Source organism: Magnetospirillum moscoviense, assembly GCF_001650635.1.
In the GTDB taxonomy this organism is placed as follows: Bacteria; Pseudomonadota; Alphaproteobacteria; order Rhodospirillales; family Magnetospirillaceae; genus Magnetospirillum; species Magnetospirillum moscoviense.
Map to the genome: position 1 here is coordinate 1 of NZ_LWQU01000103.1, position 57,671 is coordinate 57,671.

The window sequence follows — 57,671 nt, forward strand, 5'->3', positions numbered from 1 at the left end:
CGCGACGGCGCGCAAGGCCGAGTTGAAGGCCCGCTTCGACCGCATCTTCAAACGCAGCACCGGCTTCGCCACGCTGGACCGCCTGCTGGCACGCCTTCATGCCAACAAGGCGGAATTGCTGCGCGTCCTCGACCGGCCGGAAATCCCGCTGCACACCAACGGATCGGAAAACGACATCCGCAGCCAAGTCATCCGCCGCAAGGTCAGCGGCACCACCCGCAGCGACCATGGCCGCGACTGCCGCGACGCCTTCCTCGGCCTCGCCAAGACCTGCCGCAAGCTCGGCATCTCGTTCTGGGATTTCCTGGGAGACCGCCTCGGCGCCGCTGTCGGAAACGCCGTGCCGGGACTCCCCTCGCTGATCGCCGCGCGCTACGCCGCCTGATCGCCCGGACTTTTGCCCCAGTTACCCTGCTTCCGCATAACGTCCTGTTTCCAATCGATTTTTGTGCGGCACCACATGGATGCCCGTGTCAAGCACGGGCATGACGGAGTGTGGGGCGGCGCCTGAAATTTAACCGGGCCGTCCTGGGCCAAGCCCGGCCAAGACGGGCAGAGGGCGTGTGCTTCAGCCTGGACCTGAAGGCCCCCCTGGCCCTTACCTGATCACCAGCCGGTTGATCAGCACGTCGATGCATTTGTCGCCGCCCGGTTCCTTGCGGATGATGTCGAGCGTGATGGCCTTGGCGGTGGCGGCGGGGTTGCCGCGATTGAATTCCTCCCACGCCATCGAGGCCATGGCGTGGGTGACCTTCTCGGCCACCTTCTTGTCCAGCTTGGCGTCCTTGACTTCCAGCGGATAGACCGCCGTCAGCTCAAGGATCACCATGTGGAACAGGCCGTCCTGATCCCAGAATTCCAGGTTGACCGATTGCAGCTTGACATAGGTCTCGCGCGGCTTGGCGCCGCTGCCGGCGGCCAGGGCCGGCAGACACGGCGCCATCAGGCAGGCGGCCATCAGCAGCCGGCGCCTCATCGCAGATCGTCCGATCCCAAGATGACCTGGGCCTCGGCCAGCTCGGCCCCCATCAGGCGGATATTGCCCAGCAGGGCACCGACGATGACCCGCACCCCCTTGGGGGCCTTCTCCAACTGCTCGGCCAGGCGTTCCTTGCCGATCACCACGCAGGCGGTCTCGTCGGTGGCGCGCGCCGAGGCCATGCGCGGCTGGTCGTCGATCAGGGCCATTTCGCCGAAGATACCGCCCTGGATGATGGTCCCCAGCAAGATGACGTGGTCCTTGACCGTCTTGAACACCTCGACCCGCCCATATTCGACGACATAGGCCTCGTGGCCGCGCTCACCTTCATGGAAGATGACCTCGCCGGCCCTAAACACCTTGCGCCGCGATTGGGCGATATCGTTCATGCGCCCCCCTGCCCGCCCCGCCGGGCCGAGAAGTTCTTCGGCACCAGCACGGTGTTCTGCACCGGCGCGATCACGTCCAGGCTGGGATAATCCAGGGTGTAGTGCAGACCCCGACTTTCCCGGCGCGACAGCGCCGAACGCACGATCAGGTCGGCCACCATCGCCAGGTTCCGGAGTTCCAGCAGGTCGTTGGTGACACGGAAGGTGCCGTAATATTCCTCGATCTCGGACAGCAGCAGCTTGACGCGGTGCTTGGCCCGTTCCAGGCGCTTGGTCGACCGCACGATGCCGACATAGTCGGACATGAAGCGGCGCAGTTCGGTCCAGTTGTGGGCGACCACCACCTCTTCGTCGGAATCGGTGACCCAGCTTTCGTCCCAGGCCGGGATCACCGGCGCCGCCGCCACCTTGCCCAGGGTGGCGACGATGTCCTCGGCCGCCGATTTGCCGAACACCAGGCATTCCAGCAACGAGTTGGACGCCATGCGGTTGGCCCCGTGCAGGCCGGTGCACGACACCTCGCCGATGGCATAAAGGTTGCCGACATCGGTGCGGCCCGAAAGATCGGTCAGCACGCCGCCGCAGGTGTAATGCGCCGCCGGCACCACCGGAATCGGCTGCTGCGTCATATCGATGCCGTATTTCAGACACTCGGCATAGACCGTCGGGAAATGGCTGCGGACGAACTCGGCCGGCTTGTGGCTGATGTCCAGATAGACGCACTCGCAGCCCAGTCGCTTCATGACGTCGTCGATGGCGCGGGCCACGATGTCGCGCGGAGCCAGCTCGCCCCGGGGGTCGTATTCGTCCATGAAGCGGGTGCCGTCGGGGCGCAGCAGGTGGCCGCCCTCGCCGCGCACCGCCTCGGTGACCAGGAAGGTCTTGGCCTGGGGGTGGAACAGGCAGGTGGGGTGGAATTGCGAGAATTCCATGTTGGCCACCCGGCAGCCGGCACGCCAGGCCATGGCGATGCCATCGCCGGTCGATCCGTCGGGATTGGACGAATACATATAGACGCGGCTGGCGCCGCCGGTGGCCAGCACCACCTTCTTGGCGGCGAAGGTGCGCACCCGGCCGCTGATGCGGTCCAGCGAATAGGCGCCGACGCAGCGGCCCAGACCGCCGCCCGGCAAGCTTTCGCGGATCAGATCGACGGCGTTGTGGTGCTCGAAGACGTCAGCCCCGGTCTCACGCACGCGATCGACCAGCGAGGTCTCGACGGCGCGGCCGGTAGCGTCGGCGGCATGGATGACCCGGCGGTGCGAATGGCCGCCCTCGCGGGTCAGGTGCCAGCTGTCGCCCTCGCGGTCGAAGGCGACGCCCTGGTCGATCAGCCACTCGATGGCGGTCCGGGCGTTTTCCACCACGAAACGGACGCTATCGACATTGCACAGCCCGGCCCCGGCATTCAAGGTGTCGGCGACATGGGATTCGGTGGTGTCGGCTGCGTCCAGCACGGCGGCGATGCCGCCCTGGGCGTACAGGGTGCTGCCCTCGGCCAACGGCCCCTTGGCCAGGATGGCGACGCGGGCGGAAGGCTTGGCTTCCAGCACGCGCAGGGCCAAGGTCAGGCCGGCGGCACCGGAACCGATAACGAGAAGATCATAGGACATGGCGACGTTCCCCATCCGTCAGGACCAGTCCAGGCCGATATCGACGGCCGGAGCGGATTGGGTGATGCGACCGACCGACACGAAATCGACGCCGGTCTCGGCGATGGCGCGGATGGTGTCGAGATTGACCCCACCCGATGCCTCGGTGCGGCAGCGCCCGGCGACCACAGCGACCGCACGGCGCAGCATGGCTGGGTCCATGTTGTCCAGCAGCACGATGTCGGCGCCGGCCTCGACCGCCTCGGCCACCTGGTCCAGGGTGTCGCACTCGGCCTCGACGTTGGGCAGGCCGGCCGCCTTGGCCGCCTTGACCGCCTGGCCGACGCCGCCGCACACGGCGATGTGGTTGTCCTTGATCAGCACGCCGTCATAAAGACCCATGCGGTGGTTCTTGGCGCCGCCGCACAAGGTGGCATATTTCGACAGCCGCCGAAGCCCGGGAATGGTCTTGCGGGTGTCGAGCAGCGTGCAGCCGGTGCCCTGCAGCTTATCGACATACTGGGCGGTCAGGGTGGCGATGCCGCTCATCAGCTGCAACAGGTTGAGAGCGGTACGCTCGGCGGTCAGCAGGCCGCGGGCCGGGCCTTCGATCTCGGCCAGCACGGTGCCGGCGGCGACATGCTGGCCGTCGGCGACCTTGGCGGCGAAGCGGGCTTCCGGCACCACCATGGCGAAGGCCAGGGCCGCCACCGGCAGGCCCGACACCACCATGGCGTGACGCGCCTGCATCACCCCCTTGAACTTGAGGCTGGCGGGGATGACCGTGGCCGAGGTGATGTCACCGGGGCCGACATCCTCGGCCAGGGCGGCGGAAATGACCCGGCGCGCGTCTTCGATATCGGGTTCAGGCCGCATTGGGCGCCCCCGACGACATCGGGACCGAGGCCGACAGTTCCAGCATGCGTTCCAAGGGCTTCAGCGCCTGGACCCGCAGTTCTTCCGGAATGGTGATGGCGGGGGCTGCATTCATCATCGCCAGATAGATCTTTTCCAGCGTGTTCTTGGCCATGAACGGGCAATCCGCGCACGAGCAGCCGCCATCGGCGCCCGGGGCCGGAATGAAGGTCTTGTCCGGCGCCGCCTTCTGCATCTGGTGAATGATGTGCGGCTCGGTGGCGATGATGAACTCGGAACCGGGATGGTTCAGCACGTAATCCAGGATGCCGCGGGTCGAGCCGACATGGTCGGCATGGGTCAAGATGGCGTCGGGGCATTCGGGATGCGCCGCCACCTTGGCGTTGGGGTGGCGCACCTTCAGCTTGATCAGTTCCTTTTCCGAGAACTGTTCGTGGATGATGCAGCTGCCCGGCCACAGCGTCAGGTCGCGGCCGGTGCGGCGCGCCACCCAGGCGCCGAGATGGCGGTCGGGGGCGAACAGGATCGGCTTGTCCTTGGGCAGCGAATTGACGATCAGCTCGGCGTTGGACGAGGTGACGATGACGTCGGACAGGGCTTTGACCTCGGCCGAGCAATTGATGTAGGTCACCGCCAGATGGTCGGGATTCTTGTCGCGGAACGCCTTGAAGGCGTCGGCCCGGCAGGATTCCTCGAGCGAGCAGCCGGCCTCGGCGTCGGGGATCACCACCACCTTGCCGGGCGACAGGATCTTGGCCACCTCGCCCATGAAGCGGACGCCGCAAAAGACGATCATGTCGGCGCTGGTCGCCGCCGCCTTGCGCGACAGGTCCAGCGAATCGCCGACGAAATCGGCCAGGTCCTGGATTTCGCCTTCCTGGTAATAATGGGCCAGGATCACCGCGTTCTTCTCGCGACGCAGCCGGTTGATCGCCTCGACCATGTCCAGGGTGGGGTCGATGTCGGCTTCGGTCAGGGCGCCGGGCGACGGCAGGATAACGGTTTCGGTCATGTGGGCACGGATCCTTGCTACGACGGCCTGGCGGGACGGCGCATTTCCTTTGGAATGATTAGTAAGACCGAATTTCCCCCCCAAGCGCAACTGCTGTCACGCCCCGAGCACGATAAACCAAACCACTATGCCCTAGGCAGGCATTCCAAATTTCATCGGTCCATCGCATGATCGACCTTCCTGTCTGGAAGGATCGCTCAAGGATGTCCGCCGCCGTGGCCAATAGCCAGCCGCTTGTCTCGCCGCTGATCGTCGTCATCGAGGACGAGGAATTCGTCCTTGCCGGCTATCAGACCTTGTTGGAAAGCTGGGGCTTCGAGGTGGTGGCCGCTGCCTCTGGCGCCGAGGCGCTGACCGCCCTGACCAGCAGCGCCAGGATTCCCGATTTCATCGTCGCCGATTACCGGCTGGGCGACGGGCTGACCGGCACCGACGCGGTGCAGCTGCTGCGCCGGTCGTTCGGCGACGGCATTCCCGGCGTGCTGATCACCGGCGACACCTCGATGGACCGGGTCCGCCATGCCGGCGAGTCCGGCCTGCAGGTGGTGCACAAACCGATCAACGGCCGCCGGCTCAAGGAAATCGTCGAACGCGGCCTTAGCCCGCACTGATCCCCGCCAGCGCCGCTTCCAGATTGGCCCGCATCGAGGTCTCGGCGGCGAAGCGGGTCAGCGCGTCGGCGGCCAATTTGTCGGTGTCACCCTTCAGCAATTGATCGACGTGATCGACGAAATCGGCCGGCGCGGGCGCCTCGCAATAGCGATACAACTCGCCCAGGCGGCTTTCGTCGAACCGCTCGGCCACCACCGCCGTGCCGGAATGCAGGCCGTAACAGATGCGGCTGGGGCTGCAATAGCGCACACCCTCGTTGCGCCTGATATCCAGGATCAGCCGGGCCCGGCCGACATGGTCGCGGCGCAGATAGTCGGGCAGCGCGCATTCCGACACGAACACGCTGCGGCCGCGGGCGCGCAATTGTTCGATGATCCGTTCGCGATAGGGGCCGGACGTCCCGTACAGCAGGCAGTCCTTATCCTTGGGCGCCACCGGGGCCGGCTCGCGCAGCGACGCGCAATGGCCGTAGGCCAGGAACTTGGCCCGTCCGCCCGGCACGCGGGTCTGGTACCAGTCGGTGTTGGGCAGCAAGGTCCAGACGAAATCGGCCAGCGGCAGGATGCGCTCGAAATTGGCCCGCCGCCACGGCTGCTTGGGATTGGCCATCACCGAGGCATCCTCCATGTCCTCGGTCCCCAGGATTCCCAGGCGCAGGCGGTCGCCGTGCGCCGCCTTGAAGGCGGTCAGTTCCTCGGTGAAGGCCGGCTGGAAGAACTCGACCAGCAGGTTGACGGCCGGGGCCGGAGCCAGCTTCTTCAAATCGTATTTGACGCTGTGCCCGGCCTCGACCAGGCCGGCGGCGATGGGGGCCAGGATGTCCTGCATGCGCAGGAAGTCGTAAGCGGTATGGTTGCCCAGAAAGATGTTGATCAGCATCAGCGCCGTCCGAACAGTTTCTCGATGTCGGCCAGCCCCAGCGCGACATGGGTGGGGCGGCCGTGATTGCATTGCCCCGACAATGGGGTTTGTTCCATCTGGCGCAACAGCGCGTTCATTTCCTGCACCGACAGCCGCCGCCCGGCCCGCACCGAGCCATGGCAGGCGATGGTGGCGCAGATATCGACCATCCGCTCTTTCAGCTTCAACGCCTCGCCCCATTCGGCCAGGTCGCCGGCCAGGTCGGCCACCAAGGCCTGGACGTCGCAGGCTCCCAGCAGGGCGGGAACCTCGCGCACCACCACCGCGCCGGGGCCGAAGGAATCCACCACCAGGCCCAGCTCGGCCAGCGCCGGCGCCGCCTCGGCCACCCGGGCGGCGGCGGCCTCGCCCAATTCCACCACTTCCGGCAGCAGCAACACCTGACGCTTGACGCCCCCTTCGGCCAGGCCGGCCCGCAGACGTTCCAGCACCAGCCGTTCGTGGGCGGCGTGCTGATCGACGATGACCAGGCCGTCGGCGGTCTCGGCAACGATGTAGGTGTCGTGCAGTTGTGCCCGGGCCGCGCCCAGCGGATAGGCCTGCTCGGGCGGTTGGGGGCAATATTCGGCCACCGGGGCCGAGGGCGGCATGTCCAGGCCGGGCAAGGATTCGGCAAGCCCGGTCCCAAGCGGCGCCTGTGCCCGCACCGCCTGGGCGAACGAAGCCGGATTGCCGCCGCCACCACCCGGGCGCCAGCCGGCGCCGATATGGCCAGGCCGCCAGCCGGCGCCGCCATGACTGACCGTGGCGGCGCGGTGGCCGGCCCCGGCCAGGGCATGGCGCAGGCCCGAGACGATCAGGCCGCGCACGGCGCCGGCCTCGCGGAAGCGCACCTCGGCCTTGGCCGGATGGACGTTGACATCGACCGCGTCGGGCGACAGCTCCAGGAACAGGGCGACCACCGGATGGCGGTCGTGGCTCATCACGTCCTGATAGGCGCCCCGGACCGCACCGACCACCAATCGGTCGCGCACCGGGCGGCCGTTGACGAACAGATATTGGTGGCCCGAACTGCCGCGGCTGTAGGTCGGCAGCCCGGCCCAGCCGGTCAGGCGAACGCCGTCGCGTTCGATATCGATGGGAACGGCATTGTCGTGGAAATCGCGGCCGATGATGGCGGCCAGACGGTTCAACCGCGCCTGGGCCAGGTCGCCCGCCTTCTCGGCCGCCAGCTTGACCAAGGCGCGGCTGCCGTCGGACAGGAAGAAGCCGACCGCCGGATGCGCCATGGCCAGCCGTTCCAGGGTGTCGATGGCGTGCGAAAGCTCGGTGCGGGCCGCCTTCAGGAACTTCAGCCGGGCCGGGGTGGCATAGAACAGGTCGCGCACCTCGACCCGGGTGCCGGCGCTGATGGCGGCCGGAACCGGGCGGCCCTTGGCGCCGCCTTCGACACTCAGGCTCCAGCCCTCGGCCGCGCCCCGAGCCCGCGAGGTGAGCGTCAGGCGCGCCACCGAGCCGATGGACGGCAGCGCCTCGCCACGAAAACCCAGATGGCGGACATGGACCAGATCGTCGTCGGGCAGTTTGCTGGTGGCGTGGCGCTCGACCGCCAGGGCCAGTTCGTCCGGCCCCATGCCGCTGCCGTCGTCGGTGACCGAGATCAGCGCCTGGCCGCCTTCGACCAGCACCACCTCGATCCTGGTGGCGCCGGCATCCAGGCTGTTTTCCACCAGTTCCTTCACGGCCGAGGCGGGGCGCTCGACCACCTCGCCGGCGGCGATCTGGTTGACCAGGGTGGGGGGAAGCAGGCGAATCGACATGGCCGCACTATAAGACGGTTCCGCCCGGGGCGGAACCGTCTCAAGCCGGCAATGGGTTCTGCACCAGGACGTTCGCCAGGTCGTTGCTGTAGACCGAGTAGCTTTGGCCGTTGACGGTCTGGTTGCCCTGCGCCGCCCAGCCGCTGTCGGCGAAGGTCACCGCGCCGGCCTGGCCACCCATGATCACCAGGGCGTGGGTGGTGTCGAGGTTGGGAACCAGCGCGTTGGTGAGGCCGGTCATGGCCATCACGTCGGAAGCCGCCAGCTTGACCGAACCGTTGGCGCCCAGATCCAGCACCTCGAACCGTTCGATGATGTCGTCGCGGATGCTGGTCAGGTCCAGTTGGCCGTTGTTCCAGGCCAGGGTGTCGGTGCCGGTGCCGCCATCCAGATAATGGAAGCTGGTGTCGGACACGCAGACGCGGTCGTCGCCGGCCTCGCCGAACAGCAGGTCCTTGCCGCCATTGCCGATCAGGGTGTCGTTGCCCGCGTCGCCGACCATGGCGTCGCCGGCAAGGGTCGAGGTGCCGACCAGGACGTCGGCGGCCGAGGTCCCGAGCCCGGAGATGGACTTGGTGCTGACCGTCAGGCCGGTGGTGCCGAAATCGACATCCAGCACCCAATTGCCCAAATCGTCGTCGTTCAGGCCGGTGATTTCGGCGAACGAACCCGAGGCACTTTCCCAACTCATCAGCGCGGCGCTGCCGGCGGCGGCTTGGCTATCGACGTTGGACAGGTCCAAGGTGCCGCCCAGCACGATGTCGCCATGGATCGCCAGCGAATCGCGCGAGACCAGATCGCCGGTCATCGCCAGCTCGATTTCCGAACTGGCGCCCAGGGTGACGTTACCCCAGATGTCGAAGCCGTGATAGCTGACCTCGTCGCCGGGCCGCAGCAGGCCGTTATTGGTGAAGCTGGCCCCTTCGACATCCAGCAGGCCGCCGCCGGTGATCAGGCCGGTATTGGTGAAGATGGCGCCGGCCTTGTTGATGTCCAGGCACGAGGTGCTGTCGATGGTGATGGTCCCGCTGCTGGTCAGGCTGTCGCCCGAGAATTCCAGTTCGGACCCCGACACCTGCACGGTGCCGCTGCTGATCATGGTGGCGACGTCGATGATGTGGCGCGCCCCTGTGGTGTTCGACACCGCCAGGATGTCGCCCTGGTTGGTGAAGGTACCGCCGGTGACATGCAGCGTGGCGCTCTGGCCGCCGACACCGCCGTCAGTCAACTGGATCTGGCCGGTATTGGTGAAGGCGTGGGTGACGTTCAGACGCGCCGCACCGGTGATGCCGCTGACCTCGATCGTGCCGACCGCACTGTTGGCGTCCATCGGTGCCAGCTCGAGCGCGGTCGAGATGGTGGTGTCGCCCTTGACGGTCAGGTTGCCCGTTGCGGTCACGGCCAGCGTGCCGGTGCCGGCCAGGGTGCCGCCGCTCAGGATGTTGGTGCCGCCGTTTGAATTCACTTCCAGGCGGCGGTTCAAGGTGGCGGTCTCGCCGGCCGCCATGTTCATCTGCAGGACGCCATCGACACTGGTGGTGCCGGTGCCGCCCATGGTGCCGCCGACGAAGGCCAAGGTGCCATCGACATTCAGGTTGCCGCTGCCGGTCAAGGTGCCGGTATCGTCGATCGCCAGGCCCGAGGTGCCGCTGACCAGTCCCTGGCCGTTCAAGGTCAGGGTGCCGCCGGTGACCGACAGCGTGCCGCCGACGCGCAGACCGCCCACGGTCATGTTCTGACCGGTGGTCAGCGTGGCGCCGGCAACGTCGATGATCGCGGTCTCGGTGGCGGTCGGCAGAACGGTATCAAGCCAGTTGGTGGCCGAGGTCAGCGCACCGGCGTTTTGCATGACGCTGCCGCCCACCAGATTCATGGTGACGGTGACGCTGGTGGCGCCATAGCTGAGCGACGCCGTCCAGTCGCTGCCCAGGTCGTGGGTCACGCCACTGAAGGTGCCGGTCTTGCTGCCATAGGTCATGATGGTGATCTGCTCGCCGGCGAACGGCACGTAATCCTTGAAATCCAGGACCACCTGGCCGGCCAGATTGGCCACGCCCGACACCGACAGCTTGTCGTTGGTGGCGATGTTGGCCGCATAGCCGAACACGTCGGAATGCAGGATCGAGCCCGCGGTCAGCGTCACCCCGCCGGTCACCGACATGATCCACGAAGCGTCGATGCCCGCGACGCCTGCATCGATGGTGCCGCTGTTGGTCAAGCTGGCGCCGTTGGTCAGGACGATGGTGCTGCCGCCGGTCAGCGTGCCGGTATTGGTCAGGCTGGTGTTGTTCAGCGTCAGCTGGCTTTGCCCGATCGCCAGGGTGCCGGAATTGTTGAAGACCGCATTATTGATGGTCAACTGGGCTTGCTTGTCGAACAGGCCCTGGTTGGTGATGGTGCCGCCGGTGATGAAGTTACCGTCGTCGCCACCATCGATGGTCACCGTGCCGGTGGCGGAATTGGTCAGCTGCGCGCCGCCGGCCAAGGTGATGCCGGCGTTGAACGCGTCGATTTCGTTGTCGATCAGCGTCAGATCGCCATGATTGATCAGGTCGACCGCAGTGCCGCTGAAGGTGACGTTGGTGTCGTAGCCGTCGATCCCCCGGATGGTCAGGTCGCCGGTGGTGGCGTTGACCAGGTCGGTCTGGAAGGTGTCGTCGTCGGTATCCAGGTACAGCGTGCCGGCATTGGTGAAGGTCTGGCCGGTCACGGTGATGATTCCGTCCATCCACAACCGGTCGCCGGTGGCGTTGTGGGTATAGCCCGTGCCGCCGATCTGCAGATTCTGTATGCCGATCAGGTCGGTGATACCCGAGCCGGCCCAGGTCACGCCGGTTCCCGACAGAGTGACGGTGCCGGTGCCGGCGTTCGAGCCGATGGTCAAGGTCTTGCCCGAGGCGACGTCGATGGTGCCGTCCGAAAGCGAGAAACCGACGCCGGAATTGTCGATGGTCAGGTCGTAATCGACGTCGATGGTGCCGCCGGCATTGTTGACCTCGCCGACGATCTTGCGCAGGGCGGTGACACCGGTGGCCGCCGCCGAATGGATGATGCCGCCGGCGGTATTGCTGAGCGTCGAGCCAGCGCCCATGGTCAGCGTCGCGGTGCCGGTGGCGGCCGCCACGGCCGAGAACTCGATGGTGCCGGAATTCAGCAGCCAGCCATTGAAGGTCGGACCGACCGCACCGGCCACCTGCTGGCGCAGGTCGATCAGGCCGCCGGCATTGTTGGTCACCATGCTGTTGAAGACGTCGTTGGCGTCGGTGAAACGCAGGACGTCGGAATTGTAGAACACGCCGCCATTGACGGTGACGTTGCCGCTCATGGTCAAGGTGGCGGTGTTGGCCGACTTCAGGGTGAAGTTGTTGGTGGCATGGATGTTGACGGTCTGGGTCCCCATCAGGTCGATGGTGCCGGTACCGGTCAGGTTCAGGTTGGACCCGCTTAAGGTGATGGTACCACCCGCCCCGCCGCTGATGGCCAGCGTCGCGCCCGCACCGACATCGATGGTGCCGCTGGTGAGTGCGGCGACCGCCTGATCATTGTTGATCTGCAGCTTCGAGTTGGCCGCCACCGACAACGTGCCGCCGGCATTGGTGAAATTGCCGCCGATTATATTGGCGCTTGCCGTATCGGCGGTCGATGAGGTGATGGTGCCGCCGCTGGAATTGACCAGCGTCGCCCCCATGGTGAACATCATCGAGGCATAGCGGCCGACGGTCGCGGCCGACAAGTCGATGGCGCCCTGGTTGGTCAGGTCGGCCTTGACCATCATCTGCGGGTTCGAACCCCCGGTCAGCTGGCGCACCCGGATGGTGCCGGTATTGGTGGTGGCCAGGCCCAGGATACCGTAAGAGGCATCGCTGACCTGCAGCGTGCCGGCATTGGCCAAGGTGCCGGAACCGGTCAGTTCGCCCATCGCCAGATTGATGGTGCCGCCCGCCGCCACCGAGGCGCCGTGGACCACCGTCACCTTGCCCATGTCCAGATTCAACACGCCGGTGCTGGCGATTGCGACGGAATCGGCGCGCCCATCGGTCACCGGCGACGGCACGATGACGGTACCGGCCACCGAGACGACGCTGTCGCTGTCGGCGTAATCCGGGCCCATCATGTACCACGAGGTGGTGGTGCCGGCCGGGATGGTGATGGAAGCCGGGCCGTTATCCGCGGTGACGGTGATGCTGATGGTCTTGGTCGACAGCGTCGCCCCGGCATTGGCGGTCTCGCGCGCGCCAAGGGTGAAGCTGTCGGTGCCGTACCAGTCGGCATCGGGGGTGTAGGTCAGCGTGCCGTCGGCGGCCAGCGTCACCGTGCCGTGCGCCGCCTGGGTGACGATCGAATAGGTCAGCGCGTCGCCATTGTCGTCCTTGGCGAAGGCGCGGCCGTGGAAGGCGGTGTCTTCCTTGATGGTGATGGCATCGTCGTACAAGGCCGGCTTCGCGCTGATCATCGCGGCGCTGCCCGTGATGGTGCCGGACAAACCACCCGCCACCATATTGGGGGCCGAGGTGCCCGAAATGTCGTCCAGCAGCCAGTTGGCCACCAGGCCAGGCTCGTCATTGCCGACGCGGCTGTTGATGCCTGAGATGATCTCGGCATTGCTGCGGGCGACGTCCCAGATGCGCACGTCGCCGACGGCGCCGACGAAGCCGCCGCCGATGGTGACGGTGTCGGCGGCCGGATCGGGCGCGGCCGGTGCTGTGGTGACGGTGCCGTAAGTCTCCGTCAGCGTCGCCTGGACGCCATCGACATACAGCTTGAAGGTGCCGTTCTCGCGCACCAGGGCGAAGTGATGCCAGGCGCCGGGGTCCAGCGTCACGCCGGTCGCCTCGAGCGTGGCCAAGCCACCCACGGACACCACCGGATGGATTGCGGCCAGCGCCGCCGTGCTCTGGACCAGGATCCCCGCGCCGCGCAGCGAACCGCTGCCGTTATAGACGATGGTGCCGCCATTGGCGACGGCCGAGGAATCGTAGCGGCTCCACGCTTCCATGGTGAAGTTGTCGGTCTTGACGCTGGCCGGGTCATCGACGGTGATGCTTTGACTGATCGAGGTCAGACCCAGGGCGCGGCCGGTATGGTTGATCCAGGTCGGGTCAGCCGCGTCGGTGGCGCCGGACGCACCCAGCGTCAGGCTCGGCCCGCCGGAATTGATCGCGTTGATCAGCCCGTCATTGACCGTATCGAAGGTCCACGACCCGACCAGATGGTCGGCGTCCTCGGGGTCCTTCAGGCGCCAATTGTCCGAGATTTCCCAGCCGGTGCGGACGTCGCTCCACAGCCGGACATTGTCGATCTCGCCGAGCATCCTGCTCGCATAGTAGGTTTGTCCCAGGGTCAGGGACTGATCGGACGCCTCGAGCGCGGTGAACGGGACGGTGTTGGTCGAAGCATACCGCACGCCATCGGCATAGAGGCTCGCGGTCCCACTGTCGAACGTCACGGTCAACTGCTTCCAGCTTCCGGCGGTCAGGATCACGCCGGTGTCGATCGACCCGGCAATGGTGAAGCCGCCGTTGGTGCTCCACGCCAGATAAACATGCCCGTCGGTGTGGACGAAGGCGCCCAGGCTGTTGGTGTTGCCGCTCTTCAGCACGAAAAGGTCCCGCCGCGTGGCAAGGTCGGCGACACTGGCCGCCATCTCGATGGTGAATTGCGAGCTGAGGCCGGCGGAGGGAAGGGTGGCCACCGCGATGTCGCCGCCATCGAAATAGACCTGCCCGCCGGTGGCCGACACGCCCTGCATCCAGGTGCTGTCCTCGACATTGACGGCGATGGTCTGGGTCTTGGTGACACCGTCCTTGGTGACCGAGGCGGTGAAGCTGTCGGCGCCCGCATAACCGGCGGTCGGCGTATAGACATAGCTGCCGTCGGCATTGACGGTGATGGTGCCGTGGGCGGTGGCGACGTTGGAAAGGGTGGTCCAGGTCACCCCGGTCTCGCCCTCGGCCAGCAATTGGCCGGCCTGCGGCTGGCCTTCGGTCACCCAGATCTCGGAATCGGCGACCACCGGGGCGGCCTGCGAGGCGTAGGCGGCGGTGCCGGTCAGCGTGCCGTCGCGGTTGCCGGCGCTGTAATCGTTGGTGGTGCCGTCCAGCCGCCAATAGGCGGTCAGATTGGTTTCCGTCCCCTCCAGCGGGCCGCTCATCGCCGACTTGATCTGGCCGGCCGACAGGGCGGCGTTCCACACCCGCACCTCGCCGATGGCGCCCAGGAAGGTCTGGTCGGGCAGTGCCGCGGTGCCGCCGATGGTGGTGGCGCCGGTCGGCGTCACCGGCACGGCGGTGGTGGTGCCGGTCAGCGCCACCGACACGCCATCGACATACAGCGACCAGGCGGTACCGTTGCGGACAATGGCGTAATGGTGCCATTCGCCGGTGTTGATGGTGGTGGTGGACGCGGTCAGGCTGGCGCTGCCGCTGGCCCACACCGCCGGATGGCCCTGATAAAGGTTCAAGCCATAGCCGTTCGCCGCGTCGGGCGAACCGTTATAGAACACAATCTGCGACGCCGTCGGATTGGCGGTGTCCAGCCTGGCCCAGGCTTCCATGGTCACCGTGGAGGTGGTGCTGGTCACCAGGCTGCCGGCCGAGACATAGGAGCCGGTCGCCGAGAAATCGAGCGCCCTGGCCGGCGGCGCCACGATCACCGGCGCCGTCGTGCCGGTGCCGAGATTCAGGTCGTTGTTGTAATCGGCATGGTCGGTGACGGCGGTGCCGCTATAGGAATCGAAGGTGTAGTTGACCAGCAACGATCCGTCGTGGTCAGTGACCGTCTTGTCGAAATTCGCCGCGATCTCGGAGGCCGAGCGGACATCCGACCAGACGCGGACATTGTCGAGCTGACCGTTGAAATTGTTATTTCCGTCAGGGAAGACGGCGCGCCCGATCTCCATCGGACCGGTGCCGATGAAATCTCCGGTGGCTTTGTCTCGCGCCACCTCGACCCCGTTGCGATAGAGGATGCGGGTATTGGTGGCGGCATCGTAGGTGCCGGCCCAATGCACCCACTCGCCCACGCCGGTGCCCGGAGCGGTATAGGTCAGGTCGTCATAGGCGAAGCCGAACTTGAACTGATTGCTGCCGATATAACCGACATGCAGCAATCCATCGGCGGGCACCGTTCCGGTCGACTGCCCCCCGACGCTCAACGCCAGGTCGGCATTGGTCGAAGACGAACGATTGGCCCAGAATTCCCAACTGAACGACTGGCTGGCCAAGTTGACGGTGCCGCCGACGGTGCCGTAATCGTCAACGCCATCCAGCTTCAACTGACCGCCGGCATCCAGCGCACCGGCGATGGCCAACTGGCTGTCGCCCTTGACATTGATGGTCTTGGTGGTGATGGCCTGGCCGTCGGTGGCCTGGACGGTGAAGCTGTCGTCGCCGGCATAGCCGGCCTGCGGCTTGTAGACGAACGACCCGTCGGCCTTGACGGTCAGGGTGCCATGCGCGGTGGCGGTGTTGTTCTGGGCGATCCAGGTCAGGCTGTCGCCAGCCAGCGGGTCCCAGCCGTGCAACTGGCCGACGAAGGGCGTGTCGGTCGCCACCTGGATGGTGTCGTCGACGATATCGGGCAGCACCGTCACCGTGACCGGGTTGCCGCTGACGACGCCGTCGACGGTCCCCTTGATGTCCGAGGCGATTCCGGCCGACACGTCGTCCAGGCGCCAGTTGCTGATCAGCCCGGTCTCGGTGCCGGACAGCCGCTCGTTCATCGCGCCCTGGATGTCGGACAGGCTGCGCGCACTGTTCCACAGGCGCAGGTCGGCGACATCGCCGGCGAAGGCCTGCGACGAGTCGGAACCAGCGGTCAGGTTGCCCACGGTCATGCCGGTATTGGCCACCGGGACCGTCGCCACCGCGCCCACCGACACACCATCAAGATACAAGGTGGCGGTACCGGACCCATAGCTCAGGGCGACGTGGTGCCACTTGCCGTCGGCGACCGCATTGGTGCTGGTGATCATCGGCCACGCGCTGCCGGTATAGGTTTCCGCCCGCAGCATGCCGTCTGCCTGCACCAGCAGCGAGAAAGGCTGGCTGTGGATGATGCGGCTGACCGAGTTCGACGTGTCGGTGGTCTTGAACCACGTCTCCACCGTCCACGCCGCGCTGTGATGGGCGGCGGTGTCGGCGATCGTGATGGCGTCGTTGATTCCGTCCAACCGAACCGCCTCGACCGGCGGCGCCACGATCGCAGGCGCGGTCGAACCGCTGGCCGTCAGCGCGATGGAACTGCCGCCCGCATCGGCCAGCGGAGCGGCGCCGTCGAAGGTCCAGTTGGCCAGCAGGCCCGGCTCGGCGCCCTCCAGCGTGGTCTGGAAATTGTCGGAGATCTGGCCGGCCGAGCGCACGCCCGACCAGATGCGGATGTCATCGACGCTGCCGTTGAAATTGTTGGTGCCCCAGCTGGTGTCGCCGATCAGCAGCGCGCCGGTGCCGGTATAGTCGGCCGAGGCGGTGTCGCGCACCACCTCGACGCCGTTCTTGTAAAGGATTCGGGTGTTGGTGGCTGCGTCGTAGGACCCGGCCCAATGCACCCATTCGCCGACACCGCTGCCTTGCGGGTCGGTGTAGTTCAAATCGACGTTGTAGAACGAATAACTGAAGACGTTGCCAGCGCTGTAGCCGACCTGCAGGCCGGTTCCGGTCGCGGCCGCGCCCTGGCCAAGGACGAAGTCGTTGGTGGCCGCCGAGGCGCGGTTGGCCCAGAATTCCCAGGTGAAGGACTTGTTCGCCAGGTCAACGACGCCGCTGGCGGTGGCGGCATAATCATCGACCCCGTCGAACCGCGCGAAGGCGCCGGCGACATTGGCGCCGTCGATCTCGGTGGTGTCGGCGACGGTGACGCTGAACGCCTGGCTGGTGGTGGCGGTGCCGTCCGACACCTGGACGGTGAAGCTGTCGGCACCGGCATAGCCGAAGGTCGGCACATAGACGAAGGTGCCGTCGTCGTTCAGCGTCAGCGAGCCGTGGGTCGGTGTCCCCGACAGCGCATAGGTCAGGTGGTCGCCTTCCAGGTCGGCGGCCAGCACCATCCCACTCAGCGGCACGTCCTCGTCGGTGACCAATTGGGTGGCGGCCGGCGGCGCGAAGGTGCCCTCGGTCGGGTCGGCCTGGTTGGTCAGGTCGGACCCGTTGTCCAGCGGCCAATAGCCGACCAGATGGTCTTCAGTGCCGGACAGGCGGTTGTCCATGTCGGCGGCGATGTCGGCCTGCACCCGGGCCTTGTCCCACACCCGCACGTCGGCCATCTCGACATTGGCGAAAGCGGCGTCATCGCGGTTGACGCCGATTTGCACGGCGCCGACGATTTCCAGCGCACTGGGCAGGGACGCGTTGGTCTGGGTGCCGGCGGCGACGCCGTCGATGTACAGGGTGACGGTCTTGGCGGTGGAATCATAGGTATAGGCGACGTGATGCCACGCGCCGTCATTGATGGTGCCGGTGCTGGTGGCCCAGATATAGGTGCTGATTTCGGACGCCACCTCGGCGATCAGGTGGCCGGAACTGTCCATCGCCATCTGGAACCAGTTGCCGGTGGTGGTGAAGTTGCGGGTCGAGACCAGGCCGGCCCACATCTCGTTATAGCCGACCGGGGTGCGCACCCAGGTCTCGACGGTATGCGACGAGACGTCCAGAACCTGGGTCGAGCGCAGCACGTCGTCGGTGCCGTCGAGCTTCAGCACCGTCCCGGCCCCTTCCAGGCCCAGCGTGCCGGTCGGCGCACCAAAGGTGGCGCCGCCCAGGGCGGTCATGTCGCCGGCCAGGCTGGCCGGGTTGGCGGTGTCCCCGGTCTGGGTGCCGAAACCGTCATTCAGCTTGAAGTACGAAGCCAAGCCGGCTTCATCACCACTCAGGCGCAGGCCCATCGCCGTCTGCATGTTGGGCGCGGTCTGCACCGAATCCCACACCCGCACGTCGGTGATCTGGCCGTTGAAATTGTCCGACCCGTCCGCGCTGGTGCCGATCGCTACCGGCGCCCGCAGCACGAGCGAGGTCGGGAGCACGCCCGACACGATCGGGGTGTTGGTCGAAGAGGTCGTGCTGCCGTCGACATAGATGGCGATGGTGCCGTCGGCGACGTTGAAGGTATAGGACACATGGTGCCAGTTGCCGTTGTTCAGGCCGGCGGCCGTGGTGCTGACGGTCTTGGAATCGCCCTCGGCATCGGAGACCACCACCTCGATGGCACCGGCGGCGGTCAGCACCAGTTCGGCGGTGCCCTTGCCGGACGGATCGTACAGGCTGGCGATGCCCTGGCGGGCGGAAGCGGCCGACTGGAACCACGCTTCGATGGTGTGGCTGCCGACACCGATCGGCAGGTCGCCGATCACCCGGTCGCCGTCGCCGGCAAACGACACCACCTTGGCGGCATCGCTCAGGGACAGCCCGGTGCCGGTAGGCGCCGCCCACGACGCGCCGCCCAGCAGCGTCGCGGAATTGCCGTCATGCAGATCGCCGACGGCGGTATCCAGGCTGGTGCCGCTGCCTTCGTCCATCGGCCAATAACGCAGCAGACCCGGCTCGGAGCCGGCCAGGCGGGTGGCCTTCTGCGCGGCGACGGTTTCGGCCGACAGGCCTTCGTTCCAGATGCGCAGGTCAGTGATCTGGCCGTTCAGGAAGCCCGACGCGGCGCCGGTGGTGTCGATGGTCGCCCCAGCGCTCCACACCATCGAGGCATCGTCCATCGGCGCGGCGCTGATGGTGGCGGTGCCGCTTTGGGCGCCGTTGACGTAAAGGGCCTTGACCGTGCTGATCGTATCGTAGGTCGCGGCCAGATGGACCCACTGGCCGGCGGTCAGGGTGGCGGTCGAGACGACGTCCTGTGTGATGCCCATGCCGTCGATGGTGGTGAAATGGACCTTGCCGTCGCTGGTGACGGTAATGTCGAAGGTGCCGTTGTGCGACACCACCGTCTGGGTGCCGGCAAGCGGCGAGTCGAGCTTGACCCACACCTCGACTGAGGCGGCCATGTCGATGCCGGCGACGTCGCCGATCACCACTTTGTCGTTGGTGCCGTCGAAATCCAGCACGGTGGTGATTCCGGCAATCCCCAGCCCGGTGCCGGTCGGCGCCGCCCAGACAGCGCCGTCGATGGCGGCCATGCCGACCAGATTCATGCCGTCACCGTCGGACAGCGGCCAATAGCTGATCAGGTCGGGGGTGGCCGCCGACGGCGGGTAATTCATCCCCTCAACGACGTCTTCAGCCGTCAGGCCCTTGTGCCAGATGCGAGTCTCGGCCAGTTCGCCATGGAACCTGGTCCCGATCTGCACCGAACCGTCGGCAGGCGCCATGTTGATCGTCGGGTTGGTAAGGGCGACCTCGCTGCCATTGACGTACAGATGCCAGGTCCCGTTGATTCGGCTGGCCGCCATGTGCTGCCATTCGCCGGCCGAGGCAACGGTGGAGGAAACCGCCTCGCTCTGGCCGCCGCACATAATCCGGTAATTTCCCGACGGATCGAGATAGACGCCATAACCGTTGGCCCCACCATCGCCGACAAAGGCGATAAATGGCGTCCCGCTGGCGCTGGTGCCGTCCCACTTGACCCAGCTCTCTAGGGTGACGTCACCGCTATAGCTGCCGTCCCGCACAGGGGCGAGCAAGCCCGGTCCGCCATTGAACTCGGTGCCCTTGATCGGCGGCTTGAACAGGATCGGTGCGGCCGCGCCGACGCCCAGCGTCAGACCGGCATCGTTGCCGGCGCGGTCGGGAATGGTGGTCGCCCCGACGGCCAGGTTATCGAAGCCCCAATTGACCGCCAGGCCGCTTTCGGACCCGGTCAGGGTCTGGTTCATATTCTGGGCGATCTGGGTGCCGGTCCGCGCGGTATTCCACAGGCGGATGTCGTCGAGTTGTCCATCGAAGGCGCTGCCGACCGTGCCGGTATTGTCCTTGCCGGCGCCGATCATCAGGTCATAGGCGTTGCTCAGGTTGGCGGTCACCTCGCTGGTGACCTGATCGGCCTGACTGCCGTTGACGTACAGGGTGTAGGTGGAACCCTGGCGGGTCACCGCCACATGGCTCCACTGGTCGACGGTCAGGGTGTTCGAGGCCAGGCCGTTGCTGGCATTGGCGGTGCCCAGCCCCGTGGTCTCGAACCACACCTTGCCGGAATCCATGCGCAGCGCGAAGCCGTTGGCGCCGCCATTGGTCAGGGTCTTGCCCAGCAGGATGGGGCTGCCGCCCAGGGAATCGGGCCGCACCCAGGTCTCGATGGTGAAGTCGCCGGTGCCCGGATCGAACACGTCGCCGGCACTGGCATAATCGTTGACGCCGTCGAACAGCAGGCTGGTGTTGCGCACCAGCGCCCCGGCCACGGTGGGGGCATCGTTGGCGCCGGTCACCGTGACGGTGGCGGTGCCGATGGCGGTGCCGCCAGCCGCATCGACCACCGTGTAGGTGAAATCGACGTTTTGCGTCTGCCCGGCCGCCAGGCTGTCGAGCGCCGAGGACGGCGTGAACACCACATGGCCGTTGCCGTCCAGCGCCACGCTGCCCAGCGCGGCATCGTCCGAATTCATCGCCACGCCGGTGATCGACAGGCCGCCGGCATCGGCGGTGTCGTTGGCCAGCAGGGTCGACACATTGATCGACAACGCCGTGCCCTCGACCGTCGTGCCGGCGTTCTCGGGCGTGCCGGCCTGGATGGTGACGTCGTTCAGGGTCAGGGTGTGATCGAGCGTGGCATACTCGCGGTTGGTCAGCACCACATAGCTGGTGGCCGGCGCATAATCACTGGTGGCCGCCAGCGAGATGGCGTTGCTCGGATTGCTGGCCTCGGTCACCTGGAAGGTGATGTTGGTGCCGTCGTCGGTGGCCTTGAAGCTGTAGGTGCTGCCGATATTCCAGGTGAACGCCGCATCGCCGGTGACGGCCGACAGGGTGCCCCCGCCCAGATTTTGAAGTTGGGCCCCGCCATTGTACCACGCGATCAGCCCGATGCCGTCGGACGGCGCGCCGGAATTGCCGGCATGCGACACCCCGCCGGTCCGCAGGACGACCATCAAGCCGTCATGGTTGCTGGCGACGAAGCTGCCCTCGATCACCAGCGGCTTGCTGGGCGAACCGGCGAACTGGCTGGCGGTCCGCAGAATCTCGCGGTTGGTGATCTGCAAAGTGCCAGTCGTTTCGACGATCAGGTCGTTGGCGTCCATCACGCCGTCACTCACCACCCACTGGCTGCCGATCACCCCGTCGGCGAAGCTATCGATGATCGACGGGCCGCCATTGACCTTCGGCGTGTCCATGACCGCATTGACCGTGATGGTGGCGGTCTGGGTGGCCGCGCTGAAGGCGGTCGAGCCGCCGCTGGCGGTGATGTTGACCACCTGGCCGCCGCCGCCGGTGGTGCCGTCCCACAGCCGGTAGCCGATGGTGGCGGTGCCGGCATAATCGGCAGCCGGCACGAAGCGGATCTGGGTGGCCGAGGTCAGGATCAGCGCCGACGATTCGCTGCGGCTGCCGATATCGTTCCAATTGCCGCCATCCGGGCTGTACTGCCAGGTGCCGTGGCTGGTGTCGGTCGCGGTCACCGCGATGCCCAGCGTCGTCACCGCCGCATCGCCGTCGGTGGCGGTGCCGGTCAGGAAGGTGGTGATCGCGTTGCCGGCCGAAGTGGTGTCCTCGGCGGTGCTTTGCAAGGTGGCGTTGCCCAGCACCACCGGGGCGTCGTTGATGCCGATCACCGAAACGTTGATGACCTGATCGACCCACGAACCCGTGGCGTCGATGGCGCGGACGGTGAAAGTGTCGTTGGCCGACGTGGAAATGGGCCAGTTGGCGTTGGGTTGATAGGTCCAGTCGCCATTCTGGCCGAGCACCACCGTGCCATTGGCCGGAGCCAGCGTCACCGACAGGGTCGGCGCGATCCCGTCGGCATCGACGACCGTCAGGTGGCCCGAGATGCTGCCATCCTCGTAGCCGCCCCGCTGGGCGCCGTCATGCAAGCCGATAGTGTACCAGCTCGCGCTCGACAACGTCATGTCGTGGGCGCCCGCGGTCAAATCGTCGGCCACAAGGCCGGTATTCTCGTTGAAACGCCAATAGCCTGCCAGATTGGCCTCGGTTCCGGTCAGAACCGTGCCGACATTGGCCTTGATCTGGGTGGCGGTCAGCGCCGTCGACCACAGCCGCGTCTCGTCGATCATGCCGTTGATGCCGGCACTGGCGGAACCGACCGAGGTGGACCCGGTGGCGGCCGCCAGCGTCGCGGTGGTGGCCGACAGGGTCTGGGAGACGCCATCGACATACAGCTTCCAGGTGGTGCCGTCATAGGTGGCGGCGACATGCTGCCAGCCTGGGGTATAGGTCACCTTGGCATCGACCGCTTCCAGCACGGTATTGCCGACATGGATGCCGTATTTGTTGTTGGCCGTCATCACCAGGCCGAAACCATCGGTGCCGGGGGTGCCGTTATAGGCGATGAACCGCTCGGCATCGTTGACGGAATTCATCTTGACCAACGTCTCCAGGGTGACGTTGGTCGTGGCGGTCAGCACCGGCGCGGTGGTGGCCGCCGACATGCTGACGGATGAGTTGAACGCCGAGGCCCCGCCGGCGGATTCCGCCGTCATGGTCGGCGCATCGTTGGTCGGAGTCACCTTGACGGCGATGGTCCGCGTCGCCACCGCTCCCGCGGAATCGGTGGCGGTGATGGTGAAGCTGTCGGTGCCGTTGTAATTGTTGGCCGGCCAATAGGACCAGGTGCCGTTGGCCGACATCGTCACGCTGCCGTGCCCGGCCGGACTGTTGATGGCGAAGGTCACCGAGCCGGCCACCGCGTCGGGATCGATCCATTGCAGGGCCGAGCCGCTGAGCAACGAATCCTCGGACCCCACCGTGTAAACGGCCTGATAGACGTCGCCATAGATCTGCAGATTGTTGGCGTTGGCGCTGGAATCGGCGACCGTCGGACCCGTCAGGCTGCTGAGATTGTAATTGGCCACCAAGCCGGTGGTGGATGACAGCGGGCCATCCAGCCCGTCGATGATCTGGCTCTGGGTGCGCGCCGTGCTCCACACCCGCACTTCGTCGATCGAGCCCTTCAGCTCGGCATTGTTGACGAAGCCGCCGCCGGCGAAGGTCTGATCCTGACCGATGACCAGCGCGCCGCCCGAACCGATCGAGCCGCCGGTATTGACGCCCGTGGCCGTTCCAGCCTGCACGCCATCCTTGAACAGCACCACTTGGCCGTCGCTGGCCCGCCAGGTCAGCGCCAGATGGTGCCATTCATTGGCGGCCACCGACACGGCGGGGGTCAAGGTCACCTGGGTGCCATCGACCATCGCCACCACCTGGTTGGCGTCGTTGATGGCCAGCACCAGCTTGCCGCCGTCGGGGGCGACATAGGACAACAGGGTCGAGGATTGACCGGCGGTCATACCGCCGGCAAAGCGCGACCACGCCTCGACGGTGATCTCGGTTCCGGCCCCCAGGCCGGACAAGGCGTCGGTCTTCAGATAGCTGCCGTCGGGGCCGAACGTCGCCGCCAGCCCTTCGGGCGCCAGCACCACCGGCGCCACCAACTGCGGCTCGACCAGACCGGTCAGGCTTGCCCGGGCCGGGGCCGAGGTCACGCCGGCCAGCTTGATCAGCGTGCCGTCGAAATTGGTGCCGGTGCCTGCACCCTTGACGTAAATCCAGCCGTCGGTGCCGTTGGTGAAGAACACCGCCCGGTTGGCCAGACTGACGTTGGCGGTGACCAGGGCGGCGGTGGTGGCGACATCGGTGGTCCAGGTGACAGTTGTCGCCGGGTCATAGGAAATGCCGGCGATGCCGGTGAAAGCGATGGTGTCCGCGCCGGTGCCGAAGCCGATGATGGTGTCGGTGGCGGCGGCGGTGGATTGCGTGTTCGACGTAAAGCGATAGGTGTCGATGCCGGCGCCGCCGGTCAGCGTGTCGGTGCCGCCGCCGCCGGTCAGGGTGTCGGCACCGGCGGTGCCGATGACGGTCAGCCCGGCAGTCGTTTCCGCCGAGCCATCGACCACCAGCGACGCGGCAAAGTTCGCGTCGATGGTCAGACCGGTGGCATTGTTGCTGTCGTTCAGCGTCAGGGAATAGGCGTATTGCGACACCAGGCTCAGATTCTCGAAGCCGGCAAGCCCGGTCAGTTCGCTGGAATCGAGGGTCCTGTTCGTCGAGGCGGCGATGTCCAGCGTATCGATTCCGGCGCCGCCATCGAAGGACCTGGCGGCCCCATTGGTGTCGAGGATCGAGCCGTCGATATAGACGATGTCGTTGCCGCCGCTGCCGGTCAGCCCCTCGACGTTATCAAGCTGAAGGGTCGTCCCGCCGGTGGTCATCACCACGGCGTCGGTGCCGGCACCGCCATCCACGAAGTCGATGCCCGATCCGACGTTCAGCGTGTCGTTGGCCGCCGTGCCGTTCAGCGCCAGAGCCTGGCCCAGCACCGCCTTGCCCTGGGCGTCGAAACGCTGCCCATAGACGCCATAGGCCGAACCGTCCTGGCCCATGCTGTGCCACACCACCGTGAAGCCGCCACCCGGCAGCGCCGCCACCGACGAGGCTGTTTGATAGTCGTGGTCATAAGTGTTGAGACGGAACTCGGGCCCCTGCGCCGTCCCGGCGGAATCGAAGATCCGCCCGTAAATGTTGTATCCGCCGGTGCCGCCGCCACCCGCGTCGCGGCCATCGCTCCACGTCACCACAAAGCCGCCGCCCGCCAGGGCCGTCACCGAACTGCCTGACTGGGTGTAGTTGGTATTGGAATTGACGATGAACTCGGCGCCCTGCGCCACCCCCTGGGCGTTGTAGACCCGGCCGAAGATCTCGCTGTTGAAGCCATCCCACGTCACCACATAGCCGCCATTCGTCAACCCGGTGACGCACGGACCGACCTGAGTGCCGACAGTGGTGGTGTTGATCAGGAATTCGTCGGCCCCGACCGTGGTACCGTCCTGGTTGACCGCGACACCCGCCGCGTTATAGCGCTGGCCGTAGATGCCGGATTGGTCGCCGTCTTGCAGGTTGCTCTGCCAGGTCACCAGGAAGCCGCCATCGGCCAGGCCGGTCACCGCCGGTGCGGTCTGGGCATCATTGGTGACGGTGTTGACCTTGAATTCTGTCCCCTGGGCGATTCCGGACGCGTTGTAGCGCTGGCCATAGATGCCGAGGCCGGAACCGTCCTGCAGGTTACTCTGCCAGGTCACCACGAAGCCGCCATCGCCCAGATTCGTCACCGACGGAAGGTATTGGTCGTTGACCGTGGTGGTGTTGACGCGGAATTCCGCCCCCTGCGTCACGCCCGTCGCGTCGTAACGCTGGGCGTAGATGCCGTTGGACGATCCGTCCTGGAGGTAGGACGCCCAGCTGACCACGAAGCCGCCATCGGCCAGCGCCGCGATTGCGGGCGCTTGCTGGGCGCCGCCGGTAGAGGTGTTGACGCGGAATTCCGCCCCCTGGGGCAGGCCGGCGGCATCGTAGCGCTGGGCGAAGACGCCGTAGCCCGAGCCGTCCTGGAGATCGGTGTACCACGTCACCACGGTGCCGCCACCGGTCAGCGCCGCCACCACCGGGCTGAGTTGGCTGCCGGTGGTATAGGTGTTGGCCCTGAGGTCGGCGGGCGTCACGGTGACGGTGCCGTCGGCGAACGACAGCGTCTCGATCCCGGTCAGGGTGTCGGTGCCGTCGGCGCCGGTCACCGTCAGGGTGCCCGCCGTCGCTGTGAAGGAATAGGCCGACGCCAGGCCCGAGAACATCGCGACATCGGTGCCGGCGCCGCCATTGATGGTGTCGTTGCCGGCGCCACCGGTCAGGGTGTCGCCGCCGCCGCCGCCGGTCAGGGTGTCGGCCAGGGTGCCGCCCAGCACGGTCAGCGCGGCCGAGGTCTCGGCGGCGCCGTTGAGGACCAGCGGTCCATTGGTGAGGACGGAGCCGTCGATGGTCAGGCCGGCGCTGTTGCTGGCATCGTGCAGGGTGATGTTATAGTAGCCGGCGTAATTGGTGAGCGTCCAGTTTTCCCAATTGATCAGCCCGGCGGTCTCGGTGGCGTCCAGCACCTGGTTGGTATACGAGAGGAACAGGGTATCATTGCCGGCACCGCCGTCGAAGGCGCGGCCGGTGGTGTTGTTGAGGATAACGGCCTCGACGAACACGCGGTCGCCGCCGCCGCCGCCGACCAGCGATTCCACATTGGTGACGGCCACCTGCACGCCGCCGGCCGCAAGCAGCACCGTATCGGTGCCCGCGCCGCCATCCACCTGGTCGATGCCCGCGCCGATATTCAGGATGTCGTCGCCGGTCGTTCCGGTCAGCATGGCATCCGGCCCGAGCACCGGATTGCCCGCGGCATCGAAGCGGCGGGAGAAAATGCCGCCGCCACTGGTATCCTGGAATCCGCTGGGCCAAGCGACCACAAAGCCGCCATCATCCAGCGCGGCCACCGAAACGGACGGATAACCCTGATCTTCCGGGCCATAGGTGTTGACGAGGAATTCGGGACCCTGCGCGGTTCCGGCGGCGTCATAACGCTGGCCGTAGATGTTGTAGCCGCTGCTGTTGCCGCTGCCCGCGACGCCCCGCCAGACCATGACGAAGCCGCCATCCGCCAGCGCCGTCACCGAGGGGTATGCCTCAGAGTGCCTGTTCGGCATCACGAACTCGGCGCCCACGGGCGCCCCGGCGGCGTCGAAGCAACGGCCGACCACGTCGATATCTGTGCCGGTGGGATTGCTATACCAGGTGACCACGAAGCCGCCGCCCGACAAGCCGGCGACCGCCGGGTCAAACTGGAGACCGGCGGTCGTCACGTTGATCGGGAATTCCGACCCTTGGGCGATTCCGGCGGCATTATAGCGCTGGCCGTAGATGCCGTAATTCGCGCCGTCCTGCAAATTGCTGTGCCAGACCACCACGAATCCGTTGTCGGACAAATTCGAAACGGCTGGGTAACGCTGGTCATCGGCGGTGGTGGTGTTGACCCGGAACTCGTCGGCACCGGTGGTCGTGCCGTCGCGGCTGACCGCCACGCCCGCAGCGTTGAAGCGCTGGCCGTAGATCCCGTAGGACGAGCCGTCCTGCCCGTTGCTAGCCCACGTCGCCAGGAAACCACCGTCGGACAAGGCCGTCGTCGAACTCATAGTCTGGTGGTTGAGCGTATATGGGTTGACCCGGAACTCGGCCCCTTGGGCGGTTCCCGCAGCGTCGAATATCTGGCCGTAGATGCCGGTGGCCGACCCGTCCTGGTTGTAGCTGTCCCAGGTCACCAGGAAGCCGCCGCCCGACAACCCGGTCACCGAGGGGTACGACTGGGCGTTGGCGGTAAAGGTGTTGACCAGGAATTGCGATCCCTGGGCCATGCCGGCGGCATCAAAGCGCTGGGCGAAGATTCCATCGCCATTCTGGTCGGCGCTCTGCCACACCACCACATGGCCGCCGCCGGTCAGCCCGGCCACCGCTTGATACGATTGGCTGCCGGCGACGGTGGTGTTGACCCGGGTGTCGGCCGCCGACAGGGTGACCGTGCCGCCGCTGAAGGACAGCGTCTCGATACCGGTCAGGCTGTCGGTGCCGTCGGGGCCGGTGACGGTCAGGGTCTGACCGGCATAGGCGAAGGTGTAAGCCGACACCGCACCCGAGAAGGACGCGGTATCGGTGCCGGCGCCGCCGTTGATGGTGTCGTTGCCGGCGCCACCGGTCAGGGTGTCCGCACCAGCGCCGCCATAAAGTGTATCGGCGCCTGCGCCGGTGGTGAGGGTCACCGCGCTGGTGCGCGTGATTGCCGCCACCGTCACGCCGCTGGTGGCGCCCGAGGCATCGACTTCACGAAGGCTGGAATTTTCGGCCTCGGTACCCATGATCACCGACTGCGCGGTGGCCGATGTGGAGGCCAGCTTGACCACCTCGACGCCAGTCAACTTGGCCAGATGAACGGGCGTAAGACCGGCGGTATCAGTGACCATCATCGTGTCGGTGCCGGTGCCGCCACTGACGGACAATCCAGCATCAAGCGCGGCAGAGGTCACCCTCAGCGTGTCGTTGCCGCCCATCAGATCGACCGAAGTCAGACCGGCGCCGACCGACAGGGTGTCGGGGTTGACAGTGCCGGTCAGCGTGGTCGCCGTGACGGCGCCATCGATGGTCAGCTTACGGCTGTAGATGCCGATGCCGTTGGTTTCGGCGGCATTCCAGGCAGCCACCAGACTTCCATCGGCCAATTGCTCGACGGAGGGGTATTGCGCCGTCGTAAAGGTGCCAGAGCCGATGGTCACTGCCCCGCCGACCGCCACGCCGGCCGCATCGAACCGCTGCAGATAGATGGTGCTGGTATTGCCGGCGTGGCCCCCGCCGGTAAAGGGATTGCTGTCGTAGACCACGACAAAGCCACCGTCGGACAAGGCCGTGACATCGGACCAGGCCTGCCAGCCGGCGACGGTCTGGTTGACCTGGACTTCGCCGGTCACCGGCGTGCCATTGGCATCGTACACCCTGGTATAGACGCCGTAATTGTCGCCGTCCTGATCAGGCCCCGAATGCCAGGTGGTAACAAAACCGCCGTTGGCCAGAACCGCCACATTGGTATCCCATTGGTCGCCAGTGGTGTAGCTATTGATCTGGGTTACAGCGCCTTGGGCCACGCCGTCGGTGGTGAAACGCTGGAAGAAAGCACCCTTGCCCGCGCCGTCGGCCGCCGTCCAAACCATCACGACTTCGCCGCTCGGCAATGTCTTGAGCTGGGCATAGTGGACGTCAGTGTAGCTGTCATCCACCAGGGTCAGCTCGGCGCCCACCTTGGCGCCCGCGGCGTCGAAGGCCTGTCCGCGAACCTGGAACGTGGTCGCGACTTGATGGTCCCATACCGCGAAGAAGCCACCATTCGGCAAGGCGGTGACGCAGGGATAAGCCTGGTAGCCGGCCGTGGTCGTGTTGACCAGGAATTCACCCTGGCCGACGCCGTTGGCATCAAAGCGCTGGCCATAGACACCCCAGGTTCCGGCGGCATCCTGGCCATCGGCGTGCCACAGGGCGACGAAGCCACCGTCGGCAAGGGCCGCGCCCATCTGTCCCCAGTGAGTTGTAACGGTATTGGTGTTCAGTTGGAACTCGGACCCGATGGTGCCATCCGCCTTGTACAGCCGCCCCATCACCGCATTGGTCATGCCCTGACCGTTGCTGTTCCACAAAACCACATGACCGCCACCGTTCAGGGCGACAATCTCGGGATACATCTGGTCATTATTGGTCGTGGTGTTGACCGCGCTTGTGGTCACCGCTGCCGTCAGCGTGCCGCCGCTAACCGTGGACGAAACCATCAGGTCGCGATCGGCGAAGCGCAGGGTCTCGATCCCGGTCAGCGAGTCGGTACCGTCGGTGCCAACCTGATCGGCGACAATGACGCTGCCGGCATTGCCCGAAATCAGGTAATCGGCGGCATTGCCCGAGAAGATCGCGATATCGGCGCCCGCACCGCCGGTCAGCGTGTCGTTGCCGCCCCCACCGGTCACGGTATCGTTGCCGGCGCCGAAATCGATGATATCGACATTGCTGCCGCCGACAAAGGTGTCGTTGCCGGCGGTGCCGCTGAAGGTGGCCAGCGACAAGGCGAACTGGTCGGTGACGCTGCCCCCCGCCTGATCGGTGGCGGTGACCTTGATCTGCAGGCTGGACCCGGCCAGACCGGATGGCGGCGTGCCGCTAAAGGTCATCGTCCCCGCATTGAACGAGAGCCAGCTCGGCAGGGCCGTGTTATCGCTTAGCGTCGCGCTATAGGTGCGAGTATCGCCCACATCCACATCGGCGAAGGTGCCGACGGTGAAGGTATAGGTGAAGCCAGTCCCGACCGAAACCGTCTGGTCAGCGATCGGCACTGCCACCGTCGGCGCATCGTTGAGCGGGTTGATGGTCATGGTGGCAGAGGTCGCATAGCTGCCGCCATGGCCGTCCGACACCGTATAGTTCAGCGTCACCGGGCCGTTATAGTTGGCGGCGGAGGTGAAGGTGAAGGTGCCGTCCAGATTATCAACCATAGTGCCGGAACTGGCAGTCAGCCCCGTGACCGACAAGGTATCGCCGTCGACATCGACGCCACCGCTGGTCAATTGAGCGGTGGTCAGGACGTGCGGCGCGTCCTCGTTGGCCTGCGGCAGAACCAGGCTGTTCCAGCCGATGGTGCCGGTCAGCGTGATGTCGTTGCCCTGACTTGAGCTGTCGATCAGGGTCGTGCCGGTGCCTTCATTGATCGCCCAGTCGCCGACCAGATTCGTGGTGACAGTGCCACCAGTCGCCAAGGTCGCCACTTCGGCCGGGCTCAGGCCCAGGGCGTAAACCTTCAGACTGCCCAACTGGCCGCTGTAATAATTGTTCGTGCCATCGGAACCGAACGCCGTCCCAGCGGTGGTTTCCACCGCCCCCAACTGGGTCGCGCCGATGGTCTGCGAGAACACTTCGACGCCGTTGACATAGACCCGGGCGACGGTGTTGTCCTTGACGAAGGCGACCTGCGACCATTCATTGAAGTCGATCACATTGGTGGGCGTGACCTTCCAGTCCCAGCCGGTGCTTTGCTTGCCGATGGCGAAGATCAGCGAGCCGTCCGGCTGGACGCGGGTGATCACCTCCAGCTGGCCGTTGGTGGCATACTGGCGCCACAAGACGCCATCGACGGCGTTCGGGTTGATGTCCATCACCACCGAGAAATTCTCGGCGCCCTGGAACTTGGTAACCGTGGTCGTCGGGATGGCGAAGGAATCGTTGCCGTCGAACACCAGCGCGGTCGGGCGATAGGGTGCGTCGTTGACCCCGGTCACGCCCGTGAACAGGTAATGGCTGTTCGAGAAGGGCGAGGCGCCGGTGATCGAGGTGGTGTCGGCGGTCACCACCGACCCGGTGGTGCTGAAGGCGCCGCCATAGGAATTGTCGATGGCCCGCACCAGCAGGCCGGTCGGCGATCCGTTGAAATTGGCATTGGGCAGGAAGCGGACCAGGCTGGAATTGGCCAACACCACCGAAGCGGCGTCGCTGGCGGCGCCGATATTGGTCCAGTTGGTGCCGCCGTCGGCGGAATATTGCCAAGCTCCCTGGGTGGCGCCGTTGGCGATCACCGCGATGCCGGTCATGGACGCGCCCGCATCGACATCCGAGAAGAAGCTGCCAAACAGACTGGAAACCGTGGCCCCGGCCGGATTGGCGGCATCCTCGGCCACCGGGTCCAGGTAACCGTCCACCGACAGAACCGGGGCGTCGTTGACCGCACTCACCGTCACCGTCGCGGTACCGGTGGTGGCGCTGAACGCGCTGGCGCCGCCATTGACGGTGGTATCGACCTTCAGCCCGTGGCTGCCGCTGGTCTGGTCCCAGGCCCGCCAGGTGAAGGTGGCGGTGCCGCTGGTATTGGCAGTGGGAACAAAGCGGACCTTGTCGGTGTCGGCCAGCAGCAGCGACGAGTTCGGAGCCACCAGGGCGAATTGCAGCCAATTGGTGCCGCCGTCAAGGCTGTACTCCCAGTTGCCGCCGGGTACCGTCGCATCGGTGACGGCGATGCCCTTCAGCGCGCCGGCGCCGTCGGCGTCGGTGACCTTGGCCAGCAATTCCGACACCGTATGGACGGTGGCCGTCGCGTCCTCGACCTGGGTGAAGCTGGCCGTGGTCGGACCGCCGAAGGTGACGGTGTTGAACAACACCTCTTCGTGACCGTCGCTGTTGGTGTCGCCCGGATAGACCAGGGCGACCCGGCCGTCGGCCATTTCCACCATCTCGGCATTGTTGGACCAGGCGAGGTTGCTGGGCGGCGTGATGACGATGGAATCGCCGATCTGCACGTCGTTGGCGCCGAAATGCTGGACGACGACCCGGGTTCCGCCGCCCGCATAGGCGCGCCACGACACCGCATAGCTGCCGTCGCTCAAGGCCAGAACCGTCGGGCTGCCGACATTCGACGGAGCCGGGGTGATGGTCGCCGTCAGGTCAATGGTGGTCCCGCCCGTCACGTTGCCGGCATTGTCCACGGTGAAGTGGCGCACGTGCGGCGCGCCATCGTCGTAGGCCACCACGAAACTGCCGTCGATCAGCGCCGCCGCCTGCGGCATGAACTGGTTCCCGGCACCGACGCTGTTGACGCGGAATTCGCTGCCGACCGGGGTCAGGGTGCCGCCGCTCAAGCTGAACACCCGCCCATCGACATCATAGTCGCCACTGCTGGAGACATTGTTCACGGTGCTCCAGAACACCGCGATCTTGCCGTTGCCCAGGCTGATCACCGAATTGACCGACTCGGTCGCGCCAGCGATGGAATTGACCTGGGTGACCGGGGTGACCGGCACGCCCGTATCGTTGTAGACCCGAACCGAAATCTGGCCGGTCGAGACGTTGGTGTATTCCCGCCACGCCACCGCGAAATTGCCGTCCGGCATTTTGGTCACGGACGGGAAATGGTCGCTGCCGCCCGAGTCGCCGATGATGATGCGACTGCCTTCCTGCACCCCGGACGAATTGAAGATGAAGGCGTCGACCCGCAACTCATTGTCGGCGATGACCACGAAGCGGCCGCCCGACAGCGGCGCCACCGTCGCCCGCACCCACGAATTGGCCGACGGCGCCAGAACGCCGTTCATCAGCGTGCTGTCCGCCGTCGCCGGGGTGCCGTCGGCATTCAGGATGCGGAAGCCGGCGAAGCCGCTGCCCCACGACACCACCATCTTGCCGTCGCTCAGCCGGGTGATGTGGTCGTTGTAGCCCCACGGATTGGCCGCCCCGTTGACCTGGGTGGCGGTGCCCACAACGTTGGTCAGCGGTCCAAGCGCCGGCGCGTCGTTGGCGCTGGTGACGTTGATCTGCATGCTGGCCGAGGAGGCCAGGGTGCCGTCGGACACATTGTAGTAAAGGTTGGCCGTGCCGGAATAATTGGCACTCGGCGTGAACGTCCAGGTGCCATTGCCGTTGTTGACCACGGTCCCGTTGGTGGCGGTGACCCCCGAAACGGTCAAGGTGTCGCCATCGACATCATTGGTGCCGGCCAGCAGTTCGGCCTGGGTGATCACCCGGGCCGTGTCCTCGGCGGTGATGGCGTTGGTCGCATTGACCACGACCGGCCCGTCATTGACCGGGGTGACGGTGGCGGTGAAGGTCTTGGTGGTGGTCGCGGTGCCATCCGACACGGCGACGGTAAAGGTGTCGGACCCGCTATAATTGGCGGCCGGCGTGTAGACCAGGCTGCCGCCGGCATTGATGGTGACGGTGCCGTGCGCCGCCTGGGTCTGAACCGTATAGGTCAGCGCCGTCCCTTCGGGATCGCTGGCGGAAAGCTGACCGGTAAAGGTGCCGTCCTCGGCCAAGGTCAGCGCCGAGACGATCGCCGGCGGCCCGCCCGAGGTCACCACCGACGGCCCGGGCGCGGTCCCGCCCCCGGCCACCGTCAGGCCGGCCAGGGTGTCGAGCGGCCATTGCCCGACCAGCCCGGCTTCGTTGCCGACCAGATCGACGCTCTTGGTCGATTCGATCTCGGCCAGGCTGCGGGCACTGTTCCACACCCGCACGTCGGCAAGGTCACCATTCAACGATCCGTTGCCGTCGCGACGGGCGCCGATCCACAATTGGGCCGAGATCCCCAGCGACGACGACCCGGCCGAGCCGGCCGAGGTCTTGGCCTGGTCGACGCCGTCCACATAGATGTGAACCTGCTTCGAGGCGTTGTCGTAGGAATAGCTGACGTGGTGCCAGGCGCCGTTGTTGAAGGTCGCGGTGGTCGAATAGCTGACGGAATTGCCGTCACCGAAATTCAGCTCGACCAGCAGGCGGCCGCCATCCATGGCGAACTGCGCCCACGAGGTGGCGCCGCCAGAGGTGTTGGTGGTGGCGATGCCCTTCCACGACCCGGCATCGGTGGTCTTGACCCACGCCTCGATGGTGTGGGAGCTGAACGACAGCGCGCTGGGCGTCTTCAGCGAATCATCGACGCCGTCGAAATGGACGTAAGCCGCCGTGCCGGTCAGACCGGCCACCACCGGCGCGTCGTTGACCGGGGTCACCGTCACGATCGACGTAGCCGAGGCACTGGCGGCGGTGCCGTCGGTGACGGTGACGTTGATGGTGCGCGAGCCGCTGGTTAGGGCATCCGAGCTGTTCGAGAAGGTGATGGAGCGCAACGCCGCCTGATAGGTGGCCAGCGTCGCCGAGCCGGTCAGGGTCAGCAGCCCGGTGCCGGCATTGTAGCTACCGGTGATGCCGCCCTGGTTGGCAAAGGTCAGGACGTCGCCGGCCTGGAAGCCGGCCATCGAGACGGTAGCCCCGGTCAGATTGGCGCTATCGACATCAAGCACGGTCAGGTCCGTGAACGGCACTACGGCCGTGCCGCCTTCGGTGTACGACGCCGTCGCGGTGGCCAGCGCCAACGTCGGCGCGTCGTTGACCGGACTCACCGACAGCGTTGCGGTGGCGGTGGTGATGCTGAACGCGGTGCCGTCGCCGTTCGTGCTGGTGTCGACCTTGGCGCCGGGCGTGCCGCTGCTCCGGTCCCAGGCCCGCCAGGAGAAGCTGGCGGTACCGGTATAGTCGGCATTGGGCACGAACCGCACCTTGTCGGTGTCGGCCAGCAACAGGGAATTGGTCGTCGATACCGTGCCGAAGGCGGTCCAGGTGCTGCCCGAATCGGTGCTGTACTGCCAGGTGCCACTGCCCGCCGGAGCGTCCGTGACGGCAATGCCGTGCAAAGCGCCGGCCCCGTCGGGGTCAGAGGTCGCCGCGGTTAGCGCCGAGACCAAGCTGCCTGTATTGCTGGCGGCGGCGACATCCTCGCCGATCGAGGTCAACGCCACCGATGGCGGGCTGAACGTGAACGAGCGGGCGGCGACGTTGATGTCGCTGGCCGGCTGGCTGCCCCAGACCACCGCATACGAGCCGTTGGACAGCGGACCGATGATCGCGTTGCCGCCGGTCTGGTCATTCAGCACCGTGCCCAGCACCAACTCGTCGGTGCGCGCCGTGCCGTCGGCGTTGAAGGCGCGGGCGACGTATTGTCGGGTGCCGTTGTCGCTGTACCAGCTGAGCACATAACCGCCATCGTCCGTCGCCGTGATGTGCGGACGGTACTGCACGCCGGCCGCGTTCTGGAGCGGATTGATCTCGCCACCCAACGCGGTGCCGTTGGCGGCGAAGTGACGCACGATGATGTCTGTGTTGGTGCCGGTTTCGTAGGCCACCACGAAACTGCCGTCGGAAAGCACCGCCACCGCCGGCATGGTCTGGCTTCCGGCCAGTGTCGAATTGACGATGAAGTTGGCCGCCACCACCGCGCCGTTCGGCGCCAGGATGGTGCCGACGATGTCCAGGCCGCTCCCGCCCGGCAGGTCTGGGCTTTGCCAGAAGACGGCGATGTTTCCGTTCTTCAAGCCGGCGACCGTCGCCCACAACTGCTCGTCAGTGTTGTCGGTGTTGATCTGGCGTTCGGACAAAACCTCGTTGCCGTTGGCGTCGAAGGTCCGCAGGAAGATGTTGCGGGTGGCCCCGACACCGCCGGACCAGGCGACGGCGAAGCCGCCGTCGGCCAGGCCGCCCACCTGCGCGAATCCCTGCCCGTCCGGCACGGTGGAGTTGGCAAGAAAGTCATTGCCACGGGGCGTGCCGTTGGCATTGAAGATACGAGCGCGCACGTCGAGCGTGGCGTCGGAATTGTTCCAGGTGACGACGTAGCCGCCATCGGTCAGGGCGGCCACCGAGGCCAGTCCCTGGTCTCCGGTCGTGGTCGAATTGGCCAGCACATCGGCCGCATCGCGGGCGGTGCCGTCGGCGTTGAAGCGCCGTACGGCGATGGCGCCATACTCCGCGTCGCCGGGCATGGCCCCTTGCCAGGCGACAACGTAGCCACCATCGGCCAGGCGCGCCGCGCTGGGCTGGTACTGGCCACCCGACGTTATGGAGTTCGCCGTGGTGGTCGAGCCACCGGACATCTGGAACGTGGAAAATACCGGCGCGTCGTTGACCCCGGTCACCGTCACGGTGGCGGTGATGTTGGCGGCGCTGGTGCCGTCGTCGGCGACGACGGTGATCAGGCGCGACGTCGTCGAGGGATTGTCGAGCGTGTTGGTATAGGTGACCGAACGCACCGCCGCCTGATAATCCGCCAGCGACGAATTGCCGGTCAGCGTCAGGATGCCGGTGCCCGCATTGTAGCTGCCGGTGACGTTGCCCGCCGGCGTGAAGGACAAGACATCGCCGGCCTGCGGATTGTCGATCCTGACCACCATGCCGCTGAAACCGCCGGTATCGACGTCGGTCAGGGTCAGGTTCGTCAGGGGCTGCGTCGATCCGCCTTCGATGAACATCGATGTCGGATTGGGGAGCGTCAGCACCGGCGTATCGTTGATCATGCCGATGGTGAAGGCCACCGTCTGCGGCGCCGAATAGCTGGTGCCGTCATAGGCCCGCAATTGCAGCGAGTCGTTGTTGATCTCGTTGCCGTCGTGCAGATAGGTGACGTTGCCGGCCAGCAACTGGGCATGGGTGAAGGTGCCGTTTGCAGCCAGCGGGGTGCCGTTGACGCGGATGGCGCCGTTGGCGGGGATGCTGACCAACTGATAGCTGAGCGACGTCCCGCTTTCCAGGTCGAACCCGGCGATCATCGTGCTGGTCAGGGTGACCGACTGGCCTTCGGTGGTGGTCGCCGCCAAGGTGCCGCCCAGGGCCGGCGCCATGTTGGTGACGCCCGCGAACGACATGGCGATGTCGGTGTCGATCTTCAGCGTGGCGGCGCCGTTGCTGAACACCGCATAGGTCTGGCCCGAGGTGAACAGGTTGGTGAACGACCACCCGGTGTCGGTGACATTGACGCTGTCGCCGGCGGAACCGTCGACGAACAGCAGGTTCCCGCCGCCGGTAACGGCGGTGACCGCCGACGCGCTGAGCGTCAGGCTTTGGTTACCGCTGTTCCAGTTAAGGCTGACCGCCTCGATGCCGGAAATCTGCGCCGTCATCGTGGTGAGGTTCAGGGCGCTGGCGCCGTTGCCGTCGCTGTCGATGGCCAGCATATCCCAGCCGCTGCCGCCGGTGATGGTGTCGGCGTCGCCCGCCCGGTGCAGGAAGGTGTCGGCCCCCGCGCCGCCGGTCATGACGTCGGCGCCCTGGCCGCCGGCCAGGGTCGAACCGCCAGCCGCGGCGATCAGGGTGTCGGCGAAGTCCGAGCCGCGAACGCTGGCGATGTTGGTCAGGGTATCGGTGCCGCCCAACCCGTCGGCGGCGGTGCCGGCGGACAGATCGACGGTCACGCCCGCCGCCGAGGTCTCGTAAAGCGCCCAGGTGTTGCCGCCGCCGCCGATCAGACTGTCGTTGCCGGCCCCGCCGGTCAGGCCCGACCAGCCGCTGGCCCGGCCGGTCAGGGTGTCGCCAAGCGCCGAGCCGACCACCGAATCGATGGCCTGGAAGGTGTAGGAATCGCCACCCGAGCTGCCGGTGCCGGCCGACAGGTTGGCGGTCACCGCCAAACCCGACAGGCCGAACGACACTTCGCCGCCCTTGATATTGCCCCAGGCGTCGGTGGTCGAATCGCCGATGAAGGTGTCGGACCCGCCGCCGCCGAAGAACATGTCGTCGCTGCCGCCGCCGGTCAGGACGTCCGCCCCGCTGGTGCCGACGATGACGTCGTGCTGGGTGCCGCCGGTCAGGCCGGTGGCGAAGCTGCCCACGCCGTCATCGCCCAGGAACTGCTCAATGGCGTTGCCGCCGAAATGGTTCTTGATCAGCACCGAGCCGCCGCCGGCCGCAGGCGAGAAGCGGATCACCATATCGGTGCCCACCCGTTCGATCCCCTTCAACTGCCACTGGGCGATGGCCGACACGTCCAAGGTGTCGTTGCCGGCGCTGTCGAACAAGGTCGCCTGGCCCGACGGGATCACACTGGCGGTATAGGTGTCGTCGCCGGCCCCGCCGACCGCCATGTCGCCGCCCACCGCGCCGGCCAGCGCGATGGTATCGTTGCCGATGCTGCCGGCCGTCAGGCGCCCGCTGACACCGCCCACATTGGCGAATTGCGGCGACGTGCCGACGCCGGTCAAGGCGACCAGGGTGCCGTCGAAATCGGTGCCGGAGCCATTGCCCTTGACGTACAGCCAGCCATCGGTGCCGTTGGACAGGAACACCACCGCGTCATCGACCGTCGGGTCAAGGGCGGCGATCGCCGCTGCAACGTTGGTGCCCACCACCGCGACCGGCGACACATAGAACTTGTAGTCGCTGGCGCCGCTGAAATTCAGGACATCGGTCCCGCCGAAATCAGTGATGGTGTCGGTGGCTGCTACGGTCGAATCGCCGGCGCCGATCATGAAGGAATCCATGCCGGCGCCGCCGGTCAGCATATCTGCGCCGCCGCCGCCCCGGATGGTGTCGGACCCGCCGCCGCCGCTGATGGTGTTGACCGCGGCATCACCCAGCAAGGTGTCGTCAAAGGTGCTGCCGATCAGGTTTTCGATGCCCGAGATGGTATCGGCGGACCCGAACCCGTCATCGGTCATCGTATTGGTGGCCAAGTTGAGATTGGCCGCCTGGACGGCGTTGGCGAACGACAGGGTGTCGCTGCCAGTACCACCGGCCAAAACGTCGGCCCCGGCCGAGGCCACCAGCACGTCGTTGCCGGCACCGCCATCCAACATCTCGGCGCCCGACGTGCCGCTCAGCAGGTCGGCGCCGCCGCCGGACAGAACCGTGCTGATCCCCATCAGGCTGTCGGTGCCGATGTCGGCACCGCCGGCCATGCCCACGCCCAGATCCACCGTCACCGCCCCGGTGATGGCGGTCAGGTCATAGCTGTTGGCGCCCGAACCGCCGTCGATCATGTCGGAACCGTCGCCGACGGTGGCCACGAAGCGATCGTCGCCCATGCCGCCCATCAGCATGTCCGCCCCGCCCATGCCGGTCAGGGTGTCGTTGCCGGTGCCACCGACCAGAGAGTTGGCCGCAGCATTGCCTTTGATCTGGTCGTCACCTTGGCCGCCGACCACATGCTCGATGCCGCTGACGGTGTCGTTGCCGATTTCCGCGCCGGCCGCCGTGCCGGCGGTCAGGTCCACCACCACCGTCTGGTTGGCGCTGGACAGGATCAGCGTGTCGTTGGCGTTGGTATCGTTCGCGGCGGTGCCGCCGTAATAGACGTCGTCGCCCGCGCCGGCTCCGCCCACGATGACGTCGGCGCCGTCGCCGCCCGAGACGGTGTCGTTGCCGGCGCCGCCGATCAGGGTGTCGGCGGCCGAACCGCCGGTGATGACGTCGAAGCCCGTGCCGCCGGTGACGGTCTGGGCGATGGACAGCGGGCTGCCGTCGTAAGTGCCATCAACATTGGTCACCATGGCCGAGCCGACGGCGACATACAGGGTCTTGGTGGTGGTCAGGCTGGTCAGGCCATCGACGGTGGTGACCATCACCGGCAGAGCCAGATCGGTCTCGCCGCCAGCCGGGAAGGTCAGGGTATGGTTGCCCAGATTGGCCGGCAGCACCCGCCACACGCCGCCGCCCAGGCTGGTGGCGTTGGTGATGGTCGCCCCGGCCGGCACGTTGTAGATATCGACCCAGGCGATGGTCTCGCTGGGGTCGGTGACCACTGCCGACAGGGCCAGCGTCGCGGTCTGGGTGACCGTGTCGGGAACCCAGGTCGGCGACGAGGTCAGCGCGCCGGTATGGTTGCCGCCCGACAGGTCGGCCGTCGTGGTCCCGGTGCCTTCGCTGAAGGTCCAATAGCCGACCAGGTTGGGATCGGTCGGGCTGGGCGCGCTGGTCACGTCGGCCAGAATCTGGCTGGCGCTGCGCGGGGTATTCCAGATGCGGACGTCCTCGATGGTGCTGCTGGACGGATCGCTGCCGCCGGCGCGCGCGCCGATGGTCAAGGGGGCAGTGACGGCCGCCGGATCGCCGGTCGGATTTTCCTCGGCCTCCTTAACGCCGTTGACGTAGATCTTCGAGGTCGTGCCGTCCCATGTCGCCGCGACATGGTACCAGGTGTTGGCGGCAAGGACGGTGGTGCCGGATTGGTGGACATAGCCGGTCGAGGCGAAGGTCCACTGGCTCGAGGCCATCGCGAAGGTGGCCCCGCCGCTGCCGTTCGGCTTGGTGTGCAGCAGCCAGCTGCCACCCCAGGCACCCTTTTCCACCAGGACCGTCTCGTTAGTGATGTCCGTCAGCTTGACCCAGGCTTCGACGGTGAAACCGCTTTCGACGTTCAGTTCGGCATCGTGTGGCACCGACACATAGGAGCCGCCGGTAAAGGTCAAGCCGCCGCCATGGGCCGCCGCCGCACCGGTCGCCTGCGCCGTCGGCACCGACACGGTCGGCGTGTCCATGACCTCGGTGACCATGGTGTCAATGGTCGCCACCTGGGCCGACAGGGCGGTCGAGCCGCCATGGCTGGCGGCGTTGAGCGTGACCTTGCTGGCCCCGCTGGTCCAGGCGCCGGCATAGCTATTGTCGACCGCCCGCACATCCAGGCCGGTCGGGGTGCCGTCATAATTGGCGACCGGCAGGAAGCGCAGCTTCGATGCCGCCGACAGCGCAAGCGCGGTGGCATTATCGCCGACGGTGCCGACATCGTGCCAATTGGTGCCGCTGTCGGTCGAATATTGCCAGACGCCCTGGGTGGTGGAATTGGCGCTGTTGCCGACCACCGCCACACCGGCCAGGGTGCCATCGACATCGACCACCAGGCCGGCCGTCACGGCGCCGACCGACAGGCCGGCCGGGGCGGTGGTGTCCTCGGCGATCGTCGGCACGATGGCATGCTGGCTCGGCTGGGCCGAAATCTTGATGTTGTCGAGGCCGGACTCGCCGTTGCCGCCGCCGAAGACGATGGCGTTCCAACTGGCCGGATCGGCCCCGCCGCTCGCGCCCAAGGCCGCAGGAATGTTGCTCAGGCCGGACACCGTCTGCCAGGTGCCGCCGCCGGGCTGGGTGAGTTCCTTGTATTCCAGACTCAGGCCGCCCTGGTTGGAATTGGCCGTCGGATCCAGGGTCAGCCGGAAGCGCACCCAGCCAGTGGCATAGGAATCGTTGGCCAGGTTAAGCGCCTGCCATGCCGTCTGGGTGCCGTCAGCCAAGTGCAGGCTGACCGATTCCGAGGGCGTCTGGCGGATTTCAACACCAATCGACGCCTCGCCGGTATCGAGAGCATTACCATCCAGCAAATTGCCGTCGATATTGATGTCGCGGCCCAGCCGGAAGAACGATCCCCAGTAATTCGGCGTGGTGTCGTATTCGATCACCAGCTTGTCACCCGGCTGACGGGCCGGCAGCGCCATCATTCGCGAGATGTTCAGCTGGGTCGATTGCGGGCTGAGCGGCTGATAGGCCTTGCCGTCGGTGAAGGCGCCGGTGGCGGACGTATCGCCCACCAGGGCGTGGGTGCCGCCCAGAGTGTTGGCGACCCAGCCGTCCTGGCCGGCGATGCCGCCGGGGGTCAGATTATTGAAATCATAGGTGACCGAGGTCAGGTCGGTATCCAGCAGAACCGGCGCGTCGTTGACCGAGGTCACCTGGGTCGAAAGCGAGGTGGTGGTATTGGCGAAGGGCGAGGTGCCGCCGCGCACCGAAACGTCGGTGACGAACAGGTTCCCTGCGCTGTCGGACCAGCCGCCGCCATAGGAATTGTCGATGCCGCGAACCACCAAAGCCGGCGGCGCCCCGCTGTAATCGAGGGCCGGCACGAACCGCACCAGACTGGAAGCCGACAAGGTCACGGCGGCGGTGCTGTCGTTGCCGGGGCCGATATTGGCCCACTGGGCGCCACCATTGCTGGAGAACTGCCACGTGCCCTGAGTCTGGGCATTGGCACTGTTGCCGACCACCGCCACGCCGGCCAGAGACGCCCCCGCGTCAACGTCCGTGAAATTGGCTGAGAACAGGCTGCTCACCGTCACGCCGGCCGATGGCGCGCTGTCTTCGACCACCGCCGCCAGCGTCGCCGTGGCGGTCATGGTCGGGGCGTCGTTGACGGCCGATACCGCCGCGTTCAGCGTGCCGGTGGTGCCGGAAATAGCCGTGGCGTTGCCGTTGGTCACCGTGCTGGTGGTGATGCGGGTGACCGCATCCGAGAACAGGCCGGTGAAGGTGTTGTCGATGGCCCGCACGGTCAGGCTGGGGGTGGTGCCCTCGTAATTGGCCACCGGGGCGAAGCGCAGCTGGGTCGCGGCCGACAGCGACAGCGCCGAGCCGGTGTCGTTGACCGTGCCGACATCCGTCCAGGTGGTGCCGTTGACCGAATATTGCCATTTGCCCTGGGTGGCGGCGTTGGCGCTGTTGGCCACCACCGCGATGCCGGCCAGCGAGGCGCTGGGATCGGGATCGACGAAGACATCCCCGAACAGCGCCCCGACGGTCATGCCGGTCGGCGTGGCGGTGTCTTCCTCGACGGAATAGGTCGCCGGTTCGGACAGGCTGGGGGCGTCGTTGGTGCCGGTGACGGTCGCGTGCAGCGCCTTCGTCGTCTGCGAGAAGGCGGACGTTCCCGTCCGCGTCCCGGTATCGATGGTGATCTTGGTCGCCGTCGCGCTGTTCGACCAGGTGCCGCCGCCCGACGCATAGGTGTCGTCCACGGCGCGCACGATCAGGTCGGGCATGGCGCCGGAAGCGTCGGACGTCGCCAGGAAGCGCAGCTTGGCGCTGGCCTGCACCGCCAAGGCGGCGCCGGTATCGTTGACCGTGCCGACATTGGTCCAGGTGGTGCCGTTGTCGGACGAGAACTGCCAGACGCCGTCCTTCACCGGATCGGCACTGTTGCCGACGATGGCGACGCCGCCCATCGAACCGCCGACATCCGGGTCCGAGAACAACGTGCCGAACAGCGCGCTGACCGTCGCGCCGGTCGGATTGGTGGCACCCTCGGCGATGGTGGGCAGGCTGGCGTCGGCGGTGAAGGTCGGCGCGTCGTTGACGTTCGACACCGTGACCGTGACGGTGGCGTCGCTGGCCGAATAGCCGGTGCCGTCATGGGCCTTCCAGCCGAACGTGGCCGACCCGGTATAGCTGCCGTTGGGAACGAAGCGCAGATAGCCGGCATTCAGGTTGGGCACCGTCACCGTCACTTCGCCGGTCTGCAGCAAGGTGGTGGTGACCGGAGTCCAGGTGGTGCCGTCGGTGGTGAATTCCAGCGTGCCCGAGGCCGCCGTCGGAATGGTGGTGATCTTGATCTTCGAAAGCGCGTCGCCATCGACATCGGCGAAGGCGCCGGCGAAATCGGACGCCTGGAAGATGTAGGGGGTCTCTTCGACCGTGGCCTTGGTGAAGGCCGACACCACCGGCAGGTCGTTGGTGCCGGTCACCGTGACGGTGACGGTGCCGATTGTGGTGCCGCCCTTGCCGTCGGACGCGGTGTAGGTGAAGGTGTCGGTCCCGGTCTCGCCGGCCCGAAGCGACTGGAATTGCGCGGCGGTCGGGCTGTAGACCACCTTGCCCGAACTGATCGCCACCGTGCCCTTGGCGCCCTGCGTCACCGCCGAGATCGACAGCGTGTCGCCGTCGAAATCGCTGTCGTTGGCCAACACATCGATGGTGACCGGCGTCGAGGAATTGAGCGCGGTACCGACATCGGCCACCACGGTCGGGCTGTCATTGACGCCCAGCACCGTCACCGTCACCGTGGCGGTGTCCGAGGTGACCTTGGTCTCGGTCAGGCCGGTATAGGAATTGGTCAGCGTCACCGTGTTGGTGATGGTGTAGGTAAAGCTGTCGGTGCCGTAGTAATTGGCATCCGGGGTATAGATGACCTGGGTGCCGTCAGCCGACAGCGTGACCTTGCCGTGCCCGGGCGGCGTCACCTGTCCGACCGAGATGATGCGGCCCTGGTTCAGCGCCGCCCCGTCGGTCCGGGTGTCGTTGGCCAGCACGTTGATGGTGGCGGTGCCGTCTTCCGACATGGTCACCGTATCGTTCTTGGCGTCGGCGGCGGCGGCGGCCGCGGCCGTTTGCACCGCCTGGGCGGCGGACAGTTGCGCCGCCTGGGCGACCTGGCTCTGCCATCCCGAGAAGCTGGTCGACAGCGCCGCCGCATCGGCCACCAACTGGTTGGCACTCGACACCTGCAGGCTGGCGATGGTCGCCTTGTTCTTGGCGTTGGTGGCAGCCGTGGTCGCCTCGGTCGCCAGGGTATTGGCGGCCTGGGCGTCGGCGATCGTGTTGACGTCGCCATGGCTGGCATGGTTGGGCGAGGTCAGGTCGATGGTGTTGATCGCGGTGACCTTGGCGCTTGCCTGGTCCGAGAAGGTGGTGGCGTCGGTCACCGCCGCCGCCGCCAATTGCTTGATGCCCAACGCGCCGACACTGGTGCTGTCGGCCTTGGCCAGCAAGGCCACCGCCTTGGCGCGAATCCCGTTGGCGACGCTGGAATCGGCGCCGGGATTGGCCGCCTTCCAGGTGTCGATCGAACTGATGATGGTGGTGAGCTTATTCAGCACCGAGCCGGCGGCGTTGGCATCGGCGCCGATGATCTGGTCGACGCTGGTCTTCGCGGTGGCGGCGGCACTCTTGGCGGCCAGGGCGTCGGCTTCCGAGCGCTGGGCGCCGGCATAGGCGCTATCGACCGCCTGTTCGAAGATGGCGGCGGCGTTGCTGGCGTTCGACGCGGCGGTCGCCGAGGCGGCGGCCGAGCTTTCGGCATTGGTGGCGGTGGCAAGCGCCCGGTCGGCGTTATCGACCTGGGTCGCCGCCTCGTTCTTGGCGGCCAGCGCCTTGTCGGCCCAAGCCTGCGCAGACGTGCTGCTTTCCAGGGTGAAGGCGCCGGTGGACAAGGTCACCGTCTTGACCAAGTCGGCGGCCGCAGCGGCCGCGACGGCGTCGCCGCTGGTGGAATTGGGGTTGTCGTAGGCGTTGATCGCCGCCTGATAGGCGGTGTTGGCCTCGCCCCGCGCCGTGGCGGCGGCGGCCTTGGCGGTGGCGGCATCGGTGCTCCACTGGGCGGCGGTCTTGCCCAGGTAAAGGGCATTGGGATTGACCTCGGACGCCGCGTTCATCGCCGCCTGGGCGGCGCGGTCGGCATAGGTCTTGGCCAGGTCGGCCTGGGCGGCGGCCGTCGCCGCCTTGGCCTTGGCGATGTCCAACTGCGCCGCCGCCGTCTGGTACAGCGTGCGGGCGGAATCGGATTGGGTCAGAAGGGTGGTGGCGGCGTTGACCACCAGTAATTGGTCGGCGACGACCGTGCGCTGGGCATCGACATTGGTCTTGGCGGCATCGACGATGGCCGCCAGACGGGTGACTTCCGCCTTGGCCGCCTGGATGGTGTTGACATACTCGGTGGCCTGGCCGGCGCTGACGGTGGCCGCCCCCAGCTTGGTGCCGCCGATGGTCTGGGTGATCAGCGCCAACTGGCCATAGGCGCTTTTGGCGGTGGCGCCGTCATTGGCGGAACCCAGCGCGGTGTTGGACTGGCTGACCGCGTCGTCCAGGGCACCTTGGGCCAACAGCGCCTTCTTGTAGGCGGCATCGATCAGCGCGCGCGCCGTCTGGTCCGACGATGCCGAAGCGGCGGTATTGCCGACCCGCGCAGTGTAGGCGGTCAGCATGGTGGCGATTTCGCCGGCGGCGGAGGCCTTGGCGGTGGTCGCCGCCGCCGCCTTGCCCAGGGCGTCGTTGGCGGTGCCGGTGGTATCGACGATGTTGGCGGCCAGCGACTGCAACTCGGCGGCATCGGCCCGCGCGATGGCGATGGTGACCTTGGTCTCGGCATCGGTCAGCGCCTTGGCGGCGGCAGCGACCTTGCCCGAGATGTCGGATTGCAGGTTGGCCACCACCTTGACCTGATCCTGGGCCACGGCCGCCTTGATGGCCGCCGATTCCGAGGCGGCGGCGGCGGTCTTGGCGAAGACGCCGGCCGCTTCCGCCGCGGCCTTGGCGGTGGCGAGGTCGCTGGCGGCGGCGGCGGCGGCGGCCTGGCCGGCGGCATCGTTGGTGGTGCCGGTGGCGTCATAGGCGTTCTGCGCCGACGCGGCCAGCCCGGCCGCATCGTCGGTGCTGTTGGGGGCGTCAAAAGCGTTGGACGCGGCCGTATAGGCGGCGTCGGCCTTGGCGGAGGCCGACAGGACGTTGTTGCCGGCATCGCCCAACACCGCCACCCGGGCGGTGCCGATGGCGGTGTTGGCGGTGCCGCTGGCGGTGTTCAGCGCATTGACGTCGACACCGTTGACGGTGACGCCCTGGCCCTGCAGCGTGGTCAACTTGGTCTGCAGCGCGGCGATCTTGTCGGCCAGCGCCTTGTAGCGGCCGGCACTGGAATCGCCGAAATCGGTCAGGCGACCGGTGGCGTCGGTGATCTGGGTGTTCAGCGTGGTGCGCAGGTCGTTCGACCCGGTGCCGTCGATCAGGTCGCGGGCGGCCTGGGCGGCGGCCTGGGCTTCGGCGGCCTTGGTCGCCGCGCTGGCGGCGGAATCCTTGGCCTGGTCGGCGGCGAACTGGGCGTCGGCCAGGCTGGCGGCACCGGCCGCCTGGGTCTGGGCCTGCAGCGACTTGGTGACGTTCAGCGATTCGAAGGCCTGGTCGGCATAGGACTTGGCCAGCGCCGCCTGCTTGGCGACTTCGGACTGGATGCCCAGGGCCTTGGCGTAATCGGTCGCCGCCTTGGACAGCACGGCCCGGGCGGCGGCCGCCGCGACCGCCTGCGGATCGTTGGCATCGTTGTCGAAATTGCCGTCGTTATTGAGATCGACCAGCATCTGGTCGGGCAGGTCGGCGGCCTTGTCATAGGCGGCCTTGGCGGCGATCACCGCCGCGTCGGCGTCGGCCACCACCAGCTGGGCGGCGTCGGACGCCGCCTTCGCCTGGTTGTAGGCGGTCTGGGCGGCGGTATTGTACCCGGTGGCGTCCGAGATGCCGAACACGGTGGCGTCGTTGGGATCGACCGCGGCCGCGTCGAACGCCGCCTTGGCGGCGTCGGCCTGGGCCTTGGCGGCATCGGCCTTGGTCTTGGCGGTGGCGGCGTAATCCAGGTTATCGGTGTCGCCCGCGTTGGTGGTGACCTTCTTCAGCGCCGCGTCGGCCGAAGCCAGGGCCGCCGCCATCGAGGTCTCGATGTCGCGCTGGGCGGTGTATTGGGCGATGATTTCGGCCGCTTCGGCGTTGGCCTGGACCGAGGCGGCATCGGCCACCGATTCCTGCGCGGCGACATAGGAATCATAGGCGGAATCCGAGGTGGCCTCGGCCAGATTGGCGCGGGTGACCGCCGAATCGGCGGCGGCGCGGGCCTTGGTGGCGGCATCGACGGCGTTGTCATAGGCGGCCGAGGCGGCGTCGTAGGCGTCCTTGTAGGCCATCACCACCAGATTGGTGGCGTCGTTGTTGTTGGCGGCCAGGGCCGTCTGATAATCGGCCAGGGCCGCGGCCTTCGAGGTCGCCTGCGAATCGCGGGCGGCTTCGGCGGCGGCGGCGGCCACCAAAGGATCGCGGGTTTCGGCGCGGGCGGCGGCAGCGGCGGTGGCGGCGGCGTCATAGGACGACTTGGCCGTGGTCAGCGAGGTCGTGGCCAGCGTATTGGCGGCGACCGATCCGAAGCGGGCGGTGACCACCGTGCCGGTCCGCCACGACGCGGCGGCGGCTTCCAGATTGGTGGCGGCGTCGGAAATCGCCCGCGCCGCCGCGGCATAGCTTTGCGCCTGCTTGTTGTAATCGGCGGCGGTGGCGACGTTGCCGATGGCGACGGCATGGCCGTCGGCGACGTCGGCGGCGGCCTGGAACGCCGCCTTGGCCTTCAGCGCGGCGGCGGCGGCCTTGGTCGAGGCCAACTGGACGCCGGCGATGTCGCCGTCGTCGAAGGCGGTGCGCGCCTCGTTCTGGTAGTCGCGCGCCTGGTTCTTGTAGGTCTGCGCGTCGGTGGCATAGCCGCCGGCCTGACTGTTGGCGGCGTCGTCCAGGGCGGTACGGGTGCGCTCGGCCTCGGCGATGCGTTCCAGCTCACGCGCGGCGGCCTCGGCGGCGGCGGCCTCGGCGGCGGCCTTGGCGGCGGCGGCGGCGGTGAAGGTGGCCAGCTTGGCCTCGGCGGCGGCATCGACCTGCAGGGCCTGCTTCTCGGCGGCCTCGGCCTCGGCCACCGCCTTCGATGCCTTGATCACCTGTTGTTCAAGGAACAGGATCGAATCGTTGGCACTCTTGGCCTTGGCCGCCGCCGCCGGCCCCAAGGCCAGCAACGAGGCGACGATGGCCTTGACGGTGGCCAGTTCGGCCGCCGCCGCCGCCAGCTTGCCGGCGGCGTCGTTGACACCGTTGGGGTCGTTCGAGGAATTGACGGCGGTATTCTTCAGCGTGTCGATGTCGCCGGCCAACGTCGCATTGTCGTTGCGCGTCGGGTTCATCAAATCAAGCTTGGTCTTGGCCGCCGCCAGGGCGTTCTTGGCCGCATTGGCGAAATTGACGGCGGCGGTGGCGGCGTTGTCGGCGGCGGTCTTCGAGGTGGCGATGGCGGCCAGGCCGGCATCGGCGCAATCGACCGCCGCCGCGTCGGCCTTGGCGATGGCGTCGGCGGTGGCGGTACGGGCTTCTTCCAGGCGGGCACGGGCGGCGGTGGCGGCGGTCTCGGCTGCCGTACGGGTGTTCGCCGCCTGCGCGGTGGCCAGCTCGGTCTGGGCCTGGCCCAGCTTGGTCTGGACGGTGCCGAGGTCGGTGGCGACGATGCCCTGGTTGGTGTTGACCAGGCCAGTGGCGAAGGCGGCTTGCGCCTGGTTGACCTGGGTCAGCGCCGCCTGGGCCTGGGCCTGCAGCCGCAGCACCTCTTCGACAGCGGCCGCCGCCTGCTTCTGCGCAGCTTCGATGCCCCGGGTCTCGGCCTGGGTGGCGACCGCCGCCTGGGCGGCCTGGGCCGCAGCGATGGCCCCGGCGTCACCAGAGGCCTGGGCCTGGGCCAGGGCCAGAATCGCCTCGGCGTTGTCGGCGGCCGAATCGGCGGAATCACGCGCCGCCGAGGCCGACAGGACCGCCTTCACCGCCGCCTGGTAGATGGTGTCCATGTCGTTGGAATGGACCCGCCAGGTGGTCGATTTGGCCAGCAGAGCCTGGGCCTGAGCACGGGCGGCCTCGGCCTCCAGATACTTGGTCTGGGCCAGATCGGCGGCGGCGCGGGCATCGGTGGCGTCCGATTGGGTCGCGGCGACGTCGGCGACGTGGGTGTTGGCCTCGCCGGCCTGAGTCTTGGCGGTCTGGGCGGCCTGCTCGGCCAGCTTGGTGGCATCGACGGCGGCATTGACGGCGGTCAGCAGGTCATTGCTGACGCTCTTGGTCGCCATGGTTTCCGAGAAGCTCTCGTACCATTCGGCGGCGGCCTCGGCGCCCTGGGCCTTGGCCAGATTGTCATAGGCGGTCAGCACCGCGCCAAGCGCGGTCACCGCCGATTGTTCCAGGGTCAGGACCTGGCCGTGCAGGGTGACATAGGCGGTCTCGGCCTGGGCGGCGATCGCTTCGGCGGCGGATGCGGCGGCGTTCACCGTGGCATAGGCGGCCTGATATTCGGTCAGCAACGAGGTGAAGAAGCCCTTGACCTCAAGGTCAGCGGCCAGACCCTGCGCCACCAGGATGGTGGTGGCTTCCAGGGTGGCGTCCTGCGGCGGCAGGGCCAGGGCGGCGTTCAGCAGACTGGTGTCGGACGGCGCGTTGGCGGCGGCCTGGATCTTGGTCACCGCATCGGCGGCCAAGGTCTTGGCCTGGGTGGTCACCGCCAGGTCGGCCTGGCTGGAATTGGTGAAAGCGGTATCTGCGGTACTCTTGGCGGCATTGGCCGCCGTCAGCGCGTCGGCCAGCAACGTGGCCTTGGTCGCGGTGGTGGCGGCCGACACCGCACTGGCAACCTTTTGCAGGGCGATATTGTAGTCGCTGCCCAGCCGGACCAGGGCGTCGGCGGTCAGGATGCGGGCATAGGCGTCGTCGGCGACCACCTTCTGCACTTTCCACGCCGCCACCTCGACATATTTGTCGGCATCGGCGTCGGAAGCGCCGGCATGGGCGGCCTTGTAGGCATTGACGGCCGCGGTGTAATTGGCGGCGGCGTTGGTCTTGGCCGACAGGGCCGCCGACAACGCCTGGTCGATGGCGGTCAGCCGGGCTGAGCCGGTTTCTCCCAGCGCTTCAAGGGTCTTGTTGGCAGCCAAGGTCAGGCTGGCACCGGCGGTGACATTGACGGTGGCGGCGCCGATGACCACGGTGGTGGCGGTGGTCGAGAAGGTGGCCACCGCGTCGGCGGCGTCGTCAACGATCGGCTTGACGGTGCTGTCGGCATAGGCGCGCTTGCCCTGCGCGGTGCCCAGCTTTTCCTGCCAATCCAGATAGGCCGGCTGCTCGGCGGTGCGGGCCGCTTCCAAGGCCGCGATGGCATTGGCACTGGCGGTCTTGGCGGCGTTGACCGTCAAGGTGGCGGTGACGCGGGTGCCTTCCTTGGTCGCCTCGTCCGAGGTGGCGGTGCCATCGACCCAGGCATTGATGGCGGTGGTGATGACGGTGTTGTCATTGGGATTGGCGGCGACGGTGCCCAGGATGTTGGCCTTGGCGGTCGCCGCCTCGAGGGCGGTGGTCAGCTTGGTCTGGGCCGGCCCGATCGTGTTGCTGATCAGGTTGTTGATCTTGGTGCTGACGAAATTGGCCGAAAGGGTGGTCGCTTCGGCCTTGTAGGTGTTGAACTGGGTCTGATAGGTGGTGAGCTTGGCCTTCAGCGCGGTGATGGTCGAGATGTCGGCGGTGGAATCGGCTTCCCATGCCGTCATCAGCGCGTCGATCTTGGTCTGCACGGCGGCCTGCTTGGCCGCCACCACCTGGGCGTTGGCGGCGGCCTTGGCCACCTTCACTTCCGCCGTCGCGGTCTGCAGATTGACGTAAAGCGCGCTGCTTTGCGCCGCCGTCCCCAACTCGGTGACGATGGCCTCGGCCGCTGTTTGCTTGGTGGTCATCAACGCTTCAAGGGTGGCGATCTTGTCATCGACGTCGCCGATGGTGCCGTCGCCGTCCAGGTCCGACGAGATGGCGGCGATGGTGGCGTTGATTTCCGTCTCGATGGCATCGTCGGAGGCGTCGATGTCGCCGTCGTCGTCGTAATCCTGCGAGGCGGCAAAGGCGATGGTGCCGTCGGCGGCGATGGTGGCGAAGGGCAGGCCGCCCAGATATTGCGCCGCCAGATCCTCGCCGCGCGCCCCGTACATCTGCTGGATGGCGACGATATCGTGCAGCAGCGGGCTATCGGAATAGCCGACCAGACCGCCGCCAAAATACGACATGATGCTGTAGATCTGCGAATCGTAGGCGCTGGTCTGGACGGCAAAGCCGTTATAATCGCCGGCATGTTCCAGGCCCAAGGCGTGACCCAACTCGTGCAGCAGGGTCAAAAAGCCGTAGCTGCCGGGAATCAACGAGCCCAATTGCGGGTCGCCGGCGTCGAACCACACGTCGCCGCCGGTACCGTCGCCGGGAAGATAGGCCCAGGCGGTTTCCGGGCCGGTGGTGGTGGAGGCGAAGCGAACTTCGCCGCCGTCGCCGGTGACCTCGACGAAGGTGATGTTGGCGACCTTGGCCCATTCGGCCATGGCGGCGCGCGCCGCCGCCTGCTGCTCGGGCGTGAAGGCGATGAAGCCCTGGCCCTCGACCGAGCCGGCATAATCGGCGGGCACCTGGGTCGGGAACGAATAGGTGATGATGACCGAGCCATCGGCGGCGGTTTCGCTGGCCGGCTTCCAGCTATGGCCGCTCAGCAGTTGCAGGATCGCCTGGGCTTCTTCCAGCTTGGTGCCGCTGACGTCGGTCAGGATCATGTCATAGAGCAGATGGGCCTGCTCGGACGGATTCAGCGTCGCCAGTACCTTGGCGATACCGGTGACGGCGCCGGTCAACGCCGAAACCGCAGTGACCGCCGTGGTGATCTTCGACGCGTACGGGTCGGCTGTCGTCGTCGCTGTCGGCGGCGGCGGCAAGGTCGTGTCGATCGCTTGGATCAGGACCTTGATCTCGGCCTGCAGCGCCTTTCCACCCTCTTGCACCAGCGAGGCCACTCTATCGGCGGCGGATTTATCCAACGGTGATTTTTGGTCGAAATTCAGGTTGGGATTGGGGACCGACGGCAGGAACTGTCCCGGCCCCGGCTCGTTGCCCGGGCCGGTGCCCGAATTGAAGCCGCCGCTGACATTCTGGGTGAAACTGCCGGTCGCCGCGTTGCCGACCATGGCGCCGAATTGCTGGGCGCTGAAGGCCTGGACCTGCGCCGCCCCGCTCGGGCTGACCGACAGGCCCATGCCGGGGGTGTTGACGGTGAAGCTTTGGCCCGATTTGGTGGTGAAGGTCAGCTCGCCGACCACGCCACCCTTTTCCGGCACCAGCACCACCTTGACGCCCGCGCCCGACACCGCGCCGCCGCCGGCGGTGCCGCGGATGCCCATGGTCATCGCCGGGGTCTTGATCTGCAGCGCGTCGGGGGTGGTCTTGGGGATTTGGCCCGAGACGAAGGTGAACGAGCCCGACACCACCGACAACTGGCCCGAGCCGGTATGGGCGTCAGCATCGAACACCAGATTGTCGAGGACGGCGCGGCCCTTCGAGCCCAGCGCGAAGGCGGTGCCGTCGGCGAAGACCAGCCCGACATTGGCGCCGTCGGCGGCCAGCAGTTGGTCGCCCTGATAGACCGGGTCGCCGGGCTTCAAGGTGCTGCGGGTGCCGTCGGCATGGCGGGCCTCGACCGAACCGGAACTGGTCTCGACCTTGCCGATGCTCTTCAAGCCGCTGCCGGGAACCCCGGCCTGGGCGAATTGCCCGGGCGCCAGCGGGCCGGCCAGCAATTCGGCCAATTCGGGGTCGATCACCGCGCCGGCGGCGTTGGCCAGGGCCGGCGGGGTTTCGGTGGCGAAGTAATTGCGGACGACGACACGGGTGCCGTCGGCACCCACCAGAATCAGGTCGGCGCCAGCCCGAACGTAATCGGCCTCGAGCAGGAAATCGGCGCCGGGAATGACGACCCGGGTCGATCCGCTTGCTTCGATAACGGTCTGCTGCACCGCTGGCGCACCGTCCGCCGCTGTCTTTCCATCTTTGGGCAAAGCGTCCAACCCCGCTGTTATGCCCCCCAATTCGCCGACACAGGGAGGCACGGTATTCTGCCACAAACATGGTATTGTTCCAATAACCAGGACCTGAAGACGACGGTATCGGCTGTGCGAATTCTTCGAATCTTGACGATTTTTGGCGCCATGAACCTGACTGGTTGGGGGGCTATTGCCGAAGCGCCACAAAATGTAGTGCTGTGCGCAGAATGCCCGCGCATGATCATGATCCCCATCGGGGCTTCACCCGAGCAGCCCGCCCTATACGTAAGTCATAGCGAGATATCCTTTGATGAATGGGCAAAATGCTCTCAAAAGGGGAACTGCCGCCCGGTGTCGGATGACCATGGGTGGGGGAAGGGACAACGCCCGGTCATCAATGTCAGTTGGGAGGACGCCCAGGGCTACGCCCGGTGGGTGTCGGCGCGGTCCGGACTGACATGCCGCCTGCCATCGGAACGCGAATGGGAAGCCGCCGCCCGGGCCGGAACCGACACGGCGTTCTGGTGGGGTGACGACCCCCGCGCCAACCTGGCCAATTGCCGCGATTGCGGCCCGGCCCCGATCTACGGGTCGCTACCGGCGGGCAGCTTCCCGGCCAATCCCTGGGGCCTGGTCGACATGAACGGCAATGTCTGGGAATGGGTCCAGGATTGCTGGTCGGCCAACCGTTCCGGGCCGATCGAACAGGACCTTGCCGCCTGCCCCCAGCGGGTGATCAAGGGGGGCTCGTGGTACTATTACTCGGCCAACGCCCGCTGGGACGCGCGGGCCAAGAACGATGGCCGCCTGGGCAGCTATAATATCGGCATCCGCCTGGTCTGCGAACCGCCCGCCCCACGCCGCTGAACCGCGGGATCGGAATTTCCGCTTGCGCTTTTGTTGCGAGTGATTTTCGTTCGCATATCGCAGCCCGGAGGACCCGATGACCGCCAACAGCATGCAAACCGCCATTTCCGCCCTGCGCCGGGCCGGCCTGTGCCCAACCGCCCACCGCCTGGCCATCGCCTCGCTGATCTTTTCCGGCCCGACGGTGCGCTGACCGCCGACGAGGTGTGCGATCGCGCCGCCGACACCGGCCTGGCACTGTCGCCCACCGAGGCCCAGACGATTCTTGGCGAGTTGCAGGCCCGCGGCGTTCTGCCGCAAAACCTGTCGCGCGGCACACGGTCGCCCTTGCCCGGCCAGTCGGAATTCAACCGGGCCGTCCTGGTGCTGCAGGGCATGGCCAACCCGGTACGCCTGGCCATCCTGTCCGAGCTGGCCAACGGCGAACGCAGTGTCGGCGAGCTGCGCGACCTGGTCGGCCTGCAACCATCGGCGCTGTCGCAGCATCTGGCCCGACTGCGCGTCGCCGGACTGGTCACCACCCGCCGCGACGCCACCCGCATCTACTACTCGCTGGCCGAAAACCAGACGCGGGCGCTGTTGCGCGGGCTGCGCCAGGCGGTGGCTCTTTGAAATCATTTCTTCGCGTCGCACGCCGCCACTGGAAATACACAGGCGTACAAGGTATGACATCGTCGGGTTTTGAACCGGGTGAATACCAATCATGATCATGGAACGCCGCGTCATCGTTTTTCCGCGCGCAGACTTTCTGGATGCGATGCGCCGCTATGGCGAAACCAACGGAAAGCCGATGCCCGACACGCCGCCGCTGGCGCTGTCGTTCGACCCGGCCCAGGATGTCGCCTTGACCGTCACCTTCCCGGCGGTGCGCGGCGGCGTCGAGACCCGCTACGCCTTCTCGCGCGAGGATGTCGGCCAGGCCCTGGGCAATCATTGCCGCCTGCACAAGATTCCGCTGCCCAAGGAGGTCAACAAGCAGGTCGAGAAGTTCAAGGACGGCGCCGCCCTGTCCATCCAGATCGGCACCGCCGGCTTGCACGTCATGATCATCGACGACCAAGAGGTGATGCGCAACATCATCAAGAAGCTGTTGACCAAGGCCAACCCGGCCCAGATCACCGAGGCCAGGAACGGCATCGAGGCTTTGGAGATGCTGCGCTCGGGCGAGATCTTCCCCGACGTCATCTTGTGCGACCTGCACATGGACAAGATGGATGGCGGCCAGTTCCTGCAGGAACTGCGCTCGGACAAGGCCAACGTCAATTGCAAGAAGCCGGTGCTGATCCTGACCGGCGACAAGAACGAGCAGGCCCACGAACTGACCCGCCAGGTCGGCGCCTCGAAGGTCCTGACCAAGCCGATCTCGGCCGAGGATTTGATCAAGCAGATCATGCTGGTCCAGGGCTATTTCGAACTGAACAAGTAACCCGGGACTCAAAATTTCCTCGCCCTGCGATACCTTCGGTTGGGTATCCGCGGCAGGAAGGGGTATGCTAGACCCAGCCGCGAGGTCGGGGATGCTACGCAACACACCAATCGGGCTTAGGCTCTATCTTATCCTGGTCGTCATGTTGGCGGCGGTGGCGGTGATCGCCATCGGCGGCGTCCAGGCCGTGCACCAACGCATCCAGGTGGAGCGCCAGAGCCAGGCCCGCATCCTGGTCGAGGCGGCGCTGGGCCATCTGCATTATCTGGATGACCAGGCCCGCGTCGGGGCCATCAGCCATGCCGAGGCCCGCACCCGAGGGGTCGAAGCGATCGCCTCGATGTCGTGGCGCAAGAACGACTATCTGTGGATCAACGACCTGATCCCGGTCATCGTCTGGCACCCGTCGGGCGAATGGATCGGCCGTGATGTCAGCCAGACCCGCGATCCCAGCGGCCGCCAGCTGTTCCAGGAATTCGTCGAGCGCACCGCCTCGGGCGAGGGGGCCTTCGTCACGTATCTCTGGCCCCGCCCCGGCAGCACCGAGCCGCGCCCCAAGCTGTCCTATGTCCAACGCTTCGAACCGTGGGGCTGGATCATCGGCTCGGGGATCTATGTCGATGATCTCGATCAGGTCTGGCGCGACACCATCTTGCATTGGGGCAGCAACACCGGCCTGATCGGCCTGATCGGCGTGCTGCTGGCCTGGATGATCGGCAAGTCGGTCACCCGGCCGCTGGCCCAGGTGACCCGCACGATGCGCCGCCTGGCCCAGGGGCTGGAGGTGCCCGAGCAGGAGACCGACCGCGGGGACGAAATCGGCGACCTGATCCGCGCGACCCAGGTGTTCCGCGCCAGCATCGAGCAGCGAGAAGCGGCCAGGCGCGATCACGAACGGGTGCTGCGCCAGGCCAAGACGGTGTTCGACCACATCTCGGAAGGGGTGATGGTCTCGGACGACCACAACCGCATCATCGCCGTCAACCCGTCCTTCACCCGCTTCACCGGCTTCGAGGCCGCCGACGTCATCGGCAAGAACCCGTCGGTCCTGTCGTCCGGCCGCCACGATGAGGCGTTCTACCGCGCCCTGTGGAGCGAGCTTTTGCAGGCCGGCGAATGGCACGGCGAGGTGTGGAACAAGACCAAGGCCGGCGAGGTCTTCCCGGAATCGCTGTCCATTTCGGTCCTGAAGACCCCCGACGGCCGCGTCGAGGGCTATGTCGCCACCTTCCTGGACATCACCGACCGCAAGCGGCGCGAGGCCAGGGTGCGGTGGCGGGCCGAGCATGACGCCCTGACCGACCTTCTGAACCGAGCCCAGTTCGAGGCCCGATTGGCCAATCAGGTCCGACTGGCCAAGGAAGATGGCTGCTCGTTCGCGCTGCTCTATCTCGACCTCGACGGCTTCAAGCAGGTCAACGACACGCTGGGCCACGCCGCCGGCGACAAGGTGCTGAAACGCGCCGCCGCCCGTATCGAGGGCGCGGTGCGGACCTCGGATCTGGTGGCCCGCCTGGGCGGCGACGAATTCGCCATCATCGTTCCCGGCGTACAGGGGCCCGACGATGCCGGCCGCATCGCCACCAAACTGGTGGCGTCGCTGGCCGAACCCTTCGAAATCGACGGCGACCGCGTGCAGGCCGGCACCAGCATCGGCATCGCCCTTTATCCGCACGACGGAATCGCCCCCGATACCCTGGTCGCCGCCGCCGACGAGGCGATGTACCGCGCCAAGCGCGCCGGCCGCGGCGGATGGCAGTTTCATACGCCGGGGCTGGTGACCGGCTGACGGTTTCGCGCTATGGTGTCGCCCCTTTGGCACCCGAGGCACCCATGAGCCTGACTCGCTTCACCCCCCAAGCTGCCCGCGCCTTCCAATTACCGATGGAGCGGCCCGGCCCGTTCCTGCGCTGCGTCGCCCCCTGGCTGGCGGTGGCCATCGTGGCGCGCCTGGCTGCGGCGACTCCGGCTCCCGGCCCGTCGATCGGCTTCGCCCTGCAGGCCCTGGCCATCGGCGCCTTCGCCACCGCCTGGATGCGTCAGGTCGCCCTGGATGAACAGCCGGTCCGTTTCGGCTTCGGCCTCCGTGCGCTGCTGGTGGCGGTGATCTATCAGGTCGCCTTGATGTTCGAAAGCTTCCCCCGGCCGTTCCTGGAACTGCTGCTGGACGGCATCAAGGACGGCCCGATGCTGGCGGTGGCCGGCGTGCAGATCTTCCAACTGCTGATCGGCTGCTTCTTCCTGGTGCTGCCCCATGTCGCCCTGTCCAAGAAGGGCG

The 57,671-nt window shown here is 66.8% G+C and carries 15 protein-coding genes (1 of these 15 running past the window's edge); 7 read left to right on the forward strand and 8 right to left on the reverse strand.

Annotated features, from left to right (window positions below):
• Positions 1 to 385: IS66 family transposase (locus A6A05_RS04640; RefSeq protein WP_156520901.1), on the forward strand; the 385-nt coding region annotated here is incomplete at its 5' end.
• Between the two features lie 213 nt (positions 386 to 598).
• Here A6A05_RS04640 and A6A05_RS04645 read toward each other — a convergent pair.
• The 5 genes from A6A05_RS04645 to nadA are packed head-to-tail and all read right to left on the reverse strand — an operon-like array spanning position 599 to position 4,848.
• The gene (locus tag A6A05_RS04645) at positions 599 to 976 is read right to left on the reverse strand and encodes a hypothetical protein (protein WP_068497944.1); all 378 of its coding nucleotides are present in this window, start codon (positions 974 to 976) and stop codon (positions 599 to 601) included.
• A complete protein-coding gene (locus tag A6A05_RS04650) occupies positions 973 to 1,368 on the reverse strand; it encodes a cyclic nucleotide-binding domain-containing protein (RefSeq protein ID WP_068497946.1) in 396 nt (131 codons plus the stop codon). Before A6A05_RS04650 ends, A6A05_RS04645 begins: the two co-directional genes overlap by 4 nt.
• Positions 1,365 to 2,981, reverse strand: a complete 1,617-nt coding sequence (gene nadB, locus A6A05_RS04655; protein ID WP_068497970.1) for an L-aspartate oxidase — start codon at positions 2,979 to 2,981, stop codon at positions 1,365 to 1,367. Before nadB ends, A6A05_RS04650 begins: the two co-directional genes overlap by 4 nt.
• Before the next feature lie 18 nt (positions 2,982 to 2,999).
• Positions 3,000 to 3,836 carry a carboxylating nicotinate-nucleotide diphosphorylase gene (gene nadC / locus A6A05_RS04660; protein ID WP_068497949.1) on the reverse strand — a complete coding sequence of 279 codons (837 nt, stop codon included), beginning with the start codon at positions 3,834 to 3,836 and terminating at the stop codon, positions 3,000 to 3,002.
• Positions 3,826 to 4,848 (reverse strand): quinolinate synthase NadA, encoded by a 1,023-nt coding sequence (nadA, locus tag A6A05_RS04665; protein ID WP_068497951.1) that lies wholly within the window; start codon positions 4,846 to 4,848, stop codon positions 3,826 to 3,828. The genes nadC and nadA overlap by 11 nt, the downstream gene beginning before the upstream one ends.
• 203 nt (positions 4,849 to 5,051) lie before the next feature.
• Between nadA and A6A05_RS04670 the strand changes: the two genes are divergently transcribed.
• A complete protein-coding gene (locus A6A05_RS04670) occupies positions 5,052 to 5,459 on the forward strand; it encodes a response regulator (protein WP_068497953.1) in 408 nt (135 codons plus the stop codon).
• On the opposite strand, the gene A6A05_RS04675 is transcribed toward A6A05_RS04670, so the two are convergent.
• Genes A6A05_RS04675 through A6A05_RS04685 form a run of 3 tightly spaced genes read right to left on the reverse strand, consistent with a single transcriptional unit; the run spans position 5,446 to position 53,073 of the window.
• Complete coding sequence (locus A6A05_RS04675; protein WP_068497955.1) at positions 5,446 to 6,339, reverse strand: hypothetical protein; 894 nt, start codon at positions 6,337 to 6,339, stop codon at positions 5,446 to 5,448. The genes A6A05_RS04670 and A6A05_RS04675 overlap by 14 nt on opposite strands.
• Positions 6,339 to 8,141, reverse strand: a complete 1,803-nt coding sequence (mutL, locus tag A6A05_RS04680; protein WP_068497957.1) for a DNA mismatch repair endonuclease MutL — start codon at positions 8,139 to 8,141, stop codon at positions 6,339 to 6,341. The genes A6A05_RS04675 and mutL overlap by 1 nt, the downstream gene beginning before the upstream one ends.
• A 40-nt stretch (positions 8,142 to 8,181) precedes the next feature.
• Positions 8,182 to 53,073, reverse strand: coding sequence for a LamG-like jellyroll fold domain-containing protein (locus tag A6A05_RS04685; protein WP_068497959.1), 44,892 nt, complete (start codon positions 53,071 to 53,073; stop codon positions 8,182 to 8,184).
• A gap of 270 nt (positions 53,074 to 53,343) precedes the next feature.
• Here A6A05_RS04685 and A6A05_RS20675 point away from each other — a divergent pair, with 270 nt between their 5' ends.
• The 5 genes from A6A05_RS20675 to A6A05_RS04710 all read left to right on the forward strand — a co-directional run.
• Positions 53,344 to 53,967, forward strand: coding sequence for a formylglycine-generating enzyme family protein (locus A6A05_RS20675; protein WP_281193239.1), 624 nt, complete (start codon positions 53,344 to 53,346; stop codon positions 53,965 to 53,967).
• A 204-nt stretch (positions 53,968 to 54,171) separates the two neighbouring features.
• Positions 54,172 to 54,579, forward strand: a complete 408-nt coding sequence (locus tag A6A05_RS21695; RefSeq protein ID WP_245644194.1) for an ArsR/SmtB family transcription factor — start codon at positions 54,172 to 54,174, stop codon at positions 54,577 to 54,579.
• A gap of 91 nt (positions 54,580 to 54,670) precedes the next feature.
• Entirely contained in the window at positions 54,671 to 55,393 is a 723-nt protein-coding gene (locus A6A05_RS04700) for a response regulator (RefSeq protein ID WP_068497963.1), read from the forward strand.
• A 91-nt stretch (positions 55,394 to 55,484) separates the two neighbouring features.
• A complete protein-coding gene (locus A6A05_RS04705) occupies positions 55,485 to 57,182 on the forward strand; it encodes a sensor domain-containing diguanylate cyclase (protein WP_068497965.1) in 1,698 nt (565 codons plus the stop codon).
• Positions 57,183 to 57,226: 44 nt separating this feature from the next.
• On the forward strand, positions 57,227 to 57,671 hold the 5' portion of the coding sequence (locus tag A6A05_RS04710; protein ID WP_156520903.1) for a hypothetical protein. Its footprint extends 347 nt past the window's final position; only the first 445 of its 792 coding nucleotides appear in the window; the start codon lies at positions 57,227 to 57,229; its stop codon lies beyond the right edge, outside the window.

What these genes read in the sequence shown, in the direction of transcription:
- nadC (WP_068497949.1), bottom strand. Translation starts at nt 3,836, where the DNA reads ATGCGGCCTGAACCCGATATCGAAGACGCGCGCCGGGTCATTTCCGCC.
- A6A05_RS04645 (WP_068497944.1), bottom strand. Translation starts at nt 976, where the DNA reads ATGAGGCGCCGGCTGCTGATGGCCGCCTGCCTGATGGCGCCGTGTCTG.
- A6A05_RS04705 (WP_068497965.1), top strand. Translation starts at nt 55,485, where the DNA reads ATGCTACGCAACACACCAATCGGGCTTAGGCTCTATCTTATCCTGGTC.
- A6A05_RS20675 (WP_281193239.1), top strand. Translation starts at nt 53,344, where the DNA reads ATGATCCCCATCGGGGCTTCACCCGAGCAGCCCGCCCTATACGTAAGT.
- A6A05_RS04650 (WP_068497946.1), bottom strand. Translation starts at nt 1,368, where the DNA reads ATGAACGATATCGCCCAATCGCGGCGCAAGGTGTTTAGGGCCGGCGAG.
- nadA (WP_068497951.1), bottom strand. Translation starts at nt 4,848, where the DNA reads ATGACCGAAACCGTTATCCTGCCGTCGCCCGGCGCCCTGACCGAAGCC.
- nadB (WP_068497970.1), bottom strand. Translation starts at nt 2,981, where the DNA reads ATGTCCTATGATCTTCTCGTTATCGGTTCCGGTGCCGCCGGCCTGACC.
- A6A05_RS04670 (WP_068497953.1), top strand. Translation starts at nt 5,052, where the DNA reads ATGTCCGCCGCCGTGGCCAATAGCCAGCCGCTTGTCTCGCCGCTGATC.
- A6A05_RS04700 (WP_068497963.1), top strand. Translation starts at nt 54,671, where the DNA reads ATGATCATGGAACGCCGCGTCATCGTTTTTCCGCGCGCAGACTTTCTG.
- A6A05_RS04675 (WP_068497955.1), bottom strand. Translation starts at nt 6,339, where the DNA reads ATGCTGATCAACATCTTTCTGGGCAACCATACCGCTTACGACTTCCTG.
- mutL (WP_068497957.1), bottom strand. Translation starts at nt 8,141, where the DNA reads ATGTCGATTCGCCTGCTTCCCCCCACCCTGGTCAACCAGATCGCCGCC.